The sequence below is a fragment of the Alloacidobacterium sp. genome, assembly GCF_035631355.1.
GTDB lineage: Bacteria > Acidobacteriota > Terriglobia > Terriglobales > Acidobacteriaceae > Alloacidobacterium.
In genome coordinates this window covers 1-57671 of record NZ_DASQIX010000071.1, presented here as the reverse complement: position 1 = coordinate 57671, position 57671 = coordinate 1, and the positions used below count along the sequence as shown (strand labels likewise).

Here is a 57671-nt window from a genome sequence, read left to right as displayed (position 1 = left end):
AAAATAGTTGTACGACGCACCGCTCTGAACCATCGTATCCACGTAAACCGTTTCGGTCTCCGTCGACGAATTTATCCGCTGATACGAAGAACTGCTTTGTGGCGAACGGTAGACATTGTAGCCAACGACCTCTATCGGAGAACTGGTCGGAGCGTCCCAGCTGAGATCTACTTGGTGTGTGGTGCTGTTCTGGTTTCCATTTGAGTTTGGCGCACTCGTGCCGCAACCGGAAAGGACAATGACAAGACAGCAGGTCAACAACGAGATGTCTACGTTCCAGATAAGGGGCCGGGAAAATAGAGGGCTATGGTTAGATCTATCCAGTTTCATTTCGACTGTAATTGGGCCTCATCGTTCATACGGCTTAGTCATTTCACCGGACTCATCTCTTCAAGGTCGATGACTCCGAGAAGCGCACCCCAGTGATAGAAACGGTCGCTGTTGCTCACGTCGTCGCCGCTTCCGGTCGCTCCATTGTAGTTTTCATGCACGTGCCCATTCGCCCGCCAGTCGCTCAAAAACAGATCGAGCGACTTTTGCGCGAGTTCCCGCCGGGCACGATCAACATCTGGCTGATGATAATTTCGCAAACCAAGATAGACCAGATAATTCATCGGCCCCCAGATGCGCCCTCGCCAGTAATTCTGGTCCTTGAAGCCGGGATCGTTCCTCGCAATCGATGGAATCACCCACTGGCCCCAGAACTCTTCCGGGTTCAGCAGATGTTCGTCCACCATGCGCCTGGCCTGCTCAGGTGTAGCGGCTTGGGCAAGCATTGGATAAAAATTAGTCGGCGAAAGCCTATGGCTGAACTGGCCGGCATGCAGGTCCTTATTCAGGAATATGCCGCTGCTGTTGTCCCACAGAGTCGCCAGAGAAGCGCGATACTTAGCGGCCCGCCCGCGCAGTTCCGTTGCTTCTGCGATTTTGCCCAAAACATCCGCGATCTTCGCCAGCGCATCGCAGTCGGAGATATACATCCCCATCAGGCCAACATCGGCAAACATCAGCTGATGTGTCTTCTCATCGTAGGCGGCATCGTCGTACATCGGGCTGTTGTCGAGTCCCGATTCAAGGATCGCCCCCTCACGAGTCCCGCGGCTCGCGTCATCAAGATTTGCAGGCTCATTTTCGCCATCGCTGCCCCACACCAGGTATCCCTGCCGGTCGCGATGTTCCGCCCACCACCGGTTCCATTTCAGCAAGGCTGGAAATGTATCCGCGAGCAGCCAGCGATCATGAAACTTCTCATACAGCCCCAGCAGCGTAATCGCCCCGACTGGCGGCTCAGAGCGGTCCTCGCTCTTCCAGCCTCCGCCCCGCGCGTAATTCGGGATGAATCCCTGGGGCGTAGCCGCGCGGCATATCTCAATGGCATTGGCATACGCCAGATCGCGGTCGCCAACCGCAGCCAGGGTGGCGGCGAAAAACGTGTCCCAGTCAAACAAGACATACCCGCCCCATCCCACGCTCCAGATGCGGCTCACAGGCGAGATCACGTGGCGGCCCTGCGGCTCGTAGATTGTGTCCCAGCCGATTACCGTTTGAATCGCGTCGGCAACCGGAGCGCGTTCGCCGAACCCTGCGATCGATTGCTCATAGGCCTGCCTTGCTCGTTCTAAGGCCTGCTGAATTTCTGCAATTGTTCGTGGCCTGCCCGTGCTCAGGCCCACAGGAGCTTTCAACTCCGCGGAAAAGTAACTGCCGGAAACGGGCACGCTCACGTCGTCCGTATCTTTGCCGGACAAATAGATTGAGACCGTTCGATTCGGAAGTCGAGCTTCCAGCCGGCTTCCTTCCTTTAAAACCGTTCCGGGCCGGTTCCAGAGCATTCCTGCGGAAAGCACAATTTCCGGAGGAAGGTGAGCGCTGCCAGCTTGCGAAAGCGGGGTTGCCAGCAGTACAAGGTCGTCTCCATCGTGCGCGCTTTGAATGCGGATTTCATGGCCGCGCCACTGTAGCTTCAAATCCGTATAGTTTCCGTCATACGAGTGAGGACCCGGAACAACCCGCTCCTCATCCTTGCCTTGGCGGCCAATCAGTGCAGCCGGAAGAAAGCTGTCCGAGCCCACTGTGTCTTGATGCTTGATCCCCACTCGCACCGCGAGGCCTTCAGGCAACAGAACCTGCGTCATGACGCTGTGTGTGTCCCATGTGTTCCATCCGCGAGCCAGCCGCTCCTGCAACTGCGAATACTCGGACGAACGGGGCTGAGCGAATGCGGTAGCGTAGGCGGATAGAAGCAGGAGAAGGCAGGATGGAACCGCAACCCGAGGGAAAATTTGCATTGCGAAAAATGTATACCGTATCTGTCAGGCGGGAGCAATCATTAACACGTGACAGCTGGGTGCTGGGTGCCCCATGTCTCGATTTTGAGACATGGGAATCAACTCTTTATCCGCTTTTCTGCTGTCCACGCGCACAATAGCCGGCTCATACAACGCAGGGGGATGAGTCTCACCCACCCGCATACAATGAAGACTGAATGCTCCGTTCCGCCTCTGCCCTCGCGCTCTTGCTCTGCCTCACCGCTGTTGCCGCAACCGCACAGGAGCAGACTCCGGTCCTCACCGTGCGCTCCACGCTCGTGCAGGTGCCTGTTCAGGTCAAGACGAAGTCCGGCGAGAACGTCTTCGCGCTTACAGCTGACGATTTCATCGTCACTGACAACGGAGTTCCCCAGCGCGTCACCATCGACCCCGACACCGATTTCCAGCCGCTCGCATTGGCCATCGTCGTCGAAACCGGCGGCGACGGAGCGCATCACCTCGCCGACTACTACCACCTGGACCCCATCCTCGACGCGCTCATCGGCAGCATCGACCACCGCGTCGCCGTCATCGGCTTTGACAGCACTCCGCATCTGCTCGTGCCCTTTACGCCCGACACAGCCGTGGCCGCGCATCAGTTGGCAAACCTGCAGGCGGGCGATCAGGGAGCTGCGGTTCTCGACGCGGTGGCCTTTGCCGTAGCGCAGCTGCGGACACAGCCCGCGAGCTACCGCCGCGCCATCCTGCTGCTCAGTGAAACCCTTGACCAGGGCAGCACCACCACGCTCACTGACGCTCTGCGCCTCATCAGCGACACCAACACCACCATGTATAGCTTCGCGTTTTCCAGCACGCGCTCGCAGGTCTCACACGAGGCGTCAAAGTTCAACCGGCCCGACGTGCCCGGCCCAGCACACGGGTGCTTCAGTCGCGACGGCGCCGACGCCGAGTACAAGGAACACTACAGCCGGCAGGTGCTCGACTGCATAAGCGATCTGGCCCCGCCGATCCGCCTGGCCACCATGGCCTTTCTTGCCGCGCGCAATGCTCTGCGCACTAATACGGCCGAATCCATCGCGCAGCTCACCGGAGGCGAGTTCGCCCACTTCCACGACGCTCGCGACCTCCAGCGCCGCCTCATCCCCGTCTCAAATGACGTGCCCAACTACTATGTCCTCAGCTTCCGCCCCACCGATACATCCCCCGGCCTCCACGCATTGCACGTCGAGCTGAAAGACCGTCCCCACTTGGAAGTAAGAGCAAGAAGCGAATACTGGATCGAAGATGATACCGCGCGTTAACGGCAGAAACGATACGCAAAACAGACTCCGGAAAAGTAGTTGTTTCGTAAGGGCACGGCTTTTAGCCGTGCCGTAAGTGATGCAGAACTGCTGCGGCTTTGGCCGCTGAGGTAATAATTTCTCTCCGATGGTTTTCAGCAGCCTCTTCAACCCACCAAACAAAAGCAGGCCGAAGCCCTCAAAGACCGGGTGCCCCATCCTAGGTCCATCCCTCAGTTCGAGGAGCTCGGGTGGGTCTAGCCAGTCCGCGCGAAGCGCGCGCAAATAGTCAGGGTAGAAGCGGTGGGCTTCAGCCCACCGAATAGACGGGTCGAAGGCCCTACCTTACTGCCGTAGGCCGGAGCGGAACCAAAAATGTGAAGCGCCTCCAGAACCTCAAACCTTCACCTTCTCCTCCGCATGCCGCCGAACCCACCAGCAAGGCTCATCTCCAGTCCACGGAAACAAGGCCCGAACACACTGCACCTGCCGGGAGCCGGTATAGTCGTACTCTTCCTTTCCATTCTTGAGCGGAACAGCTATAAACTGGTTCACCTTGACCGAATCGAACGCAGTCCCATGCGCAGCACGATAGTGATAAACAAGCCAGTCTCCGGCGTAAACGACAGCCAGAACCGCCACCATTACCACAACCGTCCGTTCCAGAAGCACGCGCAAGTCTTGTCAAGTCCCTTCGCCCGCAGAAATCCGGCAACACACTCAATCACAATAGCTTACGAAGCAGCACAGCACGCAGGGAATTATGGCTGAATTTGCTATAATGAGAAAGAAGAGGCATGGACTAGAATCCATGCCTCTTTTATTTTGGATGAGAACCCGCGGCCAGCTAACCCCCATAAATGCAATAACTTAAGGGAATTTGCCGCTACAATACTGCTAACTGGCTTGTTAATGAGGAACTTAGCCGAAAACAGGGGGTGGGTTCTCGGCCAAGGAGAAAGCAAATTTGGGGAACAAGAGTTAACTGACATCTCCTGTCACCAGATACCCGAATTGAAAAGAAGACTTCCCTTGGAAGTTTCCTAAGCCATGTATTTGTAGTAATTTAGCGAAAACAGGGGGAGGGGTTAACCGAGCAGCCGTTCCAGGCGATCCATATCGAAGCCGATCATAACTTCGTTATCGACGACAATCGTCGGCGTTGACTGGCTGTTCAGCTCCATAAGCTCCTGCAGGGCCTTGGGATCGGCGGTCACGTCCTTGTATTCAAAGGGGATCTCGCGTGAGTTGAAAAAATGTTTGGCAGCAAAGCAGGGAGGGCATCCCGGCTGGCTGTAGAGAATGACACGTTTCTGCGGCATATCTGATAGATGCAGCGCTTTATGTGCAGGCTTCAATGAATTGCGTGTGCCGGCAGCTTGACGGCAGCCTGCGCCAGCCGCATCGGGCTTGATTTCTGGTCGCCGGGAAATGTTTCGTCATCCTTGCCGGCAATGGCTGCGCGCATGAAGTCGATCCAGATGGGCAGCGCGGTCTTCGCGCCGGTTTCCTTATCGCCCAGCGACTCGCGGTTGTCGTACCCGACCCAGACGCCGCAGGTCGTCGAAGGCGAGAAGCCGATAAACCACGCGTCGGTAAAGTCGCTGGTCGTGCCCGTCTTGCCGCCGATGGGATGGTTCAGAACCGCCGCATCCTTGGCCGTTCCACTGCGTGTCACCTCACGCAGCAGGACCATCATGGTGCGGGCCGTCCTGGCGCTGGTGGCCTCCGTGACCTCTGGCGTGTCTTCCATCAGCGGAGCGCCATCCGCTGTCGTCACGCGACGGATAAGCCGCGACGCAATGCGGATGCCGTCATTGGGAAAGGCGGCATAGGCAGCCATCTGCTGCTCCAGCGTCACCTCGACCGAGCCGAGCGCGACCGGCAAATAGGCCGGGATGTTCGCCGTGATTCCGAACTGGTGCGCCACGTCGATGACCTTCTTCATGCCGACGCGCTCGGCCAGCCTGAGCGCCGGAATGTTGCGGGAATCGGCAAATGCCTTGAGCAGCGTGATGCTGCCCAGGTAGTTGCCCTCGTAATCATGTGGCGTATAGTTGCCGAACGAAACCGGGGTGTCCAGAATCTTCTCTTCGGGAGTCGCGCCGTCTTCAATCGCCGCCGTGTAGACGTAGGGTTTGAACGACGATCCAGTCTGCCGCTCGGCCTGCGTCGCACGGTTGAACTGCGACAGGTTGAAGTCACGTCCGCCGACCATAGCCAGCACGTCGCCGGTGACATTGTCCATCGCCATGAGCGATCCCTGAACGCCGGTGTCTTCTTCGAGCGTTCCGCGCAGGATGTTGCCGTCCTGCTCGCGCAGATGGACGTAAATGATATCGCCCGTCTTCAGGAAGCCGTCTGCCGTTTTGAAGCCGGTCCAGGCCCAGTCGTCCGGCGTCAGTACCAGTTGTTCATTGCCAATCCGCGCCGTCGCCTGGTACGGCAGCACACCGGTCACCAGCGCATGCACATACGCTCCCGGCTGCGGCGGAACGATCCAGTCCGGATGCTTGAACCCCTCCATGCCAATGCCACCGGCGATGACATTGAGCAGATGCCCCCGCCACCCATGCCGACGTTCGTAAGCGGTCAGCCCATCCAGCACGGCGCGGTTCGCGGCCTGCTGCAGATCGAGATCGAGCGTGGTGTAGACCTTCAGCCCAGCTTCGTGGACCTGATCGGGGCCGAGTTTCCGTTCAAGCTCGCGCCGCACCTCTTCGACGAACCACGGGGCTGCGCTGTTGGGAGGCGGTTGAATGTGCAGCCCTAGCGGGGCCGATCGCGCCCCGTTGGCCTGCGCTGCGGTGATCTTGCCGTCTTCAAGCATGGCGTTCACGACCATGTTGCGGCGACGAAATGCCTTGTCAGGGTTGACCACCGGGTCATATTCCGATGGCCCCTTAGGCAGCCCGGCCAGCAACGCTGCTTCAGGCAGTGTGAGGTCTTTGGCGTGCTTGCTGAAGTAATACTCCGATCCGGCCTCGAAGCCGTAGACGCCGTGTCCGAGGTAAATCTGGTTGGCGTAGAGCGTGAATATCTGCTGCTTGGTGAACGTGTGCTCGATCTGGATCGAGAGCAGCACTTCCTGCAGTTTGCGCCCGAACGTGCGCTCATTCGACAGGAAAAGATTGCGCGCCAGTTGCATGGTCAGCGTCGAAGCACCCTGCGCACGGCTCTTCGAGGTAAGGTCGTGATAGGCCGCTCCCAGTACGCGGAAGAAATTCACGCCCCAGTGGCTCTCGAAATTCTTGTCTTCTATCGAGATGACAGCCTGGCGGAGAAGCGGCGAGAGGTCGGTGTAATTAACCAGAACACGGCGCTGCAGGGCAAAAGAGCCGAAGATGCGACCGTGGATGTCATATAGCTCAGTTGTCGTGTCGGGGCGATAGCGCGTCAGGTCGTCAATCTGTGGAAGATTGACTGAGTAGACGAGCATCAATCCGGTGAGTGAGCCAACTGCAACGGCCAGCAGCAACAGCACTGCCAGCGCGACGCCGCCAGCCACTTTGCGCCGTCCCGCGCCCGGGCGAAAGCCTCCGTTGGTGATTGGAGCGCGCTGGTTCAACCTTGTGTCCGTTGCTCGGAACTGTCAGGCAAGAATTGGCTTCAAGCCGCTTTTTGTTTCAGCAGGTCGAGCGCTTTGTTCAATTGGTCGTCCGTATGTGTTTCCGGCTTCTGCGCGGTCGGTCCTTCCGGCCCCTGCTCGGCTGCCAGATACTGGTCGAGGTTGGGAGCGACAAGCACATTCGGTGTTACCGCTTCGTCCTGAATCTTTTTGCCGGAAGGCGATTCGTATTTTGCGACGGAGAGAATCAAGGCAGAGCCGTCGGGCATCTCAATCGTCTTCTGCACCGTGCCTTCGCCGAAAGTGCGGTCGCCAACTACGTCGCCACGCTTGTTGTCGAGGATGGCAGCGGCGACCAGCTCGCCGGGGCCGGAGGTTCCGTGATTTACAAGAACAGCAAGCGGCGCTGAAGTGATGAACTTGCTCGGATCGGCGGTGAACGTCTGCCTGGGCACTTTCTGTCCTTCCAGCGAAGCAATGGTGCCGCCCTGCAGGAAGGCATTGGCTAGCCGCACTGCCTGGGCCTCATCCCCCCGGGTCACGTCGCGCAGATCGAGCAGTACCTTCTTGTTGCCGTCTTTCGTCATGGCTTTTAGGCGGCTCTCGATGTCGTCGACACGTTCTTTGGTGAGAACAATCGGCTTGAGATACAGGATGCTCGAGTTTTCGTACTCCTGCTCGCCCATGGATGGGGCAACGATGTTGGTGCGCGTCAGCGTGATCTTGTCCGGCTCAGACTTGCCGCGGTTGGGGCGGACGAGAGCGAAGGTCACATCGGTCCCCGGCTTGCCCTCAAGCAGGAACCGGATCATAGCCAGAGACATTTCGCGGGTCGTCTGTCCGCCGATGGCTTCGATGATGTCGCCATCCTGGATCTGTTCGCGCTCCGCGGGGCTGCCCGGCATGACGGAGACGACAGTCGCGTATCCAAAGCGCTTGGAGACGTTCAGGCCGACCTGGGCAGTGCCTTCACTGGCATGGGCTTTGTAGGCTGTATATTCTGCCGGGGTCAGATAGCTGGAGTCGGAATCAAGCGATTCCAGCAGGCCGTGCAGCGCGCCATTTGTCACCTTCGGGATGCTGGGTTCGACGACATAGTCGCTCTGGATCTTGTGCAGGACTTCTTCATATACGCCCATCTGCCGATAGGCGCCGTCATCCTGTGTACCGGCGCGCACGCCATTCAGGCCGAATCCCCCAAGGAAGACAACAATAACCAAAAGGATGGAAATACCGAGGATTGCGCGCTTAAAACCTTTGGACATACACCTACTCATGCAGCCGGGAGCTGTTAGAAAAATGATACTCCAGCAAGGAGGGTTTTGCCGGGAAGTCTTACATGGTGGCGGCGGGTAGGATCGAACTACCGACCTTGGGGTTATGAATCCCACGCTCTAACCATCTGAGCTACGCCGCCAATTTCAGGTGGGAAAATGTTGAATTACTGCAGCTTCCATCATACGAATACGGAACGAGGCGGTCAAACAAAACCATTCATTACGGCTCGTGTCAGCGGCGCTATTTGAATGATTGAATCAATAACAGTATCCCGATGATTGCCAGTCCGGCGTACACATATTTCAGGAATGCTTCGCCTTCCAGCCTGTGATTTATAACCCTTCCCAGCCATATTGCCGGGAGCGCGGCCGGCAAAGAGGCCAGGTAATAATGAGTGACAGCCGGAACCCACAAGCCCGTTGCCCAGTATCCGCACATGCCGATAATGCTTGCGGGCAGAAAATAGCCTTGCAAAGTTGCGCGAAAGTGCTGTGCCGACCAGCGGCGCATCGATCCGTAAATCGCAAGGGGTGGACCATTCATTCCATAAGCGCCGCCCAGCACTCCTGCGCAGAATCCGCAGCTCAGCAGCCATATTCTCCTGTCGCTGCGCAGTTCCGGAGGATCTTTGACCAGTAACGAATAGGCAGAGAACGCAATGATGACGGCTGCCAGCGCCAATTTAACAATGCTCGGACGAACAGCGGTAAGCAGCAATACGCCCAGCGGAATGCCGAAGAGCGTGGAGAGCACAAGCCATCCAGTGCTGTACAGATGAAACTTCCGCCAGTCCTGAATGACCACGATTCCGGCGATAGTGATGGAGATGAGGACGGCAAGCGGCGCGGCAATTTCGATTGGGATAAAGAATGCGAACAGCGGAACGGCGACCAGCGCCTCGCCAAATCCAAAAGCCGACCGCAGGAGCGTGGCGACAAACACGACAAACATCACATGCAGAGTGGCCGCGCTTATCACCCGGTCCGGAGACCCGTAGAAACGTATTTCGTGTCCTGCATTTGATCATCTTACGCGATTATCTAAGACGCTAGTGGATGGATACCAGGACATTGCTATACACCGTATAGCAGAATGATATACAGTGTATAGACATGAAGACGGAAACGACCTCGGAACGCATTGCGGTAGAGGCGCTCAAAATTCTGGAACGCGAGGGCGCGGACGCCGTGAGCATGCGGCGCGTTGCTCAGGCAGTCGGCATTACGCCGATGGCCATCTATCACCACTTTCCGAACCGCGAAGCCCTGCTCAATTTCATCGTTGATCGTGAATTCGAAAAATTCCTGGAACACATGCTGGCGCGGCCACAGCGCGGGTCTGTTGAATCGCGGCTGCTGGGCAGCATGGACTCTTATATCAGTTACGCCTTTGATCGGCCTCGCATCTTTGACTATGTATTTTCCCAGCCGCGTCCAAATGCCCGCCGCTATCCAGATGATTTTCGCGCCCGCCGCTCTCCTACGCTCAACCCCATTGCCGATCTGGTGGCGCAGGCGATGGAGTCGGGATACTTGAAACGCGATGACATCTGGGAGATTGCGCTGGAGTTGTGGGCGCACGCTCACGGATACGTCATGCTTTACCGCGGAGGCCGCTTCCACCTTTCAGAAACGCAGTTCCGAGCGCTTGTGCGCCGCTCATTCAGGAGATTGATTCATGGCCTCAAAGCTTAGCAGTTCCGCCGTCGTCGCTTTTTGTCTCGCGTTGTCCGCCGCGCTGTTTTTCCTGGGGACCGGACTTGCACCTGTGTGGATACTCACCTGGCTGGCTGCCATGCCTGTGCTCTATGTTTCGTCGCGCGTGTCCGCAGCGGAAGCATTTTTCATTGCTGCCGCCGCCTATGCATTGGGCGGACTGAACGAATGGAGTTACACACGCACAGTGCTGCCAACATGGCTCGTGGCGTTTATCCTTCTTAGTACCGCATGTGTCTTCGGTATTGCGGTTCTGCTTTTCCGCAGCCGCGTTCTTCGAGGAAAGCTGTGGCAGGCCGCACTCATTGCTCCAGCATTCTGGGTAGCAGCCGAATATATTGTTGCGATTGTTTCCGTTCATGGGACTTTCGGCAATATCAGTTATTCGCAAATGAATTTTCTGCCTATTGTGCAGATTGCCTCGGTCACTGGCATCTGGGGCATCAGCTTTTGCCTCTTTCTCTTTGCCGCTACGGTTGCCGCAGTCTGTAGCAGCGGTCCTGGTTCAGCCAAAGTTCCGTTGTCGATTGCTGTCGCTATTGTTCTTGTGTGCGTCTTCGGGTTCGGGATCTGGCGTCTTGCTGCAACCCCTAAAGACTCGCCAAAAGTGAAGGTGGCTCTCATTGCTTCGGATGAAGCGGAGAATGTTCATGCCGATACGCCCGCACAGGCCCAGGCAGTTTTTCAGAGATACGCGGAACAGATGAAGTTTTTAGTCGAGCAGGGTGTTCAGGTCTTTGTTCTGCCCGAACACAGCGGGCCTGTAACCGACCTTTCACAGCCGCAGTTCGACGCGTTTCTGGGACAGATGGCAAAACAGGCTGGCGCTTATGTTGCTGTTGGAATTGATCGAAGCACCACGAATGCTACCTGGAACCAGGAGCGCCTTTATTCGTCGAACGGATCGTTCGTTGCTTCTTACAACAAGCATCACCTGCTACCCCATCTTGAGAATGAAACTCCCGGCACAGAGCGAACGGTCATAGCAGAGCCTTCCGGTAAATGGGGTATGGAAATTTGCAAAGACATGGATTTCCCGCGCCTGAGCCGGCAATATTCTCAGGATGGTATCGGGCTGCTGTTGGTGCCCGCCTGGGATTTCGTGCAGGACGGCTGGCTGCATGGACGGATGGCCGTCCTGCGTGGCGTCGAAAGCGGATTCAGCATTGCGCGTTCGGCCAAGCTGGGCATATTGACGGTTACTGATGATCGCGGCCGTGTGCTTGCGGAACGCGATACCCTCAATGCTCCATTTGCAACCGTGGTGGCTACAGTTCCAGTCCGTCACGATGCGACTATCTACTCACGCTTCGGCAACTGGTTTGCATGGCTCGATCTCGCGCTGCTGATTGTGTTGCTGGGCTTGCCTTTTATCTCGCGCGATTGATTAGACTGGATGCATCAGGAGCATCCATTGCACATATTGGGCGTCATTCCTGCGCGGCTCGCATCGACCCGTTTGCCGCGCAAAGTTCTTCGTGAGATTGCCGGCGAGCCTATGCTGGCCTGGGTGTATCGCGCGGCTCGCGCTTGCGCGCGACTAGACCAGGTGCTGATCGCCACCGACGCGGAAGAGGTAATGGGTTTTGCTCGCTCACGAAGCTTCCCGGCTGTCTTTACGGCGGCTGATTGCGCCAGCGGATCCGACCGCGTCTACGCGGTCGCGCAATCCATCGAGGCGGATGTTTACGTCAACATTCAGGGCGATGAGCCGCTGCTTCGACCGGAGCATCTCGACGCGCTGCTTGAGCCGATGAAGCGTCCTGAAGTCGAAGTGGCCACCATCTCGACTCCATGCGTTCCAGAACTGGTCAACAATCCGAACGCGGTAAAGGTGGTGACTGCTGCAAACGGGCGGGCGTTGTACTTCTCTCGCTCGACGATTCCGTTCGATCGCGACGAGGCGGGTAATGTCCAGTATCAAAAACATCTAGGCGTTTACGCGTATCGCAAGTCGGCGCTTGACCGGTTCCCCAACCTTCCTTCGCGCAAATTGGAAGCAGTTGAGCGGCTGGAGCAGTTGCGCTTTCTCGAAAATGGTATCGACATCTATGTGACCTCTACTCCCTTCGACAGCATTGGCGTAGATACGGAAGAGGACCTCCGGGCGGTAGAACAAATTCTGAAAAATCAGCAGGATAAATAACCGCAAAAATAGCTGAATCCTTCCTTGTCGTCTTGAATAATATTCGTTGCAACGAATAATATGGTCGTTGCAACAGGTATTGGAAGAAAAGGGAGGCCGTCATGGCAAATCTTCTGGTCATCGAATCGAGCCCGCGTTCTGCATCCGTCTCGGGCTCAGTAGCAAAGGAATATGTAACCGAGTGGCAGCGCAAACATCCCACGGGCAAGGTGGTCCGCAGAAATGTCGCTACGAGTCCGGCTCCGTTTGTCACCGAGCAGTGGATCGCCGCAGCCTACACACCCGTAGAAAACCGCACTAAGGAACAAAAGCAGATTCTGGCTGTATCTGAGACGCTGATCGATGAGTTAGAGGCAGCCGACGCGGTAGTGCTCGCTGTGCCGATGCACAACTTCGGTGTTTCCGCGCAGCTCAAGGCGTGGATTGATCAAGTCGTCCGCGTAGGACGCACCTTCAGCTACACAGCACAGGGGCCGCAGGGGCTTTTGGACGAGAACAAGAAGGTAGTTGTGATTGTAGCGCGGGGCGGCGCCTACAGCGGTGAATCGCCGTATGCGTTTCTCGACCAGCAGGAGCCATATCTTCGCACAGTACTTGGCTTCATCGGCTTGAAGAACGTGCAGTTTGTTTACGCAGAGAATCAGGCGCGGGGAACGGAAGCTGCCGAGCAGGGAATCAAAGCTGGAATTAGTGCCGCGCTGGCGCTTGCCTGAGATTGACGCTTTAGCTTCTTGAGCTGGGGAACTGAACCTCCCCGGTTTTTTATTTTGTCTGCGGCCCGCGACAAACGACCCCATCCTTCATGACGAAGTCGACTTTCTCCATCAGCGAAATCTGATCAAGCGGGTTGCCGGGTACGGCTACAAATGTCCAGCCAGTTTACCCGGCTCGATGGCGCCCACTTCGTCATCCATGTGCATAAGATTTGCCGCCTGCAGGGTTGCGCTTTGAATGGCCATGGCAGGCGACATACCGTCACGCGTCAGCGACGAAAATTCTTTTGCCGGATCGGTTGTCCAGCGAAGGCTCCGGCGTCGACGCTCGCGCGCTCCCACCCTTTCTCATAAGGTGTAGCACTCAAATTATGGTTATTCGTGAAATATTTCCTATTGCGACACGGTGAAGTCTTCTTCCAGTGGCGTGTTCTCAGAGGAGTCGCCAACATAAACTTTGAACTGTCCCGGATCGACGCGCCAGTCGTTGGCCTTCACATCCCAGTAAGCAAGCGCCCGGCGGTCCAGCGTGAGCGATACGTGCTTTTTCTCGCCCGGCTCTAATCGGACTTTATCGAAACCCTTCAGCTCTTTTACCGGCCGCTTGATCTTTGCCGACGGATCGCCGACGTAGAGCTGGGCAACGTCGGCCCCCGCGCGCTGGCCGGTATTGGTTACGTCGAAGGACACAGTGATATTGCCATCGCTGGTTGCCGCCTTCGGTGAGACTTCAAGATTGCTGAACGAGAACGTGGTGTAGGACAGGCCGAATCCGAAGGGGAAGAGCGGCTGTTTGTTCATGCTGGTGTAGTAGCGATAGCCGACAAAGACGCCTTCCCGGTATTTGACATGCGGCGTTTGGCCTGCCGGTGTGGGTGGAGCGTAGTAGTTGTCGTGCGTCGGATTGTCCTCCCATGCGCGCTCGAAGCTGGCCGGGAGATGGCCTTCCGGCGAGCGCGTGCCGAAGATGACTTCTGCCAGGGCCTGTCCACCTTCCTGTCCCGGATACCAGTTGTGCAGCAGTGCTGGAACCTTATCGATCCACGCGCGCATGTCAACGCCGCCTCCGCCGGTGATGGCGACGATGGTGTTCTTGTTGGCCGCGCTGATGGTCTTGATCAGCTGGTCCTGCCCCCAGGGCAGCCCAAATGTGCGGTCCATGCCTTCGCTTTCAGTGGTCTGGTCGAAACCAACGGAGATAAGCGCCACGTCGGCCATGGAGGCAATCTTCTTTGCATCAGCTGGTACAAGGTCATCTACAGAATGAATGCCGAGGCCTGCGCGTATCTGGCTGCCTTCCGGAACATAATCGAATTGAATCTTGACTACTTTGCCTGCAGTCAATGGTAGTTTGGCCGACTGCGGCGCTTGGCCTTCGTGGCGCGTTTGTTCGATAACCTGCTTGCCGTCGACTAAAAGCTTGTAGGTGTCGCCGCCATCGGCTACGGTCACGAAGATATACTGGCCGGTTGTCTGCGGCAGGTAGTCAGCGGTATAGCGGATACTGCGCTTCGCTTTGCTTGGAGGGGTAAACCCTCCGGAGCCCCAGAAGGCAATGTGGTTGGCCTGCGAGACAGTGGGAGTACCGGTAAAGTTGGGATTGTCAAAGGTTTCAACCTTGATGCTGGGTTTGCCGAACCAGTCTTCCCAGAAGGGGTCGGCGCCTGCGGACATAGACGCAGTGGTGCCGAAGTGCGTGCGTTCAAAGAGATCTTTGGTAGTAGGGAGGCCACGCGCATATAGTACCTTGACCATAGAGCCGGGGAAATTGGCCAGCCCAGCCATGATGCTGATCGACGCATACGGCTCGACTGTTGAACTGCCTCCGGCGCCGACAACAGCGGGCCACGCGTCAGGACCGAGCACAGCAATGGTCTTTACCTCGCTTCTGTTGAGCGGCAACAGATTGCCTTCGTTCTTCAGCAGCGTAATGCTCTCGCGCGCCTCATCGAGCGCTACAGCGCAGCCATTCTGGTTATAGAAGGGAATGCTCAGATCGGTTGGATCGCGGTCGAGGAAACCGAAGCGAATTGCAGTGCGGAATATGCGGCGAACTTTGTCGTCAATGGTGGCTTCGGAAACTTTACCGGCTTTGATAGCCGGCAAAAGGTTCTTCGGGTTCATGAATGCGCCGGAGGGCATCTCCAGGTCAAGTCCGCAGTTAGCCGCGCCGACACCGTCATATGTTGCCACCCAGTCCGACATGAGAATGCCATTAAAGGCCCAGTCTTTTTTCAGGATGTCGTTATTGAGGTGACAATCCTGAGTGGCGTGTATGCCATCGAGCAGGTTGTAGGAGTTCATCACGGCACCGACATGGGCGACTTTGACTGCGTCTTCAAAAGCAGGCAGGTAGATTTCTCTCAGCGTGCGCTCGTCCACGTCAGAGCTGACATTGTGGCGGTCGTACTCCTGATTGTTCGCAGCGAAGTGCTTGACCGTAGCGATAACGCCCTGGCTCTGCACGCCTTCGATGTAGGGCACAGCGATGTGTCCGGAGAGAAACGGGTCTTCACCGAAATACTCAAAATTGCGTCCGCCCATCGGCGCGCGATAGATGTTCACGCCCGGGCCAAGCAAAAAATGAACTCCACGCGCCCGTGCATCCTGACCGATGGCGACACCCATACGCTGCGCGAGTTCTGGATCCCATGTCGCGGCGAGACCAATACCTGCCGCGTAGGCTGTATCCGGGCCCCAGGTGCGAACGCCGTATGGGCCGTCTGACATCTTCAGGCGTGGAAAGCCGGCTGCGTCCTCAGAACGAATGAACATACCGTCAACCCCGCCGATGAGTTCCAGTTTCTGCTCGAGGGTGAGCTTCTTCAGCATCGAATCGACGCGCTGCTCGATGGCCGGGTTGTCAGGAGCAGGTGCCTGCGCCTGCGATGAGATAGTCGTGAGTGTCAGGCCGGGAACGAGAAAAAGCGCTAAAACAATCAATTTACCGCGCAACGGAGTGCCTCCAGGAAAAGTGGAAGACAAGGCTAACAAAGCGATATCAGTTTTGGAAAGTTACAAGACAGTTCTATCCCTCTATTTTCCTTCAAGCACAGCCACGCCATATTTCGGAAGATCAACCGAAGTATGTGACGTGTTGTCGAACAGATCATTCATTGCGCGGGGCAATTCCACGTGCGCTTCCGTGGTGTTGTGATTGATGAGAATGAGCACCGACTTGCCTGCTCCAGTGCGCTCACAGACTTCCACGCCTTCTGGCGTGTTGGGAAGAATAGGTTGCACGCCGCTCTGCTGTAGCAGCGAAGCCGTGAGCTTTGCCAAGAGATCGTCATCGAGCCATGCGCCAACATAGGTGATGCTGCCTTGGCCAACTTTGCGGGTAATCACGGCGGGCTGATTGTCGAGCCATCCGTTGCTTGCACCGTAACGCAGAAGCACCTGCGTGTCCGGCGACTTCGTGCTCAGTTGCTCCGCCCAGAGCGATGCTGTGCCCGAGCCGAGATCACCGCTCACCGGAACCTTGTCATTGAGCGCATAAAATTGCTCAACACGGCCTCCCAGCGCATCGGCAAGCGGTCCAGGCTGGCGCTCCACATTCAGCGCGTTGTACTCATCTTTCATGCCTGAGCGCGGCCCGAGAACGAGATTGCCGCCTTGTTTGACATAGGCGAGAAGATGATCTGCCGTTTCCTTCGGCAGCACATTCAGACCAGGCGCGACGACCAGCTTGTACTTATCAAGAGGGGCATGTACCGAGATGACATCGACGGCCTGCGCCTGATTGCGCAATGGTTTGTAAAAGGCAACCATCTCCGCAACCGGATCGAAGTTGCGGTTGTGACGTTGAAAATTGATGGCCCAGCGGCTGTCATAGTCGTTGATGAGGGCGACGGAAGATTGCGGCGTTGTGCCCGCGAGCGCATGGCCTGCCTTCTCAAACTCATCGCCGACCTGTTTTATTTCGTCATAAACAGGAACGGGTGTGCCGTCTGCGCCGACGAGCGTGCCGTGATACTGCTCTTGTCCGTTTAGGGCGCTGCGCCATTGCCAGTACTCAATAGCGTCGGCTCCGTGGCCAATAGCCTGCCACGCCATGTCGCGCACTTGTCCGCGGCCAACGGCTGCATTCACGCGCTGCCAGTTCACGAAAGCCGGCTGCGTCTCCATGACCCAGAAATTTTTGTTCTTGAACCCGCGCGTGAGATCGTGGCGCGCGCCATTATCAATGTAGTCATAATTGCCGCCTACATAATCGTCCCATGCAGCGATGTCCAGATTGGAATGGACGATGTACTCATCGAAGCCGTCAAACCATCCCATCGTATTGGTAGTGATGAACTGCAGCTTGTCGGCATGAGGGCGGATGGCATCGATCTGGTTCTGCGAGTAGCTTTTCCATGTGTCGCTGACGAAGTGCTTCCAGTCGAGCAGGAGCCCTGGGTTTTCATCGTCCTGGCGGACTGGAATCTCATCGAAGTTGTCGTAGGTCTGGCTCCAGTACGCGGTTGTCCAGCGGTTATTCAGATTAGCGATGGTTCCGTACTTGGCTTTGAGCCATGCGTGGAATTGCGCCTTCGCCTCCAGATCGAAGGACGGGTCGGCATATTCATTGTCCAACTGCCAACCCACCACATTGGGATTATGACCATAGCGCTCGGCCATTTTTTCGGCGATCTCATGCGCGAATCGGCGATAGCGTGTGCTGGCAAAGGAGAACTGCTGACGGTTGCCATGCTCATCGCGCACACCTTTCTCATCTACACGCAGCGTGTCTGGATATTTGGCGGTCAGCCACGCTGGCGGTGCGGCAGTGGGTGTCCCAAGCACAACGCAAATATGATGCTTTGCCGCCATTGCAATGGTGCGGTCGAGCCATGCGAAATCGTAGTGGCCTTCCGACGGCTCCATGGCGCTCCATGCAAATTCGCCTACGCGCACGAGGTTGATGCGGGCCGCCTCCATGAGTGACAAGTCAGCGTCCCAGCGCGATTCCGGCCATTGTTCTGGATACCATGCGGCGCCGAGCAGCACCGGAGGCTTGTCCCTATATTGCGTGGCTTGCGTGAAAGCTGAATGTAGGGGAGAGAATGTAAGCAAGGCAGAAAGCGTCGTCATAGCCAGGAATTTGGCCGTTTTAAAATGCTTCATGTAACCGGCTACCTCTAGGAACTCAACCCATCCTCGCGCAGAGAGCAGCGGGTCTCAACGAATCAAAATGTCCGCAGCAGGATAATTGATCCCTTCAATCTTTGTATGTATCTGGGGAAGTGATGGCGTCTGCGTCAGCACTTCAATCGCGCCATTTTGCAGCAGCGCCGTGTCCTCCACTTTTGCTCCACGAATGCTCGGGTTCCACGCCAGAGCCTCAGTTTCGGACAAGGTTTGCAAACCCGTGGGCGTTGCGACCCACTCTCGTTCCAGATAACCTGCCGGGCCGCCCTGATGGTGCAACTCCTCTTCACTCGGGAAGCCTGCTTCGCGATAAGCGCGCGCGGCGACTGAAAAAAGCTCGGCAGAAGTTACGCCTTGACGGCTGGCATGGAGCAGCTTTGCATTGATTTCAGCACAGGCGGCAAATCCATCCGCGAGCTTTTGAGGCGGTGGCCCGAAATGCACGAAGCGAGTGATGGAAACCGCCAGTCCCCACTTGCGCGCGCAGAGATTGAGCATTCCATAGCGTTCCAGCACCGCGCCACGCGAGACCGCATGTTTGTATTTGTAGATGCGGTCATCGGCCGCCATGAGAAGCACCGTTGGCAGTAGGCCTTCCGCAAGAAGCCGGTGCGCCACTGCGGCGGACATCTGGTCTTCGGTAAGACCCGGCTCAATTTCCAGGAGCGTTGTTGCTGTCGCGTCAGCCGTATGTTCCGCCAGCCAGCGGAAGCGCGTTACTTCCGCCGGAGTCAGCGGAGCGCGCAGCGGGGCAAGATCAACAGGAGAAAAACCGGCCCGAGGGCGGTCTGCGCCAATCGCTCCGGTGCCTACCAGTCGGTGTACCTCCGCTAATGGATCCTGGTGCCAGGGCGTGATAATTGGCTCACAGCCAAGATGAAGGAATTCTTCATCCGCCAGACGTGGAGCCTCATTGTTCGAGGTCAGGTAGTATTTGCGGCCATTCCGCATCAGCAGCAGGGAAGTGACGGCTGTTTCAAGCGGAATGGCAACGCGCGCCTCAACCTGACCGCCGGTGATCCATGCAATATTTTCATTGCGTTGCACCAATATTGCGGACAACTGCGAAGACTCAAGAAGATCGGTCAACCGCGACCATTTTTCATCCAATTCAGCAGCTCTAAGCTGCGGATTGTTGATGGAATGAAGCAAAGCAATACTGTGGATTGGAGAGCATATCTGTTGTGAGGAGACGTTCATGGTTCTCCTTGATTCAATAAATCGATTTTCTTCAATCGCACTTGTAAATGTACATTGCACAGGCCAGACAGTGCAAAATGCGCCCACAGTTTCAAAGACATTGATGCCTGAGACAAGAACAGCCGCCAATTCAGGCGGCTGTTCTGCTTAGAGCCTCTGTCTATTTACTGCTGCGGAGGAAGGGTGAGGGAATTCGACAGCTTGAAGCTGATTACTGTTTCCGGCGCAAAAGTAATTTCGCGATTGTTGCCGGTCAAAGCTGCGCCCGCGGTCCCCGCGCCAGCTCCAGCAAGAGCGCCGATGGCAGCACCTTTACCACCGCCTGCCAGCCCGCCAATCAATGCTCCGGCTCCGGCGCCGCCACCGATAAAGCCTGCGGTGCGTTTTCCTTTACCTGTCGATTGCTGGCTATAAACATTGGTGCTGATGGGATAGCTGGCGCCGTGGACTGTGATGGATTGAAGGGTAATACCGAGGCTAGCCGCACCCTTAAACTTGCCTGCAGACTTGGCATCAGTGACAGTGCCGCTCACAGGAGACCCAGCCGGGATTGCTCGCACTCCATCGATAGTGACTGAATTCGCCAGTGTTCCGGTGAATCCTTGCCCGGCAGCGCTGCTCTTTGAACTTAGGCCGCTTCCAAGGGTCACGGACAATGTCGTTCCCGCGGGAACAACAATGGGAGGTGGCGGCGGTGGCGGAGCAGGCGCGGGAGCTGGAGCAGGTGCGCTGGCGGGTGCTTCTGCTGGTGAGCCTTGCGCAGCGCTTGGCGCCGCCGCAGAGGACGGCTCGCTAGAGGCAGGTTGCGATGCGGCGGGTTCGCTGGCTGGAGCTGCAGGCTGCGAAGCTGCCTGCTGTTGGTCCGAAGATTTCTTGCATCCTGTGAAAAGCAATCCTACCGACAGCAATGTGGTCACCAGGAAGAGTTTTTGACGACTCATAATTGGCTACCTTTCGTCTGCTAGAGTGTGGAACGAACGCTTTGCCACGAAGCTTATCACTGTTCGGGTATATATGCACACAGATTGAAGCTGGGTCTCGACGGGCTGTACGCAAGCAATTGTATTTTTTAGTGTTTCCCCCCGAGCTATCCTGGAATGTCCTCATCTTGCAAGAATGAAGCATGGTGGACATGCTAGGAAATCGAACCTACAAATCGATGTTCAGCAGGTTTTTAAGAAAATTGGTGAGATTTTAAGGATTCTCACAATGGATCGGTATACTTCTGGCAATAACGCGAATCTCGGCCACGGCTCCCCTAGTTTTTCTTCCTCCACGCACATAGACATCGCGGATTGCTTCTCTTTCGTTTACAGGTCTCAAGAATCGCGCTCGCTCCATATCAAATGGCATCGAGGCCCAGACTCAGCGACCGATCTGTAGCAACCAGCTGGTTCCAGTCGCGCTCCAGCTGATGTAACTCGTCGAAGAACGTTTCATCCGTCTGGAAGTCTGAGTGATCCAGCTGCTTCAGATCGCGCGCGATATCGGCAATTTCATCCTGCTCTGAAGCTGCATGGCTTCGGTCCTGAATGTAAATATGAAGTCCGATGCGTATCTCTTCGATTTCGCGCAATGCGCGGTCCCGGTCAATAGGTGGATGATACAGTGCAATCAGCAGCAGGAGAATCAATGTGTGCCGCCCTTCTAATGTCATGGGATGCCGAGGAGAAACCTCCAGTCGTCGCGGGAGATCATGTCATTTATTGCCATGACGTCAGGTGGGTGAAAGCCTACTTACCTCCTTCACCTGCGGCGGTGAAAGGAACACAGCCGAGGAACGTTGGACAGACTTACCCGTAAACTCACGGAGGCATTTTTCAGGCCGCGCCACCGTGCTCAGTAGGACAAAAGATCCTTACTCGGCGCATACATATTGGCACAGACGCAATGGAGAAAAAGCCTCAATACCTCTTCGTGCCAAGTCCATGGACGGGTTAATTTGAAATCTATGGAACCTGATCAACAGAAGCTGGAACCACTCGGCGAGATTATTGATCAACGGGAACTGGCGAAAACTTGGTCAGTTTGGAAAACGACGAAGCGACCACTCTTACTCGGCACATGCTTGATGAAAGTAGATTTAGATGGTGGACGCGGAAGGAATCGAACCTTCAACCTGTCGATTAAGAGTCGAATGCTCTGCCAGTTGAGCTACGCGTCCATGTGCATAGGAGGAAAAACCATTGCAGGGACTAAGTGATAGGAAGCGCTATATGAACGAGCGCTCTTTTAAAAATATAGCACAGAATCACTGCCGAACTCCCAGGGCGAACTGGCTATCAGTGCCTTAGAAGGAGAAGGACAGGCCCCCTTGTACGCTGCGTTCAGCCTGGGCAAAGTAGAGTGTGCTGCCGTCCTGTGTAAGGAAAGGTCGATAACCCTGAGCTAGCAGATTACGCACGTCGATGAGTGCTTCTACCCGGTAGGGCAACATTCGGCAGCGAATCGGCTGGCGGAGATAAAAACTAAGGTACGGGTCAGGCAGGTCGTCGTTGAAGGGATCTACCGCGGTGACAGTGTCCGTTGGCTGCCAACGATAGGATGCACGCCACTGCGTACCTGCTTGCTTCAGCTTGCCACTCATGCTTGCCGAAAACATTCCGGCACGGCGCGGATGAAGGTTGTTGATAGCTTCTTCGAGCATTACTTTGCCCGGCAGAGGACCCATAGTCAGCGTATCTCCGGTTGCATACGCAAGGCTGAACCACGTATCGTCATTGATTCTGTCGCGCATTTCGGCCAGCACGCCATTACTGGAGAAATTCTTTCCGGCTACCTTTAGCAAATCAGTATTCGGGTCGTAGAGGAGGTTGCCGCTATTCCAGTCCGCAAGCGATAAAGTGCCTCCACCACTGATAACAGGATTGTCAATACGGTCTTGATAGACAGTCATCCGCCAGCTTAGATTACCTTCGTGCCGCGCATAAGAAACTTCCTGGTGCAATCCCTGTTCCAGCAGGAGCCTGTTGTCTCTTTCTGTTAGGGCGGGAGCAAGGGTGCTGGCGCGGTCGATCTCGGTGGCATGTTGGGCACTGGGAGAGGTGGCAACGTGGTACTCAACTGCATTGTCGCCTGTGTGGACGCTCACTCCAGCAAAGGGATGATTGGCGAACTGAGTTTCGCCAAGATGGATCGCTTCAACTTCGTTGCCGACCTCGGCAATGATGCCGTTCATTAGGTCCATCGTTTCAGATGAGCGAAGAACAACGGCCTGTAGTCCTTGACCGTCGTACCCGCCTTGAATGTCGGGCCGGTCTTCAAAGGCCGCCACCGTACGCATGGTGCGTCCGGGGGCCAGCTGTTTCGCATAGCCGACAACAGTGTTGAGTGAAGCGCTCTCCGCCTGGCCTAGATCTGCACGAAGAATCAGTTGCTGATCGTCGCCATTTGAGCGCTCCATTTCGAAATCATGATGCAGCCCGCCGTCGCCGAACTCATTGGCACCGCCGCGAATAGTAACGCGGGCCTTGAGCGCCGGTGCAGTCCCGTCACCATCGGATACGACCACAAGCGGGCCGTCTTCCAGCATCCGCAGCAGTGGGCGATTGGCCGAGAGGCGTAGTGTCCAGGTCCAGTCATCCTGCGGCTCATCAACCTGTCGGGGCTTGGCAGGGAGCCAGCGAAAAGCCTCGTAAAGGGTATTCAGCGTGAGATTAACGACCAGTTTTGAATCGGCAAGGACGCGAAGATTCTCCCTCAGCGTGGGCAGAAAGAATGAACCTGATGCCTTGAGATTGTAGCTTCCGGGAGGAACATTTTTCAGAGAGTAACGGCCGTGATCGTCAGTGAAGGCGGAAGAAATGACAGCGAGATTTGGTCCGAGCAACTCGACCAGAGCGCCGACCTGTGGAGCGCCCTTGACGTCGCGCACCACACCCGAGATGCCTGAGGGGCCTTCCGCGTAGGCGGACAAGGCAAGCACGGTCACCAAAAGCGCAACCGCTGGGCCAATCTTGATTCGCAGATTGGGAAGTGTCATCCTCACCGATTTCGTTCGTCACCAGAATCGGTCGACAATCTTCAGGCGTTCCTTGCTACCCCTGGAAAACGTCAAGCGACCCTAAAAATACTCCTGGCCGTTTGCCCCAAAATCATTGTTCTTCAGGACCGGCAGCTCTTATTGACTGCTCAGTCCACTTGCTGCTTGCTATTCAACCGTAAAAGGCGCAGATTGCGCGATTTGCTGGTTGGAAACACTGTCGTTGACCTTGATTGTGATCCGGTATTTGCCGGGCTGAAGGTTTGCGAGGGGGACGCTGCGCTCCAGCGTGACCTGGTCGGAACTCGCGGCCAACTTCTTTGAGTCTTCCTGCAGATCCAGAACAGCCTTGTTTGAGTCCACATCGACAATCTGATATTGGATCGTCGCGGAGTTCTGTTTGCTCTTCTCGTCAATTCCGAGGTTGTACACCTGCATCCAGAAATTCAACTTTTCCGACCGCTGGAACGATGCCGGAATTGTAGGATTCGCAGTGACGGCTGGCAAGAGTTTTGTGTTGCCAATGACAAAATTTCCCGCGCCAATTTCTTTCGACGGCACCAGTTCCATGCGATTTGCCAGAATCAACGATGAAGCCGACAGCTTGTCGTCGTCATACCTGGGGACATTGATGGCCTGTGCCCAAACGCCAAGATGATCAGGATTGTTTACGTCCTTGATGCCAATATCGAGGCGATAACGGCCCGGACGCAGCGGAAGCGACTTCCAGTACAGGCGCTTGTTGTCCAGCGTTTTTGTGAGCAGTTCTGCCGGAACCTCGACTTCAACCGTGTCTTCAAAGCTCTGCACAATTTTGCCGGTGATGGTGGAGACGCGCCCGATAATGTGGACCTCGCCTGTATCAACTCCGTCTTTGTTATTGAAGGTGATGTCGCGGTTCTTGATCTGCAGCGTGATCGGCACCAGCACTGTATCGTCCGTCACCTTGACGTAATCCGTGCGCACGTCGAACGGGAAATAGGGGCCGGTCATGAGCTTGTGGTTCGACATGAAAGACTCAAGCTCAAGGTCCTTGAATTTGACCACGGGCGGCGCCTGCAGTTTGGCGTACTGTTCCAGGCGATCAAACTGTTTGCTCTGCTGCATCGAGGACATAGGGCCGGTGCCCAATGATTCCAGACCGCCGCGGAAGCGGTCGGACTGCTTCGCCATGCCCATTTGCTCATAGAGGGTCTGTCCCGCGCCGGGAACATGCAGCAGCGCGTCTTTCTCCGAGCGGTCGATGGTCATGTGGTAATCGCCGCACATACAGGTATCGACAAACTCGATATCGATGTTTTCACCGATGCCCTCAATGTAGCGGTAATGCCAGACTTCAAATGGATAGGTTGAAGTGGTGCCGCCGCCTTCGTCCATCGGACGGTCATAGGTGCCGCCGCTCGGATGAGAATCAGTGCTATCCGGCTTGCCGTAGGCAATGTAGATGTGGCCACGGTCCGTCTTCCAGCCCGGCTTGCCGGCGGCGAAGTGCTCATTGGCGTATTCAATACGGCGGTAGTGTTCTTCGCGGAACTCGTTCTCTGGTGAGTCGGGATTCGGATTGCGGCGCTGCCAGAATGCCTCGATGAAGGCATCACGCTCTTCATCATTGCTGAGGCTTTTGAATGCCTTCAGTTCCTGGTCGGTAATGATCCAATGAACGTCCTGATCGACCCACTTTTTGTACGGGCCTTTCAACTCCTGCTTCAGTTCTTTCTGCTGCTTAAAGCGTTCCTTATCGGGGAGCTGGCGATTAAGCGGATTTTCCGTGGAAGCATCCGGGGTGGAAGGGTTCTGGCCGTCGGCCTGCGCAGGCGCCGGCTGGCTGGATGGTTGAGCACTGCTTTGCGTCGTCGATTGTGCCTGGGAAATCGCGAACGCTCCAAGCGAGATCGCGACCAAAATGGGAATACGGCCCTTCAACATACTATTTTCTGCTACCCCTCTACCGCATTCTTAATTTTACGGATTCATGAAGAAGGAATACAAGCGCCGTCGTACATTGTTTTAGACGGGGGCAAAGATAATTCGGTGCTGTCATATTGATATTTGGGCCTGTTATCATATTGAGCACCTGAGCGGGGAGACAATCCAGCGCAATGAACGCTGCGACTTTTGCGGAACCATGCCCCCAACATTTGCGTATTTTCTGGAAGTGATGGCTGGGTAAGATGTTTAAGATCCGCAGAATACAGGAAGACTGGCTTTGAAAAAAATTATCATTATAGTTGCTGTCATTATCGCCGTGGCGGGAATCGTCACACTCACTGTAGTGCGTGCCCAGTCCGGATACACGAAAGTTCTTACCGGGAAAGTCGTGCGTGGCGATCTCGTCTCTGTCGTGAGCGGGACAGGGCAGATCAAGCCGAAGACTTATGTCAACGTAGGTGCGACCGCATTTGGCCGCATCACCCATCTCTACGTGAAAGAAGGAGATCATGTAAAGAAGGGTGAGACTCTAGCTACAGTAGAGAGCATCCAGCCGGAAGCAAACGTCGATGCCCAAAAGGCTGCGATTGACGCAGCTAAAACTGACATTTCCGCTTATGTTGCGGCGGAAAAGACAGCCGAGGCCAATGTAGAGCATGCCCAGGCAGATCTGGTGCAGAAGAAGCTTGATTACCAGCGTTACACGGCTCTTTATGCCGACAAGCTTGTTTCCAAGGCTGATTTTGACGCCAAAAAAGCAGCTTACGATACTGATGTGGCCACGCTGAACCAGGCGCAGGCCGCACTTGTTCAGGCCAAAGCACAAACCGATTCCGCGCGTGGACATCTCGGCACGCAACAGGCCACGCTTCGCTTTAACGAAGACGCTTTGAATAAAACTGTAAGCGTTGCGCCGTTTGATGCTCTGGTGACGAACCTTCCGGTGCGCCAGGGCGAGACGGTCGTAGTCGGCATCCAGAACGCCGAAGGCTCAACCCTGATGACGCTGGCGGATATGTCGATCATCACGGCCGAAGTCAAGGTGGACGAAACCGATATTGTGAACGTTGCGCTGGGGCAGGAAGCAGATGTGAGCGTGGATGCGTTGCCGGGCAAGGTTTTCAAGGGACACGTTACGGAAGTGGGCGACCAGGCTCTATTGCGTTCAACAGGGCTCGCCACCAGCCAGTCCACGACCGGGACCGAAGAGGCAAAAGATTTCAAGGTCGTGGTGACGCTGGACAAGGCTTACGATGAGTTGAAGCCGGGTCTTTCAGCCACGGCGAAAATCACTACGGCGCGCCGCGGAAATACATTGTCGATTCCCATTCAGGCGCTCACGCTTCGCGCTCCCGATGATCCAAATGGTAAGCCGCATTTGCAGAATACGGCGGCTTCCGCTGATGGATCAGCGCCTGCGGCGGACGCGCAGAAGGTGCAGGGAGTTTTTGTGCTGCGTAAAGACAAGAGCGGCAAGCTACGTGTGCACTTTGTTCCGGTAACGACAGGCATCACCGGCACGACGGACATTGAGGTGACGAAGGGATTGAATCAGGGCGACGAGATCGTCACCGGTACCTATCGCGTTCTCCGTGACTTGAAAGACAATGCGCTCGTCAAGCGGGACACGACTCCTGTGACGGTAAACAAAGAGGATTCTTCTTCGTCCTCGTAGGAGCAGGTTAGATGACGACCCAGACAACCACTGAAATGGAAGCGCGGATCATTACAGGCGATGGCGCTTCGTCTCCCAATGGCCCCGGCCCTGGCGACATTATCGTTGTGCATGACCTGTGGAAGACCTACGACATGGGCTCCGAGCAGCAGGTGCACGCTCTACAAGGTGTCTCGGTGCGCATTAAGCAGAATGAGTATGTGGCCATCATGGGGCCTTCCGGTTCGGGCAAATCGACGCTGATGAACCTGATTGGCTGCCTGGACACGCCGAGCAAGGGAGAATACTGGCTGAACGGGCATCTGGTTAGTGATCTCAATGATGATGAACTGGCCCGCATCCGCAACCGCGAGATAGGCTTTGTATTCCAAACCTTCAATCTGCTGGCCCGTGCCACCGCGCTGCACAACGTAGAACTGCCGCTGATCTACAACGGCACGCCATCTGTTGAGCGCGTGGAGCGCGCCGAAGGCGCCCTTCGTGCCGTCGGTCTAGGCGACCGCATGCATCACAAGCCTAACGAACTGTCAGGCGGCCAGCGGCAGCGCGTTGCCATTGCGCGCGCGCTCATTAATCGGCCATCGATCATCCTGGCCGACGAGCCGACGGGCAACCTCGACTCTAAGACGGGCGATGAGATCATGGCCCTCTTCGACGAACTGCAGGCGAAGGGGAACACGATTGTGCTGGTTACCCACGAGCCGGACATTGCCGAGTACGCGCATCGCGTAGTGCATATTCGCGACGGACGGATATTCTCCGATCAACCTTCTTCCCGTATCCGGAAAGCTTCGGAAGTTCATACTTCGTGATTCAGCATCCCTGATTTAGTTAGTTAAAGAGCGCCCAAAGGGGGCGCTCTTTTTGCTGCTATTGCTGCTATTGGTGCTATTTCTGCGCTTTTTTTGGCCGATAACCCTCTCAGGAGGAAGTTGTGGCAAGTGCTACTCAGTGGAGGGAGGATTCAGCCGTCGAAGCGTTAATAGGGGCTGGCGGCGAAGTGCCAATGCGCCTGGCTGGCATGGTGGGGCACAGCCTGATAATGCAGAGGCTGTTTTTCCGGCTGCGGCAGGCTGCGCCGCATCTCCGTATTGTTGCGCTCGAAGGCGAGGCGGGCACGGGCAAGACGCTGGCGGCGCACACGCTCCACTCGCTTGGGCCGGCTTCGGAAGCGGCATTTGTAGTCTGCGCTGCGTCGCGGTTCGTTTCCGAGGACACGCAGGCGCTGCTCGAGGAAGTCCGCGGCGGGACGCTATTTTTGACGCAGCCTGGCGATCTCACTCCGAGCCAGCAGTCGCGACTGGTCGATTTTATCGAGTGGTGGGAGCACCGCAGCGGACGCGACGCGCAAGGCTTCTTTCCGCGGCAGCTTTTTGTCGGCTCGTCGAGGCCGCTGCGTCAGCTATCGGCCAGCGGTGCCCTGCGTGCCGATCTCTCGTATCGCCTCACAGCCATCCGTTTTGAGCTGCCACCTCTGCGCGAGCGACGCGACGATATCGGATTGCTGGCGGAATGGTTTGCCATTCAGCAGGGGGCGGCGCACGGCAAGGCTGTTCGCGGTCTGGGTCCGGGCTCTTTGCAGCGGTTGATTTTCCATAGCTGGCCGGGAAATGTGCGTGAGTTGGAAACCGTCATGGCCAATGCTGCTATGGACTGCCCCGGACAGTGGATTCGTCCGATTGATATTCCGCCATTGCTTGCCGCGCCGCAACCGATGCAGGCAGCAAATGCAGTCAGCTACGAAGAAGATCCCAATCTCGACTGCATGATTCTCCGCCACGTTACGCACGTACTGGCAAAAACCGGCGGAAACAAGCTGCGGGCCGCACAACTGCTTGGCATCAGCCGGTCAACGTTGTACCGGCTGCTTGATTCGGGAAGCTCTGTTCCGCGATAAGCGTTATACCCCTCCCCTCCATTTTGTACGGAGATCGTTTGTTTTCAGTTGCTTACAGCGCGAATTCGGTACGGGGATCCTTTGTTTTCAATTACTTAACTTATGCAAGTAAAAAGGCACGGCGTTAGGCCGTGCCTTTTATCTTCCTACCCTATTTTAGCAAATTATGGCGTAATTCCCTGCATTTGGGTCTGGCATGTATGTCATTTGGATTGAGTTAGTTGCGGCGTAAAGTGTTTACGACGGCTCTTGACAAGGTTTTTAAGTGATGGAAGGGCCCTTGGATTTTCCGGCCGGTATTTGTAAGCAATTTCGTGTCTTTTGGCGCTGTTTAAGTGCGGATTTCTGGCATTTTGGCGTGAATAAAGGTGGCGCATCTGCCGATGCGCGGCGAAAATGATCCGCTGCGGTCTTCGACCTTTGCGGCTGGGTGCCTACGGCAGTAAGGCGCGCCGTCTGTCGACGGCGATTCTTATTCACAGGGCTGAAGCCCTGTGCTTCTACCCGGCCTTGCTGCGCAAGGCGATCTTATGTCTCAAAGATCGAGACATGGGGGTACGCGACTGTATGAGGGTGAATCGCCAAACCATTTATAATCTGCTGACTGCCTGGTTCTAGACGAAATCGCGCAACAACTGCCAATTGTAGAAATGAGAGCCGGCAAAAGTGAACTTTTGTTCTTTGTAGGAGATTGATGGCTAAGCGACAGAAACTGACTAACAATACTGACGAATCTAATTTGGGCCTGATGCTTTCGGGCGATTCAGTCTTTTCAATCCCTTATTTCCAGCGACCGTATAAGTGGAAATTAGAGAGATTGCAGCAGCTGGAACGAGATGTTCTTCAACTCGTGGATGGGTTGACTGATACGCATTTCCTTGGCGCAATCATATTTCATGGCAGACCCACGAATCCTTCGGACCCAGATATTTACGAAGTCATTGACGGCCAGCAGAGGCTCACCACAGTCTTCATTTATCTGTGCGCTGTAGTGAAGACTCTCTGCAAGTTCGAACAGTACGATGAGGCTTCTGGGTTATTTCTCAAGTACATTGTCATCAACCGCCCTACGAATCTAATCTCGAATTCACGGCTGCAATCCAGCAAGGATGATCGGAAGCAGTTAAATAGGGTGATCCAAGACCTTTTGGAAGATCCACAGTTCTCGTCGAAACTGCAATCATTCTCGTTCAAATCTTTACCCGCTGTGGGCAGCGATTCGGGGCGTCTCTGGAATAACTACAAGGCGGCCTTGAGGTTCTTGTCAGCTCAGACTAGTCTCGAAACGCTTGAGCGACTTCGAGACATTTACATCGCGCTTCTGGAACAAATCTCAGTGGTGCAAATCGATGTCCTGGATCCAATTAATGGTCCGAAGATATTCGACAGTTTGAATTCTCGCCAGGAGCCGATGACGACAGGGGATCTTGTCCGAAATGAGATCTTCTCACGGGTTGCTGATTCCCACCCAGATGAAGTGGAAAGTCTCGATCAGCAGTTCTGGCAGCCCTTCTATGAAACGTTCAAATCTGGAGAAAACTCGCTGTTTGACGAGTACTTCTTTCCATTTGGACTTATCAAAAATCCCAATCTAAAAAAATCCGGTGTTTATGCCTACCTGCGGCAGCAGTGGAAAGATGAAAAATCCCCGGCATCTATCATTAAGGACCTCGCATCATTCCAGGATGCGTTCATGGACATAGCAAACGGGACGAATCGACAAAACCACCCCAAAGAGATTGCCGCCGCGATAGAACGAGTTAGCGAAATCACGCCATCTTCAACGTATCCATTTCTTATGCGACTGTCGAACCGTCTGAAAGCTGACTCAGGTTCACATCAGGATGGACTAGAAGTCATGAGCCTTATTGAATCATTCTTGGTCCGGAGGGCTATTTGCGGTCATGAGCCTACTGGACTTCATGCAGTCTTCAAGAGACTTTGGGAAGATTGCGGTGGCTCTCCGAACGCGACAAATGTAGCCGAGGGCATTCGCAAACACAAAACGGTCGTGTGGCCATCCGGCCAAGAAGTAAGGTCTTGCGTGTTGCAGAGACCTCTGTATGGCTCCTCAATAACGACGTTTGTTCTTAAGGAGTGGAACAAGAGCCTAGGTGGAGACCAGCCTAACGCCAAACCTTGGATTGAACATATCTTGCCTGACACGCTTTCCGAAGACTGGAAATCGGATTTTGACGAAGAGCAGCACAAGGAGTACAAAAACCGACTCGCAAACCTATTACCTTTGAGCCAGCCTATGAATCAAGGCTTGGGGAACGCTGGGTATCCATCCAAGAGATCTGTATATTCGCATGACTCGATGTTTAAGGGCCCCAGGGAGTTTGCAAAGGAGTTTCAGACGTGGACACCGAAAGATCTTAATTTTCGAGCGGCCAAATTGGCCGAGTGGGTTGTGGATCGATGGCAGTCCTGATCGCTGACTCATGGCGATACGTCTTTCCTTAGCTTACTTCATCAGTATCTGGTACCACTGGCGGCTAAATTGAAAATCGCGCGAGGCTAAGTTCGCGATTCGCAATCACGGCAGGGGGTGCTATATGACTGTACTTAGCGCTTTGCTTGATACACTGCGCATTAAACCTCACACCACCATGAAGAAGCTGCTTAACATCCGTCTCATCTTATTGCTGCTTGTTCTTCCAGCATTTCAACTTCCCTGTGCGCAGGCGGCGCAGAGTGCTGCGGATCGCAGCAAGGCGCTGAACGCGCTGTTTACCGAAATATGGGAAGACCATCTGCAGCACTCGCCGGAGTTTGCTTCGTCGATCGGCGACAAGCGATGGAATGACCAGCTTACGGACTACTCGGTTGCGGCCTATAACGAGCGGCTGACACGCGGGCGTGACTATCTGCTGCGGCTGGCTGCGATTGATACGACCGGGTTGAGCGAGCAAGAGCAGTTAAGCAAAGACCTGATGGCGCGGGAGCTGGCCCAGGAGCAGGAGGAGGCCAACTTCAAGCCGTGGGAGATGCCGGTCAACCAGTTCAACGGATTGCAGTCGTCGCTGCCGCAACTGGTTTCGCAGCTTAGTTTTGACACGACGAAGGATTACGACGACTACATTTCGCGATTGAAGAAAGTCCCGACGGCGTTTCAGCAGATTACGGACAACATGATGACGGGCGTGGACGATCATCGCGTGCCGCCGAAGTACTTGCTGGAAAAAGTGCTCGTCCAGGTGAACACGATTGCGCAGGAGAAGCCGGAGGACACTCCGTTTGCGCGGCCACTGAAGAAGTTTCCGGCCGCGGTTCCGGCGGCTGACCAGGAGCGCATCAAGGCGGAGATGCTGGACGCGATCCAGAAGCAGGTGCTGCCTGCTTACGTGCGCTTCGCGAAGTTCCTACAGGGCGTCTACATTCCGGCAGGACGGACGGAATATGGCGTGTGGTCGCTGCCCGACGGAGACAAGTATTATGCGTTTCGGGTTGAGCAGAGCACCACGACTGATCTGACGCCAGACCAGATTCACCAGATTGGTCTGGACGAAGTGAAGCGCGATGAGGCTGAGATGCTGGCGATTGCGCAGAAGCTTGGGTTCAAGGACATTGCGTCGCTGCGCGCCTCGATTGCCGCCAATCCTAAATTGCACGCGCTGAGCAAGGAACAGCTGCTCGATCTATACAGGCATGACATTGACCAGATGAAGACGAAGCTGCCGGATTTGTTTGGACGGCTGCCGAAGGCTCCGCTGGCGGTGGATGCGGTGCCGGCGTTTATCGAAAAGGATCAGGCCCCAGCGTATTACGAGCACGGAACACCAGACGGGAAGCGGCCGGGGACAGTATATGTGAACACCTATGATTTTCAGCATCGTTCGCTGGCTAATGTGGAGTCGATCGCGTATCACGAAGGATTGCCGGGGCACCATCTGCAGATTTCTATTGCGCAGGAACTGACCGGGTTGCCGGAGTTTCGCAAGTATCAGCATTACACGGCATTTACTGAAGGGTGGGGCTTGTATGCGGAGCGGCTGGGCAAGGATGTTGGTTTCTATCAGGACCCTTACTCTGACTTCGGGCGGCTGGAGGCGGACACCTTTCGCGCAATTCGTCTGGTTGTTGATACGGGCGTGCACTCGAAGCACTGGTCGCGCGACCAGATGGTGGATTACTTCAAGGCGCATTCCGGGCTTGATGATGCAACCATTAACGCCGAGGTTGACCGCTACATTGCGTGGCCGGCGCAGGCGCTGGGATACAAGATGGGCCAGTTGAAAATTCTGGAGCTGCGCGCGCGGGCGCAGAAGGAGCTTGGTCCTAAGTTTGATTTGAAGGCATTTCATGATGAGGTGCTGGATTCGGGTGCGTTGCCGCTAGATGTGTTGGATGAGCGCGTGACGGCTTGGATTGCGCAGCAGAAGGGGAAGTCAGCCCACTCAAGCCTTCGGCTTGAATGGGGCACCCGAGCATTCGAGGATGCAGGGTCGTGTAGTCTGGGAAAACGGCGTATTTGCCGGGGCTGAAGCCCCTTAATTTCTGCATTCATTTTCACCGGCCTAAAGGCCGGTGCTTCTACCTAAAGGCAATCTAAAGAGGCGAGATGAACAAAGATCTTTCTCAAGTACGCGTTGCGGTTCTGGGCGCGGGCAAAATGGGCGGCATTCTGTTGCAGGCTTTTTTGAAGCAGCAGCTTTTCAGGCAGGAGCAGCTTATTGCGACGGTGGCCCACGAAGAGCGCGCACAGGTGCTCTCCGCGCAATGGGGCGTTGAGGTCACGACAGACAATGTAGAGGCGGCGAAAAAAGCGGACCTGGTGCTGCTCGGGGTAAAGCCGTTTCAGGTGGGGGACCTGTTGAAGCAGATCAGGCCCGCGCTCAACACCGACAAGATGCTGATCTCATTCGCGACAGGCGTGAAAACAAGCGCGATGGAAGACGCCGCAGGCGTTGCAATTCCGGTGATCCGCTCGATGCCAAACACACCTTCCATGCTGGGCGTGGGCATGACGGCGCTTTGCCGCGGCAAGCATGTCACTGACGAGCAGATGCTGCTGGCGTCGCGTATCTTTGAGACGATTGGGCGAACCGTCATTGTTGACGAGAAGCATATGGATGCGGTGACGGCACTTTCCGCGTCAGGTCCGGCGTACATCTACATCATTCTGGAATCGCTGGCTGAGGCGGGAGTAAAGGTCGGGCTGCCGCGCGACACGGCGACTCTGCTGGCGGCGCAGATGACCTTTGGCGCATCGAAGATGGTGCTGGACACCGGCTATCACCCGGCGCTGCTCAAGGACGCGGTGACGACACCGGCGGGATGCACCATTGACGGCATTCTTGAGCTTGAAGAAGGCGGCCTGCGCGTGACGCTGATTAAAGCGGTGATGCGCGCGGCGCAGCGGGCGAGGGAACTGGCCGCGGGCTGAAGGAATCAGCGGCGGAAATCTTCCGGTTTGTCGTTCTTCCAGTCCTCAAAGGCTTCTTCGAGTGTGTATCGGTATGCGAATCCAAGTTCCTGCAGGCGCCGCGCCTCGATGTTTGTGGAGTGATAGAGCTTGCGGATCCGCGTAGGCGAAATAGGCTGTTTGACGCGGAAGATGCCGGCCACAAAATCGATGGGATAGGAGACGCCGAGCAGTAGCTTGCGGGGGATTGAGAGGGGAGATCGCCTGATGCCGCCCACTTTGCAGATTGCATCGACGTATTCGCTGAGCGCTGGCGTAGGCCGCATAGAGAAATTCATCAGAGTTACGCCTTCTCCGTTCTTGATCTGATAATTGATGCCAAAGAGAAAGACGTTCGTCAGTTCCTTTACATATCCGCCGGCTTTGCGCGTCTCTTTGTTTCCCATATAGACGAAATAGCCTTTGGCCAGACTGTGAACCAGGCGCGTGACGTTGCCGCTCTCACCTGGGCCGAAGACCACTCCCGGACGCACGATGAGGAGTTTTCTTTGGGGGGCAGCGGCCTGCCATGCGATGTGCATCTTCTCAGCGGCAAGCTTTGAGCCACCGTACGGGGTTTCCGGAACCGGCAGCGACCCCTCGTGCCTGCTTTCCTCCGATGGCCCGTAGGGAGAAATAGAACTGGTGAAGACGATGTGCCGGCAGTCGATTGCAGTCGCATAGTCGCAGACATTGGTTGCGCCGAGCAGGTTTGTCTCAAAGTATTCGCGAGGCTCGTGGCCGGGCTCGCGGTGGATGGCCGCGAAGTTGAAGATGAGGTCCGCTTTCGGCAGAGCGCTGAGTGGTACAGGCTGGCGGACATCGTGCTGGATGAATCGAGCTTTGCCCGATTGCAGCGCTGACTGCAAGGCTGAGGCGTAGGGGTCGGTCCGGGGAAGTGCGATATCGGTAAGCACAACCTGCTCAATACTGGTCTCCTGCAGCAAACGTTGCGCAGTATGTGTACCGATGAAACCTGTGCCTCCAAAGATGACTACTTGCTTCACTTGAATATTTCCCCTTGCAGTGAATAGCTACTGGCTTACTTGTTGAAATACAAGATTACCCTGCTTCGTTATCAGGAGTTGAATAGGTACGAACGATATGGCAGCCCGATCAGGCTTGAATCAAATTTAAAAATTGATCGGCGATATGGCTGATATCGAAGTGCTGCTCGGCATAAGCACGAGCGGACTGTGCCTGTGTGGTCCGTTCATCAGGATGGTTCAGGAGTATTTTTGCAGCCGCAACGAAGTCTTCCGGGGAATCGGGAGGAACCACAATTCCGGCCTTTGCCTGGCTAATGACTCTTGCTGCCTGGTTCACATCAGGAGCGGCCATCAGAATAGGACGCTGCGCGCATAGATAAGAAAGCGTCTTGGAGGGAACAGCGAACTTGCCTGCGTCCGAATCGAGAAGCGCGATAAGAACGTCTGAAGCGCCCATTACTTCTGAAAGCCGTTCATAGGGCTGAAAGGGCTGCAGGCGAAAAATGTTAGGATCGAGATTGTTTGCCTGCTCGCGCAGCCAGTCCGCGCCCGCGCCGGCTGCATTCACAATCAACATGGCCTCGCGTGTTGTGTTCAGATACTTTGCTAATTCCAGAAGAAGCTGAGGCCGATGCTTCATACCGAGCGTTCCTGAATACATGAAACAGAATGTTCCGGCTACGCCATTCTCCCGCGCCCAAGCATTGTCTTTGGGCATGGGTGTGATTTCATCGAGAGGGGACCAGTTTTCGATCAGGTGAATCTTGTCTTTTGCTATTCCCCAGTTCTTAACATAATCGACAAAACTATCGGAGATACAAACAACGGAGTCGGACTGCTGAAGAAGATTTTTCTCCAGACGCTCGTAATATGCGCCGCCAATATCGGCCAGAAGTTTTTGTTTGCGCGCGAGAACAAAGCGCACCGCCATACTGTATACGTCCTGCAGCCAATAGATAAATTTTGCGTTTTGCTTTTTTGTCGCATTCAGGAGAATCTTTTGCCCATCGAGGGGCATGTTCGCGGAGAGGACGGCATCGGGTTGAAACCTGCTTACTGCTTCCGCAACGACCGTTCCGTATTCGATATCGGCAGACCGGCGGCTGCGGATGGAATGCTTTTTGAACTCTCTTTCAATATTCAGGCCGCGAATGTGCAGTTTTTCATGGACATTGACATCTTCAACGGCTCCTTTCGGCGTCGACGTATTGCCGGAAAAATAAACGTGCTCTACCTCATGACCGCGGGTGGCTAACTCGCGGCTCAACTGGATCTGAAATGGGTGCCCACAAAACTCATTGATAAAGATGCGCATTCAATGCCTTACAGGAGAAATAAGGAAGCCCAACTTAGGCTGACTTTAGGATAGCAGGCATAAGTGTTGCAATCTCCGTGAAGTTAATAACATCCGCGATATGGCGACTACTGCGGTGAAGCAGAATCGTTGACTTTCTGCTTCGTTTCTTTGGTCTTGTCTTTTGCTTTCTGGGTGCTTTCCTTGTTGGAGTCCTTTACTTTTGTCGAGGGTTCTTTGTCCGAGGCGAATACTTTTTGTGTTCCCTCTTTGGTTTTGTCGTAAGCCTTGGTCGATCCTTCTTTGGTTTTGTCGTACGCTTTGGTCGATCCTTCCTTGGTTTTGTTATAGCCCTTGGTTGTGCCCTTCTTAATGCCGTTGCCAGTATTCTTCGCAGCATCCTTTGTGTCATTGCCCGCGGTCTTCATGTCCTGAGAAGCGGTTGATTGCGCAAAGGAGATGGAGCAGACACCGAAGAGCAAAGTAGATGTCAGAAACAGGGATGCGACGTGCTTCAGGCAGCGAGGGTTTTTCATGGCGAAAGGTAAGATTCATTATTAAGTGAAAAAGTTGTACTCGCGCAGCAACGATTAGAATGATTGTCAGGCAGGCAGATTTCTTTGACTACAAGCGCAATACCACTTTTCCGGGCTGAGGCCTGGCATCCCAAAGGCGCGCAACGTCTTGCATGGACAGTGCTTATTTACAACGTAGCTGTCATTCTGTGGGGAACAATTGTACGCGCCACCGGATCAGGCGCGGGTTGCGGAGAGCATTGGCCGCTCTGCAATGGCACGGTCATCCAGCATTCGCCGCGCATTGAGACGATCATTGAATTTACGCATCGCGCGATGAGCGGTGTTGCGTTGATAGCCATCCTTGTTCTGCTGGTGTGGACTTTTGCGGCCACGGCGAAACGGCACCTGGCGCGGGTTTCGGTTGTTGCCGCCGCGGTTTTGACCTTCAATGAAGCACTGCTTGGCGCGCTGCTAGTACTTCTGGGCAAGGTTGCGCACGATCAGTCGGCGTCGCGGGCCGTGTATCTATCGCTTCACTTGGCAAATACGTTGCTGCTGCTGGCGGCGCTGGGGCTTACGGCACAGTTTTTATCGCGCACGGCAGGATTTATGCGCGGCAGCGTTGAGTATCGTTCAGTCGGCATAGCCCTTGTGGGATTGCTGGCTATGTTATTTGTTGGCGTGAGCGGCTCGCTGGCGGCGCTGGGGGACACGCTGTTTCCAGCTACGTCACTGCGTTCTGCGCTGGCTGAGGACTTTTCGGCGAAGAGCGCGTGGCTGCTGCGGATTCGCTGGGTGCATCCGGCGCTGGGATTTATTGCGGGTGCGTTTATCTGCTGGCTCATCTTTACCAGCGCGTGGAAGGGAAGGAACCGCAAACTGGCTATCGGTGTGGTTGTGCTGCTGGGAATTCAATATGCGCTGGGCTTTGCGGATATTGCATTGCTGGCCCCCACATGGATGCAGATTGTGCATCTGCTAGGTGCGGACACGCTATGGATTGCGCTGGTGGTACTGGCGGCACGGGTCTGCCTGGTTCCCATTGGATGTCCTGATAATCAGTGCCGCGCGTAGAGGGTCTTCTCTCTGCTCTCTAAGATCTATTGGAACCGGCATCTCGCTTGAAATCAGAAAGAAATTATCTCTCAGCGGCTAAAGCCGCGCTCACAGGTTGGCATACGGCACGGCTAAAGCCGTGCCTCTTCAAAGCATCGGAATTCCGTGAGTTGGTCAACTTTTGTTCAATCCAGTGAGTACCTCCGGCTTTGGGGTTTTGCTGCCCTCTTCGATGGTGTAGAGCTTGTTGACCTCGAGGTTTTTGAATGTGTCGATCTGGCCGGAGGGCCAGCGGACTTCGAGCAGGTCGACAGTTTTTGCCTGGTCGAGTCCGAAGTGCAGGCGGAAGTCGCTTTGCGAATAGTAGCTGCCACCGCTGCGGACTTCGTCTATTTGTAACAGCGGTTGTGGCGAATTCGGATCGGTTTTTGCGATGACTTTGACGCGCGCGCCGATGCCAGTGCGATTGGACTTTGTGCCGATGGTCTTGACTTTGATCCAGTTGCGCTTCCACTCGGAATCGCAGCGCAACAACTGCGGCAGGGAATTGACGCAGTTGACGACGATATCTACATCGCCATCATTGTCGTAGTCGCCGAAAGCGCACCCGCGAGCCGGAACTGCGGCGGTGATGCCTGGGCCACCTTTGTCGCTTACGTCTTCAAAGCGGCCATTGCGGAGATTGCGGTATAGGTATTTATGTTCGGCGTAGGGCGCCTCGGTTTTCGAGCTGCTGACTTCGGGATAGACGTGGCCGTTGCAGATGAGGATGTCGAGCCAGCCGTCATTATCCATGTCGAAGAAGCCGATGCCCCATCCAAGGTAGCGCGTGTTGACGCCGAGGCCGGAGAGATAGGTCTGGTCCTCAAATGTGCCGTCGCCCTGGTTGGCGTAGAGGGAATCGGTGTCCCCGGCAAAGTTCGTTTTCACAACGTCGAGGTTGCCGTCGTGGTTGTAGTCGCCGATGGAAACGCCCATGCCGGCCTGCGGCTTGCCGTCGGGCGAGAAAGCGACGCCGGCTTCAATGGCAATGTCTTTAAAGGTGCCATCTTTCTGGTTCTGGTAAAGAGTGGCGGCGGTGGAATCGTTGGCGACGTAAATATCGGGCCAGCCATCGTTATCGAAGTCGGCTACGCCGACGCTGAGCGCGTAATTGCCGACGGTGTTCCAGATGCCGGCCTTTTGCGAAACGTCTTTAAATGTGCCGTTGCCATTGTTGTGATAGAGGATGTTTTTGCCGCCGGGCAGTCCGGGAGGGCCGCAGGCGACGAGGATGCTTTTGTAGGTGCACGGGCCGGATTCCGGTGTGGGCGCGGTTTTCAAGTCGAAGTCGATGTAGTTGGCCACGAAGAGATCGAGATGGCCGTCGCGGTCGTAGTCGAGAAACGCACAGCCGGAGTTCCAGCGCGTTTTTGATTGCAGCAGACCGGCCTTTTCGGTGACATCGGTGAACGTGCCGTCGCCGTTGTTGTGAAAGAGCGCGTTCTGTCCGTAGTAGCAGACGAAGAGGTCGTCGTGGCCGTCGTTGTCGTAGTCGCCGACACAGCAGCCCTGTCCCCAGCCGCTGCGAGCCAGGCCAGCCTTTAGTGTTACGTCGGTAAACGTGCCGTCGCGATTGTTTTTGAAGAGATGGCAGGTTGGCTCCTGTCCTTTGGGGAAGCCTTCGAGACGCCAGCCGTTGAGGAGGAAGATATCGAGCCAGCCGTCGTGGTCGAAGTCGTAGAAAGCGACGCCGCAGCCGGTGGTTTCAAGCAGATATTTGTTTTTGCCTACGCCTCCGTAGATGGTCTTCGCACTCAGTCCGGATTGTATAGCCACATCGATGAACTGCACGCCAAGCGGCGTGCCTTCAATGGAGGAATGCGGTCCCGGAGGCGGGGGCATAGGCTTAGCGTCGTAGGAGCGCTCCGCTCCTGTCTGTTTTTGGGCTTGCGAGGACTGGGCGCGTTCCCAGGGCGGAGTGGCCATCAGCAGGACATCGGAAAACGGGAGAACAAGCGCAGTGCGGCTCAGGGATTGAAGAAACCGGCGTCGATTCATCGGGACATTTGCATTGTACGGGTTGGAATTGAGGCCTGGATACGCGAAGTCCGAGAACAGTGCTAACAGGGAACAAACGCAGGTCCTTCGACTCCGCGCCTTCGGCGCTCCGCTCATGATGACAGCACGATTTTCTAAGGCTGATTGGATTTGAGTGCGGCGGCTTTTGCTTTTTCCGATGCGGCGTCGGCAGTGCGTCCCTGGCGTTCATAGGCGGCGGCGAGTTGGGTGTGGGCCTCGGCGTAGGTTGGGTCGCTGGTGATCGCGTCCTGGTAGCGGTCAATGGCATCGGCAATCTGGCCTTTCTGCATGAGAAGATTGCCGGTGTTGGTGGCGAAGGTGGCGCGCTGCCGATTTACGGCGATGCGGGTGAGGTCGGCGGCGGTTTTGCGCTCGGCGGCGGCTTCGTCTTTCTTGCCCTGTTCCTGCAATACGCCGGCCAGAGTGATGTGCGTTCCGGGCTGGTTGGGCAGGAGCGTGATGGCTTTATGCAGGGCGGCAACGGCGTCGTCATATTTGCCCTGCTGCTTATAGACGCTGCCGAGAATGGCCCACCCGTCGCCGTTTTCCGGGCGACGGTCGAGGGCGGCGCGAAGCTGCGTGACAGCATCATCGAAGCGGCCCTGTTGCATATAGAGAATGCCGAGTGTGTAGGGAGGATCTGGCGAGGTGGTATCGAGCTTTGCCGCTGCTTCTAGTTCGGTGATCGCGTGGGGAAGGTCGTCCTTGAGCTTGAAGGCGAGGCCGAGGTTGTAGTGCAGTTGCGGATTTTCCGGGGCGAGCGCGATGCCGGCCCGGAACTCGCGGATAGCGTCGTCGAGATCGCTTTCCTGCAGATAGGCGACGCCGAGGTCCTGATGCGCAGTCGGATCATTGGGACTGATAGCGAGAGCGCGCTGATAATCGGGCACTGCTTCTTTCGCTTTGCCAATCTGCACGAGCGCCAAGCCAAGATTGGTGAGGGCGGTGGCGTTCTGCGGCTGCGCGACGACTACTTTCTCAAAGAGCGGAATGGCTTCCTGCTCTTTGCCTTCGCGCTGCAGCGCCATGGCGAACTGGTCGGTTGCTTCTGTCAGATTGGGATTGAGCGCGATGGCTTGCTGAAAGTGGGGGATGGCGTTTTCATCCTGATTGAGAGTGACGAAGGCTTTGCCCAGCTCAAGCTGCGCGACGGCGTTTTTTGGGTCGAGCTGCGCAGCGGTGTTCAACTCTTCAATGGCGGCTTGCGTCTGGCGCGTGGACGCGAGCACGACTCCCAGATGCAGATGCGCCGAGGCGAGACCGGGATCGCGATGCAGGGCCTGTTCAAAGGCATTCTGCGCTTCGGGCCAGTTTTGGGTTTGGGCGTAGATGGAGCCTAGCTGGTCGTAGAGCACAGCGCTCTGCGGAGACGTGGCGATGGCGGCTTTCGTCTCGCGAACTGCGGTGGAATACTGCTGCGTGGCGGCTAGCGCGCGGGCATATGCGGAGAGCAGGTCGGCGGAGAGCGGCTGCGATGAGTCGTTGTCCAGGCGCGCGAAAATGGGCAGCGCTTTTTGATTGGCGCTGGTTTGGGTGTAGGCGAGTGCGAGGTTCTCCTGCGCGGCGCGGTCTTCGGGTTTCAGGTGCAGCGCGGTTTCAAGCTCCGGGATCGCGGCGGTATATTCGCCCATCCGGTAAAGGACTGCGCCTAATGCGCTGTGGCCTTCTTCCACTTGCGGCGCTAATTGCACGGCGCGTTGAAATTGTTGGCGGGCAGTGATCAGGTCGCCGCTGGATGCGGCTGCGTATCCGGCACGGAAGGCGGTGGTGGCCTGTTGGAGGCGTGTTTCGGTAGGGGGATGGTTCTGCGCGGATACAGCGATGGCAGACGCAAGCAGGAGCAGGCAGGTGAGGAGTTGAGGGTGCGACGGCATGCAGGGCTGCAATAAGAGAAACCGGGAGAAAACCGCAGGTCCCTCCGCTTCCCCTTCGCGCTGCTCAGGGTTCGGTCGGGATGACAATTTATTTTGACGAATTATCCGCAAGATCGATCCACTCTAGTGCGGTGTTTCCATTGTAGAAGGATGCGAGGACTGAAGCTGTTCGGCGGCGTGGAATTCGCGGTTGGCGTCGTCCTTGCGGCCCTCCGCGCGATAAACCTGCCCGAGAAGGTAATGCGGGATGTAGTTGCCGGGATCCATCTGGCGGGCGCGTTCCAGATACATTCCCGCCATGACTGGGTTTTGCCTGCCGAGCATGAGCTTTCCCAGCAGGATGTATGGGCCAGTGGCGTTTGGCTCCAGCAGCACGGCGCGGTCGAGGGCGTGCTGTGCTTCGGGATATTGTTTGTTGCGCAGATACGCGTCGCCTAGGCGGTCGTAGACCTCGCCGTTGAGCGGGTTGATCAGGACTTCTTTTTGAAATTCTGTGATTGCTGTTGCGGTGTCTCCGCCTGCAAGGGCGATTTCGCCGAGAAGCTGATGCGCCAGCGGCAGACTGGGGTTTAACTGGACGGCTTTGGTTGCCGAGGCGCGGGCGGCAGGCGTGTTTTCCTGATGGAAGAACATGCGCGCGGCGAGCAGATACGCCTGCGCGGAATCAGGTGGGAAGCCGTATTGCGCGGCAAAGGCATGGCGGGCGTCATCATTGCGTCCTACCTGCATATAGGAGACGCCGAGAACGTAGTTCGGGTCGATGTTTGCGTCGGGGACGGAGGCGCGGGCCTGTTCGAGCAGCAGGATCGCGTCAGCGGCACGGCCCATGCGGAACAGCGTCACCCCGCGCATCTGCATGGCTTCGGTATCTTTGGGGTCTTGAGCCAGTGCTTTAGCGAAGGCCGCGTCGGCCTCGGTGAGGTTGTTTTGCTCGTAGAAGATAAGGCCGCGCAAGTGTTCGACGCCAGTTGGTTCCGGCGTTTGTTTGGCCAGCGTGTCGAGTTGAATGAATGCCTGGTCGAGCTTGCCCTGGGTGAAGAGCTGGCGGGCCTCGCTAAGTGATGGGGTTGGGGGCTGTTGTGCGCCGGCAAGTATCGTGCAGAGGGCGAGGATTCCCAGGGTGTATTTCACAGATCGGTACCCTCTATGGCTGGGAAAATGGCGGGATTAAAAGGCTCTTTTATCTGAGATCGCTTCACCTTCGGTTCCGCTCCGGCCTACGGCAGTAAGGTCGGGCCTTTCAGCCCATGCTCTACTTAGGTGGGCTGAAGCCCACCGCTTCTACCGATTGCCTTTGATGAAAGCCCATATATATAGCTGAGGGAAGTGTATCCAAAAAAGATAAGGGGAGCGATTTGCTCCCCTTATCGGTGTGTTGCCAGTCCGGCTAGAACTGGACGCGCAGCGAGAACTGCAACTGCCGCGGGTTGGTGTAGACGTTAAGCGCCGGCTCCGATGTGATAACTCCGTCGCTGCCTGTTTGCGTGGTGCCCGGATTGCCGGCATTGATGTAGTTGAAGCCGTTGTAAGCGTCCACGCGGAACTGGGCCAGAAGGCTCTCATGTATAGGGAAGTTCTTCTGGAGCGACAGGTCAGTGTTGAAGAACGCCGGCCCATAGACAGAGTTCCGGCCCATGGTGCCAATCTGGTCCAATCCAGCTTGCGGGAAGCGGCTGGCGGGGACATCCGCAGCAGTGAAGTATGTGCGCGAGTGGCTGACTGGATTAAACCCGGTAAGGTGATGCCTGACCTGCAGACCGCTGCCATTGGGGTAGCAGGGAGCGCTGCCTGGAACAGAAGCACCGCATCCGCCGCCAACGCCGAGGGTGAAGGGCAGACCACTTGACCAGGTCAGGACAGGGCTGAACTGCCAGCCGCCGATGATCTGATTGACGATTCCGTTGGCGTTGCCCACGAACATCTGGTTCCTGCCGAAGGGCAGTTGATAGGTGCCGTAGAGAATGAACTGCTGTTCGCGGATGGCGTCGTCGCGTCCTTTGACAGCGGATTTGTCCCATGTGGCGTAGCCGCCGTTGAAGTTATAACCACGCTGCCACGCGTAGTTGGCGTTGAACGACAAGCCACGCGTGAACTGCTTGGAGAGGGTGGCCTGCAGGGAGTTGAATTCCGTGTCCTGGTCGTCACCGTAGTAGCTGACTCCGTTGGTCCATCCGCACATTCCGGGCTGGATGCCGGGTTCGCCGATGGGCGTGGCGTAATCCGGGCTCTGGCATGCGGCAAGCGTACCACCGTAGTACCGGGAGAGGAAGTTGGAGACGGAGGTCCCGTTATTCGCTGAGATTCCGGATGCGACGCTCGGGTCATAGTGCAGCGTCTGCCCGTTGATGCTGTAGTTGGCAGGTAGGAAGATACCGGCCTCGTTGGGGTTGGTGGTATTGCCGTCGCCGGCGCTGAGTGTATGCGTCCCCTTATTGCCGACATAAGCCAGGGTTGCGGAAAGTGTAGGCGTGATGGCGCGCTGAATGCTGAGGTTCCAGGCATCCAGGGTTGGCAGCCTCAAACCGTCAGGCCGTGCCTTCACGTTGACTGCGTATCCCGGAGACGGCAGCAGACCATTACTGGGTACGGACGGGAATACATAAGCAGCTGGACCAGTGCTCAGGTTGAAGGCATATGACGTTGTGGTTGGAGACGAAATGGATTGATTGGCCAGCACAGGGATGTTTTGCGTTACGTTGTGACCGAAGATGGAGCCAAAGACGCCGATGTCGAAGCTGCGTCCGTATCCGGCGCGAATAACGGTGTTTGGATCAAGCTGATAGGCGAGGCCGATGCGTGGGTTCCAGGCATTGGACGGCAGGCTCCAGTTCATGTTGGTGCCGATGTTTCCGTAGCCGGCGACGCGAAGGAAGCCGTCCTTCAGGTTCATCAGAGCGCCATTTCCTTTGCCGTTTACGGATTCAGGGAAGTAGAACTCATAGCGAAGGCCGAGGTTCAGGGTGAGGTTGGGGGTCACGCGCCAGGTGTCCTGTCCGTAGAAGAAGAACCGCTTCTGGAACTCCTTGGCATTGGTGGAGACGCTGACGTATCGGCTGAAGTTGGTTACATCACCCAGCACAAAGGTGGCGAAGCCATTACCAGCCGAGGCGCCGTTCAGCGATGTCGGGCCGGGATCGAATCGTAATTGACCCGTGCGGTTGCTGTCACTCGGTACGCGCAGGTTACGGGCATAGCGCAAGTCGGCCCCGAACTTGATGGAATGATTGCCGACGATCTTGGTCCAGTTATTGACGAGCTGGAACTGGTCTTCCTTTTCCGTGAGCGGGCAGTTGCAGCGGTTGACGTTCAAGCCGCTGCCATACTGTGCGCCCTGGTTCTGGCCCTGGTTAGCTGTCCCGGTACCGAAAGTATCGGATTCAGCAATCTGGAAGGCGGGCGCGCCGGAGGTTGCTCCGCCCACATTCAATCCGGGGATGCCAAGCGCGGTTGCGAAGTCCGTCGTCTGGTCATATTTCGAAGTGATGATGTTATAACGGTAGTAACCTACGCGGAAGTCGGTGAGCAGGCTGGGACTGATCGCTATGTCAGCGCCGGCAGCCAGACTGTCATTTGCTCCTTTGGAAGTGCCGCCGTAACCCTGGAGACCGAAGCCGGTTCCTCCAGCATCGCCGAACATGGTTTTACCGGTAAGCGTGTCGGTGAAGCGGCTGAAGCGCTCAAAGACGTGGGTCTTGGAGTTTGCCTGCCAGTCCACGCGTTCATCCCACTGATCATCGTTGAAGAGACCGGTGCCGCTCAGGGCATAGTTGTTCTTTGTGCCCCCTACGTTACCGCTCGTATTCGGATAATACTGAGGTTGATTCAGCAAGGTGAGCAGCGCCAGCGCCTGTGATGAGAGCTTGGCAGTTGGGATTACGTTGCCGGGAAAGGGAACAGAGGTCCCGCTGGAATTGTCGTAGATAAGCTGAGGAATGCCGGTGGCGCTTGCGTAATCGCTGAAGTCGCAGCCGGGTATGCCACTGGGGCCGACTCGCTGGCCCAGGCATGACTGTGTGAGCAATGGCGTCGGGACAGTGGCTGACTGCGAAATGCCGACCTTCTGGCGAACTCCCTGGTAATCGCCGAAGAAGAACAGCCTGTCTTTAATGATTGGGCCGCCGATTGATCCGCCAAACTGGTTCTTCAACCCACCCGGAATGAATTGCCCTGTCACGGGATCGCGTGAGGACTGCGAGTAGGGATCGCGGGCGAGATTGGCATTGCTTTCGCGGTAATCGAATGCGCTGCCGTGGAAGCTGTTCGAGCCGGATTTCGTCTGCGCGGAAACGAAGGAGGAAACAGCCTTGCCGAACTCGGCGTCAAAATTCTGCGTCGTGATTTTGGTTTCAGAAAGCGCGTCGAGCGGTGGGTTGATGACGATGATGCCGAGAATGGGGTCCTGGTTGTCGGTGCCGTCAAGCGTAAAAGCAACACCGCCGAAGGCCTGGCCATCGACCTGAATCTGCTTGCTGGCCTGCGGATTTTCCGATGCGGCATGGCCCCAGCCGAGAGGCTGTGCGCCGGGCAGAAGCAACTGGATATTGGTGAAGTTGCGGTCCGGCAGCGGGACATCGGAGATGGTCTGGGTCGAGAACTCGGTCGATACGTCAGCGCGATCCGTCTTCAGGACGGGGATGGCATCGGCATTGACGGTGACCGTCTGCGAAGCGCCTCCCACTGTGAGCTGCGCATCTACTTTCGGCGCGGTATCGGCGAAGACCTTAATGCCCTTTGCCTCGAAATTCTGGAAGCCGGAGACACTTACTTTCACGTCATAGGAATCAGGCACAAGGTGATCGACGGTGTACGCACCGGATTCATTGCTTTGGACGGTGACGACGGTCCCCTTGGCCTCATCGGTGACAGTGACCGTGGCGTTGGGGATGACTGCGCCTGTGTTGTCAGTTACGGTGCCATAGATGGAGCCGTAAACCGCCTGGGCATGGGATGTGAGTGGTATGAATGCGAGCAGAGCAGCGCCCAGACCGCAGGCAAGAGCCTTGCATATGCGAGTGATCATGTGGTCTCCCAAAAACGTTGGTGCTGTTGTCGCCCTTCGCATGCCGTCTTTATCCTTCCTGGAATTTTCCGGAAGCAGCGCGCGTAAAAGCGAGTCTCTTTATCTGGTTTTGAAGACGGTCCTCTGTCAAATACAACAGGAAGCAGCGCTCCATATGTCGCTGCATAACTACCGTTTCGCGTCAAAGGTACACTGCCTCTGACGAGGAAAAACTATAGCGACCATCGATTGCGCTTGTCAAGGAATAGCAAAAGGTGGGGAAGCAAGGTTTGCAATAGGTCAGAATCAGCTACAAGCCGATTTGCCTGCGAACGTTTGGCCGGCCAGATGACTACCTGTAAAAAAATAATTTGCGAGTTGTATATTTGGGCGAGACCATGCGCCAACTCTGCACAATCGCAATGCTGTTGCTCGGCTGGGTGGTGGCAGGACAGGCGCAGCGCTACGGCGTGAATCTGAATGGTGCGCCTGTGACGGAGCTCGTGCTTCCAGGAAAGCGCGTGCTGGTGCTTTTCTTTGCCGCTTCGGATTGTCCAATTTCCAACCGGTACCTTCCCGAAATGGAGCGACTTCAACATGAATTTGCCAATCGGGGAGCGCAGTTCCGGGAGGTGTATCCCAATCCCGGAGATACTACGTCGGTCGTCAGACAACACAGCACCGAGACAGGCGACGCAACGGACATTGTGATCGATCGTGAGCAGTCCCTGGTCGAGATGGCGCATGTTACGGTCACTCCAGAAGCTGCGGTTTTCGTCCGTGATGGCAGCGGTCTGCATGAGGTGTATCGCGGGCGAATCGATGACCGATATCTCGATCTCGGATCGGAGCGGCCGCGCGCTTTTCACCATGACCTGGAGAACGCGATTGGGGCCGCTTTGGGCAACAAGCCTGTTCCGCAGCCGGGTGGTCCGTCGGTGGGCTGCGCGATTGTGACGCGCCAGCCATGATGATGAATCGGCTGATTTGCGCGTGCGTCTGTGGACTTGCTTCTCTCTTCGTAGCCGTGAAGGTTGCAAGTAGACATGTACGCGCCGCGGACGCGCCCGTGACATACGCTCACCAGATCGCGCCGATTCTCTACAAGGACTGCACGACATGCCACCATCCCGGAGGAGCCGGGCCATTCAGCCTGATGGCTTATGCCGACGCGCGCCGCTGGGGACCGCAGGTGCTGCGCGTAACACAAAGCCGTTATATGCCGCCTTGGCTTCCAGAACCGGGCTACGGCGACTTTGCCGACAATCGCAGATTGTCTGATTCGGATCTCGATCTTATTCGGCAATGGGTCAGTACAGGTATGGCGCAGGGCGACTTGGCGGATGCTCCCGCGCCGCCGCATTACAACGCGACTTGGGAACTGGGCACGCCCGATCTGGTGCTGAAGACGGCGAGGCCATACACGCTGGCCGCATCGGGCACCGACGTTTTTCGCAATTTCGTTCTGCCGTATCCGCTTAAGCAGACGCACTACATCCGCGCCGTGGAGATTCGTCCGGGCATGCCGCAGATCGTGCATCATGCGAACCTGCTGATCGACCGCACGGCCTCATTCCGGCGCGCTCATCCGAATGATTGGCAGGATGGCGTCGCGGGAATGGAGTTGCAGGTGGATGCGGGAAGCATGTTCGATCCAGACAGCCATTTTCTTTTCTGGAAGCCGGACACGCCGGTGCTGATGGAGCCGGAAGGGATGCCGTGGCGGCTCGATCCGGGCAATGACCTGATTTTGAACATGCACTTCAAGCCCTCAGGCAAACCGGAAACCATGCAGGCTGAGGTGGGGCTGTATTTCACAGATAGGCCCCCGGAAAAACAGCCAATGCTGTTGCAACTGGAGGATGACGAGGCGCTCGATATCCCGGCAGGAGCACGCGATTTTGTTGTCCAGGATGAGATGAAATTGCCAGTGGATGTCGACGTGCTGGGGGTGTATCCGCACGCGCATTACCTAGGCAAAGATTTACAAGGATATGCCATTCTCCCGACGGGCGAGAAGAAGTGGCTGATCTGGATTCGCAACTGGGATATCGACCGGCAATCAGTCTATCGCTATCGCAAGCCGGTGTTTCTTCCTAAAAAGACGGTGCTGCACATGCGCTACACTTATGACAATTCCAGCACCAACATTCACAATCCGAACGATCCGCCAGTGCGCGTGAGGGCAGGGAACCGCTCGGTGGATGAGATGGGGCATCTGTGGCTGCAGGTGCTGCCGGTGAACCAGCGTCTGGGCGGGCTTGATCCGCGCATTCTGCTGGAACAGGAATGGATGCAGAACAAACTGCGCAAGAATCCGAAGGACACGATTGCGCTGTTCAATCTTGCCGGCGCATACATGGGCGAGGGTGATTATCAGAAGGCGGCCGCTACTTATCAGCGCGAGCTTGCAGTTGACTCCGGTGATACGCGGACGTTGACGGCCCTGGGCGTTGCCTATGAAAAGGCGGGTGATTCGCAGCAGGCGGTTGAGGCCTATCAAAAGGCAATCAGTCTTGATTCAGGATCGATGGATGCCCAGTTTGATCTAGGGCGTCTTGAGTTGAACCACGACAATGTGGCACGTGCCGAGGAGCAGTTCAGAGCCATCCTACGGCAGACGCCGGACGATGCCAGCGCGCATAGCGGCCTGGGTCTGGCATTGCTGAAGGAGCAGGAGCCGGAAGCGGCGCAGGCGGAGTTCGACAAGGCGCTGAAGCTGAATCCGCAAGATGCTACAGGGCTCGATGGCTCGGCGCAGCTCGCGATTGCGTCGGGTAATCCCGCGCACGCTGTCGATCTGCTCGAAGACGCGGTCAAGCAGGATGGCAAGGATGCGGAAATGCGCGAGCATCTGGCGATGGCCTATGTTCAGACAAATCGTTTCGGCGATGCTGCCACGCAATTGAGGGCCGCAACAACAATAACACCGGATGATCCAATGGCTCACGCCCTGTTGTCACAGGTGCTCACTACTACAGGGCAGCTGCAGGATGCAATTCTGGAACAACAAAAGGCCCTGCAACTGAACTCGAATGATGCCGACGGCTGGAATAACCTGGGTGTGCTGGACGCTAGAGAAGGGAAAACAGCAGAAGCGCGCGAGGCTTTCGAGCATGCGCTGAGGCTTGAGCCAAATCACGCCCAGGCGCGAGCGAATCTCGCGCGCTTACAGGCCAGTGCAGGAAAGTTTTAGCACTTCCGATTTGCGCAGCAGAAGCGTCATTGTGGAACGTTTGCGCGCCCTATGGCTCATTTTTTCGGAATGAAGAGATCCACCGGTGGGGTAATTTTATACGTCTGGGCGAAATTGCGTTGATTCAGCCCCATGCTCAGGCGTCCGCGCGAATCGATGTAGAAGAGCGGCTTGCCGATTGGCACATCGCTGAATGTCTTCTTGAAAGGAAATTCGTATTTGTGTCCGTTCAGCGTAACCGGAACGGTATCACCGAGCTGATAGCCAAGTTTAGCAAACGTGTCGGCAGGAACATTCAGAATCAGGTTTCCGAAAGGTCCATCCGTCCCAATCACTTGCCCATTCAGTCCTTTATCATCCACAGTTGCGTAATGAACGTCGATGCGCACCAGCTTTGAAACGTCCAGTTCGGGTCCGGCCTGGGTCCAGTCGTCACCGCGTGCCAGGTGCGCGCCTGCTGGCGAGAAAATATCGCGCCCGTGAAATGTTGAAGAGAGTTTGGCTCCGATCATCCATTCGGGGTTGGTGATTTCGCGCGCGCCTTCAATGCCGTCGCGGTCCTGTACCAGAGTTAGCAGACCGTTATCCGGAAGCACGAAGTATTGGCCTACTTTAGATTTGGCGATAATAGCCTTGCGGGTACTGCCGACGCCCGGGTCGACAACAACGACAAACACAGCGTCTTTTTGAAAATAGGGTGCTGAGCCTGCCAGAAATCGCGCGCCTTCGGCAATATCGAAGGGATTGACTTGGTGCGTAATGTCAATCACATGCACACCAGGCGCAATGCCATCCATGACTGTTTTGCAAATGCCAACGGCGTCATCCCGTACATCGAAGTCTGTCATAAACCCAATGGTGTGCAGCGGGGCAGGTGGCATAGTGGTCTGCACCGTGTTGCAGCCTGAAGAGATGAGGCAGAACGCCAGCATCGAAAAGGACAGCAGGGACTTACGCAGAGTAGAGGTCAAGGCTAGATCTCCTGAATAGAAAGCAGGGATGGCGTTGCTAATGACTGTATCAGGTGCCCTGGCAGGACAAAGCAAAAGCGATGATAGTATTGCCGTGCTGCCCGGTTGCAGCCTCGACACTGTGGTCAACTCGGTTTCTAAAGCGTCCGTCTCAATGCGCATCTCGCAAGCCGCGATTTCTGCTTCGCTTGCGCCGTGATAGCAGAGCTCGCATACCCCAAGGCCGTCTTCGGAACGGACTGGCGGGCCAAAGACGCGGCAGGTCATAGGTCGCGCGCCGTACAAATCGCACATTCCTGTTTCCGGGTCCAGCACCGGACATACTTCATCGTTTGCAAAGTCGGCAAATCGCTCCTGGGCTTCTGCAGATTCGTCGAGGATACCTGTCTGCGGGTTACCGGGAAATTCATCTGCAATACGCTCAACTGACTGCCTCACCCGTTCAAGTAAACGCCCAGCTCGCGCCGGATCAACTTCCTCAAGCTGCCGGAGCCCAGTGCGCAGGCGTTCAGCATCGAGCTGGCTGATGGCAAACGCTCCTACACAGCATTGCGTGCATCCCGGGTGGCACACCAACCACTCGCGGCTGCGGCGCGCTGTGTCGGCCAGGGCGGCATCGATGATCTGCACAAGTTGCTGATCGCCGGAGGGGAGCATGATTCAAGCATAGCCGGAAAATAGATGCAAACCTGCCATGGATTCTGATGGGAAGGCATCCCACCTGATGGGTTGTATTCTGTCATCAACTACCCGCAGGAGATTTGCTTGTTGCCAACAATTTGCTCATGGAAGCGGAAGAGCATCTCCGTTTTTCGTGTTGTTTTCGTTGCGCTATTTCTTTTGGTTGCGGCCGGACAGCTTTTGGCGCAGGACAATTACGAGATTCAGGTCTATGGTTCCGACACGGTCGCGCCTAAAACCACGATGGTTGAGTTACACAGCAATTTCACGGTGGATGGATCGAAACCCATTCCGGGCTCGGAATACACCGCAGACGGAACATATCCAACAAACCATGCGCTGCATGAAACCGTTGAAATTACGCAGGGTCTTACCAATTGGTCGGAGGTTGGTTTTTACATCTTCACCAGCGCGCGCAGCGGACAGGGCATTCAATGGGTGGGGGATCATATCCGTCCGCGCGTGCGCGCCCCAGACAGTTGGCACTGGCCAGTAGGTGCGAGCCTCTCGATGGAAATTGGTTATCAGCGGCGCGATTTTTCGACCGACACGTGGACCTGGGAGATTCGGCCCATCATTGATAAACAGATTGGACGCTGGTACTTTTCGCTGAATCCAACTCTGGACAGGTCGTTTCACGGCGAGAGTGTTTCGCAGGGCGTTACCTTTTCTCCCAACGTCAAAATCAGTTATGACTTCACAAAGGTCATCGCGGGCGGGCTTGAGTACTACGCTTCGTACGGGCGACTCGGCGACTTCGACAATTTTCACGACCAGCAGCAGCAGTTTTTCCCTGCGATCGATCTCAATGTCTCTCCGAAATGGGAGATCAACTTCGGCGTAGGCATAGGCCCAACAGCAGCCACCGATCATCTAATTGTCAAAGGAATCATTGGCAGGCGATTTGACTGGTCGGGCCATCATGAACATGACAGAGGTGTGAATTCACAATGAGCGCGGGCATCCATGTTGCGGCGGGCGATTGCGTGTTCGTGCTCACGGGCGCGGGCATCAGCGCGGAGAGTGGCCTTCCTACGTTTCGCGACAGCGATGGCTTATGGAGTGGTCATCGCGTGGAAGACGTAGCGACTCCGGAGGCATGGGAAGCAAACCCGGAACTGGTCTGGCGGTTTTACTCCATGCGGCGGCGCGACGCGCAAAGGAGTGAGCCCAACCCCGCGCACCATGCCTTTGCCGCGCTCGAATCGCAGATTGGAGACAGGTTCTTTCTCTGCACGCAGAATGTCGATGACTTGCATGAGCGCGCCGGATCGCGCAATCTGGTCCACATGCATGGAGAACTTTTCTCCTCGCGTTGTGAGTCGGAATGCGGCGCTGCTGCTATCGCTGACAAGAATCTCTACGAATCGATTACGCAGATCCCAACCTGCTCCTGCGGCGCCCGGATTCGACCGAACATTGTCTGGTTTGGTGAGTATCCGCTGGAAATGGACCGCATCATGCGCGAGATCGATCGTTGCAGTGTAATGGTCGTTGTTGGCACGTCGGGAAATGTTCACCCGGCAGCAAGCTTCGTGCACTGGGCCAATCAGCGCAATTTGCCGGGAGAAGCAAAAGTCAGGACATATTACATCGGGCCGGAGCCGCCGCTGAACGCGAGTGCATTCACGGAGGTCATCCTGGGCAAGGCTGGCGAGGTGCTGCCGGGACTTTTTACAGTTGAGGCATAGGCATTGAGGCGTTTGCCAAAGCTGCGCATCTCCGGGTAGCTTATAGAGTTTTGACGCCATTGCGTCAGGGAGACGTGATGTCATCCTCCGCGCTCAAGTATCAGTCGGGATTCGGGAATGAATTTGCCACCGAAGCGGTCTCTGACGCTCTGCCGCAGGGACAGAACGCGCCACAGAAGCATTCGCTGGGCCTTTACACAGAGCAGTTCAGCGGAACGTCTTTTACTTCGCCGCGGCATGTCAACCGGCGCACCTGGACTTACCGCATCAGGCCATCAGTAACGCACAAGCCGTATGAGGAGCATCCTGCGGGATTGATCCGCAGCGGGCCGTTTACTGAAGTTCCCACGCCGCCCAATCAGCTTCGCTGGGACCCTCTGCCTGTTCCGTCTGAACCCACGGACTTTATCGACGGCATCATCACGCTTGGCGGCAACGGCGATCCCGCGATGCAGACCGGAGTCGGCATTCACGTCTATGCCATCAACAAGTCGATGGACGACCGCTTCTTCTACAACGCGGACGGAGAATTGCTGCTGGTTCCGCAGGATGGCGCGCTGCGTCTCCATACGGAGCTGGGCATAATTGGCGCTGCTCCGGGAGAAATCTGTGTGCTGCCGCGCGGGTTGAAATTCCGCGTCGTACTTGAAGAAAAATCCGCGCGGGGATACATCTGCGAGAACTACGGGCAGCAGTTTCGTCTGCCCGAGCTTGGCCCGATCGGGGCCAATGGATTAGCGAACGCGCGCGACTTTCACTATCCCATTGCTGCATATGAAGATCGCGAAGGTAGTTTCCGGATTATCAGTAAATTCCTGGGCAATTTGTGGAACGCGGAGATCGATCATTCACCGCTGGACGTAGTTGCCTGGCATGGCAACTACGCGCCTTATAAATACGACCTGAAGAACTTCAACTGCATCAACACGGTTTCCTTTGACCATCCTGACCCATCGATCTACACGGTGCTCACCGCGCCCAGCGTCATAGCGGGCACGGCGAATGTAGACTTCGCCATCTTTCCGCCGCGCTGGATGGTGGCCGAGCACACCTTCCGGCCGCCGTGGTTCCATCGCAATATGATGAATGAGTTCATGGGACTTATCTTCGGGCAATATGATGCGAAGACCGAAGGCTTTGTTCCCGGTGGAGCGAGCCTGCACAACTGCATGGCTGGACATGGACCGGACGCGGAGACATTTGAGCGCGCCAGCTCCGCAGGGTTGAAGCCGCAGTACCTGGGGAACACGCTGGCCTTTATGTTTGAGACGCAGCTGGCCGTGCGCCCTACGAAATTCGCTCTGGAGACAAAAATTTTGCAGCACGAATACTACGAGTGCTGGCAGGGGCTGAAGAAGCACTTCAAATGACAGCCATACACTCTCTGCTCGCAGGAGTCATCGACTATGCGGGACTTTTTCCGCCAGCGTCGCTCGATATGCAGACATCTGTACGCAACTACTCCGCGTATCGGGCGAGTGATGAAGCGTGGATGCTGGGACGCTTCATTGTTCCGGCGCAAAGGCTGGTGGAGTTCTCAGCGGCATTTTCTGAAACATGCTGCGACGAGCAAATGTCTCCCTGGCTGTTAAGTGTTCTGAGCACGGGCGATGCAAATGAAGACGCGCGTTTCATCGAGGCATTCAATGAAGGCGCGGCTTTTCTTGATGCGATTGAACTCAAAACGGCTGATGTCGTGCAGGCGGAACGGCAGTTACGTTTAGTGCCGTCGGGCATGGCCGCTTACGTCGAGTTTCCCCTGGGACTCAGTGACGGGATTTTTCCTGTGCTTAAACAATTTGAAGCGAGGGCAAAGATTCGCACCGGCGGCATTACGGCGGACGCGATTCCCGAAGCGCAGAAGGTAACGAAATTTCTTGTCGCGTGCGCAAAGGCCAGAGTTTCATTCAAAGCCACTGCGGGATTGCACCATCCGCTGCGTTCGGCTCAGAAGCTCACTTATGAGGAAAACAGCGCCACTGCCATCATGCATGGGTTTATCAATCTATTTGTAGCAGCGATGGTTGCATATCGCGGTGCGGCTGTCGAAGAAGTGATGGAGGCGATCACAGAGGAATCGCCTGGCGCATTTCAATGGAAAAAGAACACGCTGATATGGCGAAATCACCGCTTCTCAGAAAAGCAGATCAAAGAGACGCGCGAGAATTTTGCCATTGGATTCGGTTCCTGCTCTTTCATTGAGCCGGTTCATGATCTGAAAGCGCTGAGGTGGCGCTGACGATGGAAACAAGCTGGGTCGAGTCCGCGAATGGCAACGCAACGGATTTTCCCTTGCAGAATCTGCCGTTCGGAGTGTTCTCCACTCGCGGTTGTGATTCGCGTATCGGCGTAGCAATCGGCGATAAGGTGCTCGACGTGCGCGCCTGCGCCGAGCAGGGGCTTCTGCGTGCCTTAAATCCGGCGCTTCAGCAAGTATGTACCGCGCCGACACTTAATCGCCTTATGTCGCATGGACGACGGGCTTCAACAGCATTGCGCATACGGCTTACTGAGTTGCTTCGGTCAGATGCTGTGGCGGAAATACGCAACAAGGTCGAGCGGCTCCTGCGTCCGGCTGCAGAAGTCACCATGCACCTGCCTGCCATCATCGGAGATTACACTGATTTCTACGCATCGATTTATCACGCGGGTAATGTCGGCAAGTTGTTCCGTCCTGAGAATCCGCTGCTTCCGAACTACAAATATGTGCCCATTGGCTATCATGGCCGCGCGTCTTCCATTATTGCTAGCGGAGCGGAAATCAAACGGCCCAGCGGCCAGACAAAAGCGCCAGATGCTGAATATCCTAATTTCGGCCCGACACGTCTGCTCGATTACGAACTTGAGGTTGGCTTCTTTGTGGGCGAGGGCAATGCTCGCGGTGCTGTCATTCCTCTGAGCGGGGCAGAAAGCCACATCTTCGGGCTTTGCCTGGTGAATGACTGGTCGGCACGCGACATTCAGGCATGGGAGTACCAGCCGCTGGGGCCATTTCTGGCCAAGAATTTCGCCACGACCATTTCTCCATGGATTGTGACGATGGATGCGCTGGAACCGTTCCGCGTTCCGGCATTCGAGCGCGATGCGGGAGATCCCAAGCCACTGCCTTATCTCAGCGCTGAAGCAAATGAGCAGAGCGGTGGATTCGACATTACGCTCGAAGTCTGGCTCTCGTCGCAGCGCATGCGCGACGCAGGTCAACAGCCCGTGCGCTTGAGCAAGGGCAATACACGCGATTTGTACTGGACGCTGGCACAAGTGCTTACGCACCATGCGAGCAACGGGTGTAATTTGCAGCCTGGTGATTTGCTGGCATCGGGAACGGTCTCTGGTCCAGTGAAAGAATCCGTGGGATGCCTGCTGGAAATGACACGGCGAGGAGTGGAACCAATTCCGCTTCCGGGCGGCGAGATGCGAAAATTTCTTGAAGATGGAGACGAGGTTGTTTTTCGCGGATATTGCGAACGGAAAGGCCATCCGCGCATCGGCTTCGGCGAGTGCCGCGGTGTGATTCTTCCCGCTTTATGAATTACAGGTTCAGAATTTCCACTACGTTTCGGACTGCGGCTTCAGGCGTTACGAAGCGGATATATTCGCGCCCTTCAACGCCACCCATGGGTATCTCGGCTTTGCGGAATGTCATGCCGCTACGCGTTTCTTTTTCAAGAGCGACATGCACTTCGCGCGCGCCGGTCGTCTCCAGAATCGACAAGACATTGTGCTGGGTGATTCCACAGCCGGGCATGACGATGATGCGATCTTTTGCAGCTTTCACCATCTTTGCCACCATCGATGCGCCGTCTACGACGGAAGGCTCGCCTCCGGAGGTCAACACGCGTGCTGCGCCAGTGGAAATCACGTCTTCGAGTGCTTTCAGCAGATCGCGCGACACGTCAATGGCGCGATGAAAGGTGACCGGCAACGGACGCGCCAGATCGACAACTAGTCGCGTGCGTTCAACATCAACAGTGCCGTCGGCGCACAACAGCCCCAGCACAATGCCGTCCGCGCCAAGCTCTTTTGCGATGTGAATATCGTGCTGCATCGACGCGAATTCCGAGTCGGTATAAAGAAAATCGCCGCCACGTGGACGAATCATCACATTGATGGCGATCTTTGCATTTTCACGCGCGGCGCGAATGGTTCCG

The 57671-nt window shown here is 56.1% G+C and carries 42 protein-coding genes and 2 tRNA genes; 19 read left to right on the top strand and 25 right to left on the bottom strand.

Translation table 11 applies throughout. The features are described 5' to 3' along the window. Positions 1–368: 368 nt before the first annotated feature. Positions 369–2288 carry an MGH1-like glycoside hydrolase domain-containing protein gene (locus VEV40_RS13295; protein ID WP_324832969.1) on the bottom strand — a complete coding sequence of 640 codons (1920 nt, stop codon included), beginning with the start codon at positions 2286–2288 and terminating at the stop codon, positions 369–371. Positions 2289–2485: 197 nt separating this feature from the next. On the opposite strand from VEV40_RS13295, the gene VEV40_RS13290 reads away from it, so the two are divergent. Then, complete coding sequence (locus tag VEV40_RS13290; protein ID WP_324832968.1) at positions 2486–3571, top strand: VWA domain-containing protein; 1086 nt, start codon at positions 2486–2488, stop codon at positions 3569–3571. A 375-nt stretch (positions 3572–3946) separates the two neighbouring features. Here the strand turns inward: VEV40_RS13290 and VEV40_RS13285 are convergent, their stop codons facing one another. The 6 genes from VEV40_RS13285 to VEV40_RS13260 form a co-directional block, all read right to left on the bottom strand. Beyond that, positions 3947–4222: a hypothetical protein gene (locus VEV40_RS13285; RefSeq protein WP_324832967.1), complete on the bottom strand. Its 276-nt coding sequence runs from the start codon at positions 4220–4222 to the stop codon at positions 3947–3949. Positions 4223–4638: 416 nt separating this feature from the next. Further along, positions 4639–4872 carry a glutaredoxin family protein gene (locus tag VEV40_RS13280; protein WP_324832966.1) on the bottom strand — a complete coding sequence of 78 codons (234 nt, stop codon included), beginning with the start codon at positions 4870–4872 and terminating at the stop codon, positions 4639–4641. 32 nt (positions 4873–4904) lie between these two features. Next, positions 4905–7118 carry a PBP1A family penicillin-binding protein gene (locus VEV40_RS13275; protein ID WP_324832964.1) on the bottom strand — a complete coding sequence of 738 codons (2214 nt, stop codon included), beginning with the start codon at positions 7116–7118 and terminating at the stop codon, positions 4905–4907. Positions 7119–7159: 41 nt separating this feature from the next. Beyond that, the gene (locus VEV40_RS13270; protein WP_324832962.1) at positions 7160–8383 is read right to left on the bottom strand and encodes a S41 family peptidase; all 1224 of its coding nucleotides are present in this window, start codon (positions 8381–8383) and stop codon (positions 7160–7162) included. Between the two features lie 75 nt (positions 8384–8458). Continuing rightward, positions 8459–8535, bottom strand: a tRNA-Met gene (locus tag VEV40_RS13265). 101 nt (positions 8536–8636) lie between these two features. Further along, positions 8637–9347 carry a sulfite exporter TauE/SafE family protein gene (locus VEV40_RS13260; RefSeq protein ID WP_324832960.1) on the bottom strand — a complete coding sequence of 237 codons (711 nt, stop codon included), beginning with the start codon at positions 9345–9347 and terminating at the stop codon, positions 8637–8639. Between the two features lie 161 nt (positions 9348–9508). On the opposite strand from VEV40_RS13260, the gene VEV40_RS13255 reads away from it, so the two are divergent. The 4 genes from VEV40_RS13255 to VEV40_RS13240 all read left to right on the top strand — a co-directional run bounded on the left by VEV40_RS13255 (position 9509) and on the right by VEV40_RS13240 (position 12970). After that, positions 9509–10090, top strand: a complete 582-nt coding sequence (locus tag VEV40_RS13255; RefSeq protein ID WP_324832958.1) for a TetR/AcrR family transcriptional regulator — start codon at positions 9509–9511, stop codon at positions 10088–10090. Next, entirely contained in the window at positions 10074–11498 is a 1425-nt protein-coding gene (locus VEV40_RS13250) for an apolipoprotein N-acyltransferase (RefSeq protein ID WP_324832957.1), read from the top strand. Before VEV40_RS13255 ends, VEV40_RS13250 begins: the two co-directional genes overlap by 17 nt. A 27-nt stretch (positions 11499–11525) precedes the next feature. Continuing rightward, positions 11526–12257: a 3-deoxy-manno-octulosonate cytidylyltransferase gene (kdsB, locus tag VEV40_RS13245; RefSeq protein WP_324832956.1), complete on the top strand. Its 732-nt coding sequence runs from the start codon at positions 11526–11528 to the stop codon at positions 12255–12257. Positions 12258–12358: 101 nt separating this feature from the next. Beyond that, entirely contained in the window at positions 12359–12970 is a 612-nt protein-coding gene (locus VEV40_RS13240) for an FMN-dependent NADH-azoreductase (protein WP_324832954.1), read from the top strand. A 147-nt stretch (positions 12971–13117) separates the two neighbouring features. On the opposite strand, the gene VEV40_RS13235 is transcribed toward VEV40_RS13240, so the two are convergent. The 9 genes from VEV40_RS13235 to VEV40_RS13195 form a co-directional block, all read right to left on the bottom strand. After that, the gene (locus VEV40_RS13235) at positions 13118–13312 is read right to left on the bottom strand and encodes an amidohydrolase family protein (protein ID WP_324832952.1); all 195 of its coding nucleotides are present in this window, start codon (positions 13310–13312) and stop codon (positions 13118–13120) included. Between the two features lie 51 nt (positions 13313–13363). Continuing rightward, positions 13364–15925, bottom strand: a complete 2562-nt coding sequence (locus VEV40_RS13230) for a beta-glucosidase (RefSeq protein ID WP_324832951.1) — start codon at positions 15923–15925, stop codon at positions 13364–13366. Positions 15926–16006: 81 nt separating this feature from the next. Then, on the bottom strand, positions 16007–18079 hold the full coding sequence (locus tag VEV40_RS13225) for a beta-galactosidase (protein WP_324832950.1): 2073 nt from the start codon (positions 18077–18079) through the stop codon (positions 16007–16009). A gap of 54 nt (positions 18080–18133) precedes the next feature. After that, a complete protein-coding gene (locus VEV40_RS13220; RefSeq protein ID WP_324832948.1) occupies positions 18134–19303 on the bottom strand; it encodes a M24 family metallopeptidase in 1170 nt (389 codons plus the stop codon). A 164-nt stretch (positions 19304–19467) separates the two neighbouring features. Next, complete coding sequence (locus tag VEV40_RS13215) at positions 19468–20244, bottom strand: hypothetical protein (protein ID WP_324832947.1); 777 nt, start codon at positions 20242–20244, stop codon at positions 19468–19470. Positions 20245–20645: 401 nt separating this feature from the next. Beyond that, the gene (locus tag VEV40_RS13210) at positions 20646–20936 is read right to left on the bottom strand and encodes a hypothetical protein (RefSeq protein ID WP_324832946.1); all 291 of its coding nucleotides are present in this window, start codon (positions 20934–20936) and stop codon (positions 20646–20648) included. Between the two features lie 455 nt (positions 20937–21391). Continuing rightward, positions 21392–21467, bottom strand: a tRNA-Lys gene (locus tag VEV40_RS13205). 126 nt (positions 21468–21593) lie between these two features. After that, on the bottom strand, positions 21594–23285 hold the full coding sequence (locus tag VEV40_RS13200) for a carboxypeptidase-like regulatory domain-containing protein (protein ID WP_324832944.1): 1692 nt from the start codon (positions 23283–23285) through the stop codon (positions 21594–21596). Positions 23286–23453: 168 nt separating this feature from the next. Next, positions 23454–25211: a GWxTD domain-containing protein gene (locus VEV40_RS13195; RefSeq protein WP_324832942.1), complete on the bottom strand. Its 1758-nt coding sequence runs from the start codon at positions 25209–25211 to the stop codon at positions 23454–23456. A 274-nt stretch (positions 25212–25485) separates the two neighbouring features. Between VEV40_RS13195 and VEV40_RS13190 the strand changes: the two genes are divergently transcribed. The 6 genes from VEV40_RS13190 (at position 25486) to proC (ending at position 34175) form a co-directional block, all read left to right on the top strand. Beyond that, positions 25486–26889, top strand: coding sequence for an efflux RND transporter periplasmic adaptor subunit (locus tag VEV40_RS13190; RefSeq protein ID WP_414637847.1), 1404 nt, complete (start codon positions 25486–25488; stop codon positions 26887–26889). 35 nt (positions 26890–26924) lie between these two features. Continuing rightward, positions 26925–27701, top strand: coding sequence for an ABC transporter ATP-binding protein (locus VEV40_RS13185; protein ID WP_414637846.1), 777 nt, complete (start codon positions 26925–26927; stop codon positions 27699–27701). Positions 27702–27823: 122 nt separating this feature from the next. Continuing rightward, complete coding sequence (locus VEV40_RS13180; protein ID WP_324832940.1) at positions 27824–28786, top strand: sigma-54-dependent transcriptional regulator; 963 nt, start codon at positions 27824–27826, stop codon at positions 28784–28786. A gap of 694 nt (positions 28787–29480) precedes the next feature. Continuing rightward, positions 29481–31220 carry a DUF262 domain-containing HNH endonuclease family protein gene (locus VEV40_RS13175; RefSeq protein ID WP_324832939.1) on the top strand — a complete coding sequence of 580 codons (1740 nt, stop codon included), beginning with the start codon at positions 29481–29483 and terminating at the stop codon, positions 31218–31220. Between the two features lie 124 nt (positions 31221–31344). Further along, on the top strand, positions 31345–33273 hold the full coding sequence (locus tag VEV40_RS13170; RefSeq protein ID WP_324832937.1) for a DUF885 domain-containing protein: 1929 nt from the start codon (positions 31345–31347) through the stop codon (positions 33271–33273). Between the two features lie 77 nt (positions 33274–33350). Further along, complete coding sequence (proC, locus tag VEV40_RS13165) at positions 33351–34175, top strand: pyrroline-5-carboxylate reductase (protein WP_324832935.1); 825 nt, start codon at positions 33351–33353, stop codon at positions 34173–34175. 5 nt (positions 34176–34180) lie between these two features. Here the strand turns inward: proC and VEV40_RS13160 are convergent, their stop codons facing one another. The 3 genes from VEV40_RS13160 to VEV40_RS13150 form a co-directional block, all read right to left on the bottom strand. Further along, positions 34181–35200 (bottom strand): NAD(P)-dependent oxidoreductase, encoded by a 1020-nt coding sequence (locus VEV40_RS13160; RefSeq protein WP_324832934.1) that lies wholly within the window; start codon positions 35198–35200, stop codon positions 34181–34183. 109 nt (positions 35201–35309) lie between these two features. Further along, positions 35310–36497: a glycosyltransferase family 4 protein gene (locus tag VEV40_RS13155; RefSeq protein WP_324832932.1), complete on the bottom strand. Its 1188-nt coding sequence runs from the start codon at positions 36495–36497 to the stop codon at positions 35310–35312. A 107-nt stretch (positions 36498–36604) separates the two neighbouring features. Beyond that, positions 36605–37012 carry a hypothetical protein gene (locus VEV40_RS13150; protein ID WP_324832930.1) on the bottom strand — a complete coding sequence of 136 codons (408 nt, stop codon included), beginning with the start codon at positions 37010–37012 and terminating at the stop codon, positions 36605–36607. An 84-nt stretch (positions 37013–37096) separates the two neighbouring features. Between VEV40_RS13150 and VEV40_RS13145 the strand changes: the two genes are divergently transcribed. Then, complete coding sequence (locus tag VEV40_RS13145) at positions 37097–38068, top strand: COX15/CtaA family protein (RefSeq protein ID WP_324832929.1); 972 nt, start codon at positions 37097–37099, stop codon at positions 38066–38068. A gap of 156 nt (positions 38069–38224) precedes the next feature. On the opposite strand, the gene VEV40_RS13140 is transcribed toward VEV40_RS13145, so the two are convergent. From VEV40_RS13140 to VEV40_RS13125, 4 genes are all read right to left on the bottom strand, one after another. Continuing rightward, complete coding sequence (locus VEV40_RS13140) at positions 38225–40090, bottom strand: CRTAC1 family protein (protein ID WP_324832928.1); 1866 nt, start codon at positions 40088–40090, stop codon at positions 38225–38227. Positions 40091–40224: 134 nt separating this feature from the next. Further along, positions 40225–41985: a tetratricopeptide repeat protein gene (locus tag VEV40_RS13135; protein WP_324832926.1), complete on the bottom strand. Its 1761-nt coding sequence runs from the start codon at positions 41983–41985 to the stop codon at positions 40225–40227. 123 nt (positions 41986–42108) lie between these two features. Then, positions 42109–43116 (bottom strand): tetratricopeptide repeat protein, encoded by a 1008-nt coding sequence (locus VEV40_RS13130; protein WP_324832923.1) that lies wholly within the window; start codon positions 43114–43116, stop codon positions 42109–42111. Between the two features lie 256 nt (positions 43117–43372). Beyond that, positions 43373–47005 carry a carboxypeptidase regulatory-like domain-containing protein gene (locus VEV40_RS13125; protein WP_324832921.1) on the bottom strand — a complete coding sequence of 1211 codons (3633 nt, stop codon included), beginning with the start codon at positions 47003–47005 and terminating at the stop codon, positions 43373–43375. Positions 47006–47382: 377 nt separating this feature from the next. Between VEV40_RS13125 and VEV40_RS13120 the strand changes: the two genes are divergently transcribed. Together VEV40_RS13120 and VEV40_RS13115 are read left to right on the top strand one after the other, a co-directional pair. After that, entirely contained in the window at positions 47383–47955 is a 573-nt protein-coding gene (locus VEV40_RS13120; protein ID WP_324832919.1) for a redoxin domain-containing protein, read from the top strand. Positions 47956–48053: 98 nt separating this feature from the next. Further along, entirely contained in the window at positions 48054–50180 is a 2127-nt protein-coding gene (locus VEV40_RS13115; protein WP_324832917.1) for a tetratricopeptide repeat protein, read from the top strand. 56 nt (positions 50181–50236) lie between these two features. On the opposite strand, the gene VEV40_RS13110 is transcribed toward VEV40_RS13115, so the two are convergent. Then, positions 50237–51808 carry an SAM-dependent chlorinase/fluorinase gene (locus tag VEV40_RS13110; protein ID WP_324832916.1) on the bottom strand — a complete coding sequence of 524 codons (1572 nt, stop codon included), beginning with the start codon at positions 51806–51808 and terminating at the stop codon, positions 50237–50239. Positions 51809–51916: 108 nt separating this feature from the next. On the opposite strand from VEV40_RS13110, the gene VEV40_RS13105 reads away from it, so the two are divergent. The 5 genes from VEV40_RS13105 to fahA all read left to right on the top strand — a co-directional run bounded on the left by VEV40_RS13105 (position 51917) and on the right by fahA (position 57051). Further along, positions 51917–52786 (top strand): hypothetical protein, encoded by an 870-nt coding sequence (locus tag VEV40_RS13105; RefSeq protein ID WP_324832915.1) that lies wholly within the window; start codon positions 51917–51919, stop codon positions 52784–52786. Continuing rightward, positions 52783–53523, top strand: coding sequence for an NAD-dependent deacylase (locus tag VEV40_RS13100; RefSeq protein ID WP_324832914.1), 741 nt, complete (start codon positions 52783–52785; stop codon positions 53521–53523). The genes VEV40_RS13105 and VEV40_RS13100 overlap by 4 nt, the downstream gene beginning before the upstream one ends. Positions 53524–53600: 77 nt before the next feature. Next, complete coding sequence (gene hmgA, locus VEV40_RS13095) at positions 53601–54893, top strand: homogentisate 1,2-dioxygenase (RefSeq protein ID WP_324832913.1); 1293 nt, start codon at positions 53601–53603, stop codon at positions 54891–54893. Further along, positions 54890–55762, top strand: coding sequence for a hypothetical protein (locus tag VEV40_RS13090; protein WP_324832911.1), 873 nt, complete (start codon positions 54890–54892; stop codon positions 55760–55762). The genes hmgA and VEV40_RS13090 overlap by 4 nt, the downstream gene beginning before the upstream one ends. A 2-nt stretch (positions 55763–55764) precedes the next feature. Continuing rightward, positions 55765–57051: a fumarylacetoacetase gene (gene fahA, locus VEV40_RS13085; protein ID WP_324832910.1), complete on the top strand. Its 1287-nt coding sequence runs from the start codon at positions 55765–55767 to the stop codon at positions 57049–57051. A 1-nt stretch (position 57052) separates the two neighbouring features. Here the strand turns inward: fahA and VEV40_RS13080 are convergent. After that, a partial coding sequence (locus VEV40_RS13080; protein WP_324832909.1) for a copper homeostasis protein CutC occupies positions 57053–57671 on the bottom strand: 619 nt, incomplete at its 5' end.

Coding starts and splice junctions, on each gene's coding strand:
- VEV40_RS13295 (WP_324832969.1), bottom strand. CDS start 2,288: ATGCAAATTTTCCCTCGGGTTGCGGTTCCATCCTGCCTTCTCCTGCTT.
- VEV40_RS13290 (WP_324832968.1), top strand. CDS start 2,486: ATGCTCCGTTCCGCCTCTGCCCTCGCGCTCTTGCTCTGCCTCACCGCT.
- VEV40_RS13280 (WP_324832966.1), bottom strand. CDS start 4,872: ATGCCGCAGAAACGTGTCATTCTCTACAGCCAGCCGGGATGCCCTCCC.
- VEV40_RS13270 (WP_324832962.1), bottom strand. CDS start 8,383: ATGTCCAAAGGTTTTAAGCGCGCAATCCTCGGTATTTCCATCCTTTTG.
- VEV40_RS13260 (WP_324832960.1), bottom strand. CDS start 9,347: ATGTTTGTCGTGTTTGTCGCCACGCTCCTGCGGTCGGCTTTTGGATTT.
- VEV40_RS13255 (WP_324832958.1), top strand. CDS start 9,509: ATGAAGACGGAAACGACCTCGGAACGCATTGCGGTAGAGGCGCTCAAA.
- VEV40_RS13250 (WP_324832957.1), top strand. CDS start 10,074: ATGGCCTCAAAGCTTAGCAGTTCCGCCGTCGTCGCTTTTTGTCTCGCG.
- VEV40_RS13240 (WP_324832954.1), top strand. CDS start 12,359: ATGGCAAATCTTCTGGTCATCGAATCGAGCCCGCGTTCTGCATCCGTC.
- VEV40_RS13225 (WP_324832950.1), bottom strand. CDS start 18,079: ATGAAGCATTTTAAAACGGCCAAATTCCTGGCTATGACGACGCTTTCT.
- VEV40_RS13220 (WP_324832948.1), bottom strand. CDS start 19,303: ATGAACGTCTCCTCACAACAGATATGCTCTCCAATCCACAGTATTGCT.
- VEV40_RS13215 (WP_324832947.1), bottom strand. CDS start 20,244: ATGAGTCGTCAAAAACTCTTCCTGGTGACCACATTGCTGTCGGTAGGA.
- VEV40_RS13200 (WP_324832944.1), bottom strand. CDS start 23,285: ATGACACTTCCCAATCTGCGAATCAAGATTGGCCCAGCGGTTGCGCTT.
- VEV40_RS13195 (WP_324832942.1), bottom strand. CDS start 25,211: ATGTTGAAGGGCCGTATTCCCATTTTGGTCGCGATCTCGCTTGGAGCG.
- VEV40_RS13185 (WP_414637846.1), top strand. CDS start 26,925: ATGGAAGCGCGGATCATTACAGGCGATGGCGCTTCGTCTCCCAATGGC.
- VEV40_RS13175 (WP_324832939.1), top strand. CDS start 29,481: ATGGCTAAGCGACAGAAACTGACTAACAATACTGACGAATCTAATTTG.
- VEV40_RS13170 (WP_324832937.1), top strand. CDS start 31,345: ATGACTGTACTTAGCGCTTTGCTTGATACACTGCGCATTAAACCTCAC.
- proC (WP_324832935.1), top strand. CDS start 33,351: ATGAACAAAGATCTTTCTCAAGTACGCGTTGCGGTTCTGGGCGCGGGC.
- VEV40_RS13155 (WP_324832932.1), bottom strand. CDS start 36,497: ATGCGCATCTTTATCAATGAGTTTTGTGGGCACCCATTTCAGATCCAG.
- VEV40_RS13150 (WP_324832930.1), bottom strand. CDS start 37,012: ATGAAAAACCCTCGCTGCCTGAAGCACGTCGCATCCCTGTTTCTGACA.
- VEV40_RS13140 (WP_324832928.1), bottom strand. CDS start 40,090: ATGAATCGACGCCGGTTTCTTCAATCCCTGAGCCGCACTGCGCTTGTT.
- VEV40_RS13135 (WP_324832926.1), bottom strand. CDS start 41,985: ATGCCGTCGCACCCTCAACTCCTCACCTGCCTGCTCCTGCTTGCGTCT.
- VEV40_RS13125 (WP_324832921.1), bottom strand. CDS start 47,005: ATGATCACTCGCATATGCAAGGCTCTTGCCTGCGGTCTGGGCGCTGCT.
- VEV40_RS13120 (WP_324832919.1), top strand. CDS start 47,383: ATGCGCCAACTCTGCACAATCGCAATGCTGTTGCTCGGCTGGGTGGTG.
- VEV40_RS13110 (WP_324832916.1), bottom strand. CDS start 51,808: ATGCTCCCCTCCGGCGATCAGCAACTTGTGCAGATCATCGATGCCGCC.
- VEV40_RS13100 (WP_324832914.1), top strand. CDS start 52,783: ATGAGCGCGGGCATCCATGTTGCGGCGGGCGATTGCGTGTTCGTGCTC.
- hmgA (WP_324832913.1), top strand. CDS start 53,601: ATGTCATCCTCCGCGCTCAAGTATCAGTCGGGATTCGGGAATGAATTT.
- VEV40_RS13090 (WP_324832911.1), top strand. CDS start 54,890: ATGACAGCCATACACTCTCTGCTCGCAGGAGTCATCGACTATGCGGGA.
- fahA (WP_324832910.1), top strand. CDS start 55,765: ATGGAAACAAGCTGGGTCGAGTCCGCGAATGGCAACGCAACGGATTTT.